Source organism: Cupriavidus gilardii (genome assembly GCF_013314895.1).
Taxonomy (GTDB): Bacteria; Pseudomonadota; Gammaproteobacteria; order Burkholderiales; family Burkholderiaceae; genus Cupriavidus; species Cupriavidus gilardii_C.
On the sequence record NZ_JABTYE010000028.1, the window covers coordinates 1 to 57135 of the forward strand.

Annotated in this window: 51 protein-coding genes and 1 tRNA gene (1 of these 52 only partly in view); 23 read left to right on the forward strand and 29 right to left on the reverse strand. The window is 67.0% G+C overall.

Features of this window, described 5'->3' with window-relative positions:
* The 7 genes from HTY53_RS21485 to kdpF form a co-directional block, all read right to left on the reverse strand.
* Window positions 1-207: TorF family putative porin (locus HTY53_RS21485; RefSeq protein WP_217435704.1), on the reverse strand; the 207-nt coding region annotated here is incomplete at its 3' end.
* A 152-nt stretch (window positions 208-359) separates the two neighbouring features.
* Window positions 360-1055, reverse strand: coding sequence for a two-component system response regulator KdpE (gene kdpE / locus HTY53_RS21490; protein ID WP_174108580.1), 696 nt, complete (start codon window positions 1053-1055; stop codon window positions 360-362).
* 39 nt (window positions 1056-1094) lie between these two features.
* A complete protein-coding gene (locus tag HTY53_RS21495) occupies window positions 1095-3950 on the reverse strand; it encodes a sensor histidine kinase (RefSeq protein ID WP_174108581.1) in 2856 nt (951 codons plus the stop codon).
* A gap of 69 nt (window positions 3951-4019) precedes the next feature.
* Window positions 4020-4673 (reverse strand): potassium-transporting ATPase subunit KdpC, encoded by a 654-nt coding sequence (gene kdpC / locus HTY53_RS21500; protein WP_174108582.1) that lies wholly within the window; start codon window positions 4671-4673, stop codon window positions 4020-4022.
* Between the two features lie 86 nt (window positions 4674-4759).
* The gene (gene kdpB / locus HTY53_RS21505) at window positions 4760-6958 is read right to left on the reverse strand and encodes a potassium-transporting ATPase subunit KdpB (RefSeq protein WP_174108583.1); all 2199 of its coding nucleotides are present in this window, start codon (window positions 6956-6958) and stop codon (window positions 4760-4762) included.
* A 90-nt stretch (window positions 6959-7048) separates the two neighbouring features.
* Window positions 7049-8857, reverse strand: a complete 1809-nt coding sequence (gene kdpA / locus HTY53_RS21510; protein ID WP_174108584.1) for a potassium-transporting ATPase subunit KdpA — start codon at window positions 8855-8857, stop codon at window positions 7049-7051.
* A complete protein-coding gene (kdpF, locus tag HTY53_RS21515; RefSeq protein WP_174108585.1) occupies window positions 8857-8946 on the reverse strand; it encodes a K(+)-transporting ATPase subunit F in 90 nt (29 codons plus the stop codon). Before kdpF ends, kdpA begins: the two co-directional genes overlap by 1 nt.
* A gap of 471 nt (window positions 8947-9417) precedes the next feature.
* Between kdpF and HTY53_RS21520 the strand changes: the two genes are divergently transcribed.
* The 3 genes from HTY53_RS21520 to HTY53_RS21530 all read left to right on the forward strand — a co-directional run bounded on the left by HTY53_RS21520 (window position 9418) and on the right by HTY53_RS21530 (window position 10403).
* Complete coding sequence (locus HTY53_RS21520; RefSeq protein WP_174108586.1) at window positions 9418-9621, forward strand: cold-shock protein; 204 nt, start codon at window positions 9418-9420, stop codon at window positions 9619-9621.
* A 102-nt stretch (window positions 9622-9723) separates the two neighbouring features.
* On the forward strand, window positions 9724-10008 hold the full coding sequence (locus tag HTY53_RS21525) for a hypothetical protein (protein ID WP_149320131.1): 285 nt from the start codon (window positions 9724-9726) through the stop codon (window positions 10006-10008).
* 20 nt (window positions 10009-10028) lie between these two features.
* Window positions 10029-10403: a hypothetical protein gene (locus HTY53_RS21530; RefSeq protein WP_174108588.1), complete on the forward strand. Its 375-nt coding sequence runs from the start codon at window positions 10029-10031 to the stop codon at window positions 10401-10403.
* Window positions 10404-10479: 76 nt separating this feature from the next.
* Here the strand turns inward: HTY53_RS21530 and HTY53_RS21535 are convergent, their stop codons facing one another.
* The 8 genes from HTY53_RS21535 to HTY53_RS21570 form a co-directional block, all read right to left on the reverse strand.
* On the reverse strand, window positions 10480-12063 hold the full coding sequence (locus tag HTY53_RS21535) for a TerC family protein (RefSeq protein WP_174108590.1): 1584 nt from the start codon (window positions 12061-12063) through the stop codon (window positions 10480-10482).
* Between the two features lie 225 nt (window positions 12064-12288).
* Complete coding sequence (locus HTY53_RS21540; protein WP_174108592.1) at window positions 12289-12945, reverse strand: methionine ABC transporter permease; 657 nt, start codon at window positions 12943-12945, stop codon at window positions 12289-12291.
* Window positions 12926-13789 (reverse strand): methionine ABC transporter ATP-binding protein, encoded by an 864-nt coding sequence (locus tag HTY53_RS21545; protein ID WP_174108594.1) that lies wholly within the window; start codon window positions 13787-13789, stop codon window positions 12926-12928. The genes HTY53_RS21540 and HTY53_RS21545 overlap by 20 nt, the downstream gene beginning before the upstream one ends.
* Window positions 13790-13807: 18 nt before the next feature.
* Window positions 13808-14638, reverse strand: a complete 831-nt coding sequence (locus tag HTY53_RS21550; RefSeq protein ID WP_174108596.1) for a MetQ/NlpA family ABC transporter substrate-binding protein — start codon at window positions 14636-14638, stop codon at window positions 13808-13810.
* A 130-nt stretch (window positions 14639-14768) separates the two neighbouring features.
* Window positions 14769-16109, reverse strand: a complete 1341-nt coding sequence (locus HTY53_RS21555; RefSeq protein WP_174108598.1) for an LLM class flavin-dependent oxidoreductase — start codon at window positions 16107-16109, stop codon at window positions 14769-14771.
* A 36-nt stretch (window positions 16110-16145) separates the two neighbouring features.
* Window positions 16146-17363, reverse strand: coding sequence for an acyl-CoA dehydrogenase family protein (locus HTY53_RS21560; RefSeq protein ID WP_174108600.1), 1218 nt, complete (start codon window positions 17361-17363; stop codon window positions 16146-16148).
* A 209-nt stretch (window positions 17364-17572) separates the two neighbouring features.
* Window positions 17573-18097 carry a single-stranded DNA-binding protein gene (locus tag HTY53_RS21565; RefSeq protein WP_174108602.1) on the reverse strand — a complete coding sequence of 175 codons (525 nt, stop codon included), beginning with the start codon at window positions 18095-18097 and terminating at the stop codon, window positions 17573-17575.
* A gap of 209 nt (window positions 18098-18306) precedes the next feature.
* Window positions 18307-19584 (reverse strand): MFS transporter, encoded by a 1278-nt coding sequence (locus tag HTY53_RS21570; protein WP_174108604.1) that lies wholly within the window; start codon window positions 19582-19584, stop codon window positions 18307-18309.
* A gap of 484 nt (window positions 19585-20068) precedes the next feature.
* Between HTY53_RS21570 and uvrA the strand changes: the two genes are divergently transcribed.
* Complete coding sequence (gene uvrA, locus HTY53_RS21575) at window positions 20069-22966, forward strand: excinuclease ABC subunit UvrA (RefSeq protein WP_174108605.1); 2898 nt, start codon at window positions 20069-20071, stop codon at window positions 22964-22966.
* A 39-nt stretch (window positions 22967-23005) separates the two neighbouring features.
* Here the strand turns inward: uvrA and HTY53_RS21580 are convergent, their stop codons facing one another.
* The 3 genes from HTY53_RS21580 to HTY53_RS21590 all read right to left on the reverse strand — a co-directional run bounded on the left by HTY53_RS21580 (window position 23006) and on the right by HTY53_RS21590 (window position 27617).
* Complete coding sequence (locus tag HTY53_RS21580; RefSeq protein ID WP_174108608.1) at window positions 23006-24766, reverse strand: Na/Pi cotransporter family protein; 1761 nt, start codon at window positions 24764-24766, stop codon at window positions 23006-23008.
* Between the two features lie 209 nt (window positions 24767-24975).
* Complete coding sequence (locus HTY53_RS21585) at window positions 24976-25548, reverse strand: adenine phosphoribosyltransferase (protein WP_174108610.1); 573 nt, start codon at window positions 25546-25548, stop codon at window positions 24976-24978.
* 89 nt (window positions 25549-25637) lie between these two features.
* On the reverse strand, window positions 25638-27617 hold the full coding sequence (locus HTY53_RS21590) for a monovalent cation:proton antiporter family protein (protein ID WP_174108611.1): 1980 nt from the start codon (window positions 27615-27617) through the stop codon (window positions 25638-25640).
* 268 nt (window positions 27618-27885) lie between these two features.
* On the opposite strand from HTY53_RS21590, the gene HTY53_RS21595 reads away from it, so the two are divergent.
* The 11 genes from HTY53_RS21595 (at window position 27886) to HTY53_RS21645 (ending at window position 37439) form a co-directional block, all read left to right on the forward strand.
* Entirely contained in the window at window positions 27886-28869 is a 984-nt protein-coding gene (locus HTY53_RS21595) for a KpsF/GutQ family sugar-phosphate isomerase (protein WP_174108613.1), read from the forward strand.
* Between the two features lie 8 nt (window positions 28870-28877).
* The gene (lptC, locus tag HTY53_RS21600) at window positions 28878-29504 is read left to right on the forward strand and encodes an LPS export ABC transporter periplasmic protein LptC (protein WP_174108614.1); all 627 of its coding nucleotides are present in this window, start codon (window positions 28878-28880) and stop codon (window positions 29502-29504) included.
* Between the two features lie 122 nt (window positions 29505-29626).
* On the forward strand, window positions 29627-30256 hold the full coding sequence (lptA, locus tag HTY53_RS21605) for a lipopolysaccharide transport periplasmic protein LptA (protein ID WP_149320118.1): 630 nt from the start codon (window positions 29627-29629) through the stop codon (window positions 30254-30256).
* Window positions 30257-30420: 164 nt separating this feature from the next.
* Window positions 30421-31167, forward strand: a complete 747-nt coding sequence (lptB, locus tag HTY53_RS21610) for an LPS export ABC transporter ATP-binding protein (RefSeq protein WP_174108672.1) — start codon at window positions 30421-30423, stop codon at window positions 31165-31167.
* Between the two features lie 187 nt (window positions 31168-31354).
* The gene (locus tag HTY53_RS21615) at window positions 31355-32833 is read left to right on the forward strand and encodes an RNA polymerase factor sigma-54 (RefSeq protein ID WP_174108673.1); all 1479 of its coding nucleotides are present in this window, start codon (window positions 31355-31357) and stop codon (window positions 32831-32833) included.
* Between the two features lie 49 nt (window positions 32834-32882).
* Window positions 32883-33239: a ribosome hibernation-promoting factor, HPF/YfiA family gene (hpf, locus tag HTY53_RS21620; protein WP_006576783.1), complete on the forward strand. Its 357-nt coding sequence runs from the start codon at window positions 32883-32885 to the stop codon at window positions 33237-33239.
* A gap of 405 nt (window positions 33240-33644) precedes the next feature.
* Window positions 33645-34100 carry a PTS sugar transporter subunit IIA gene (locus tag HTY53_RS21625; protein ID WP_174108616.1) on the forward strand — a complete coding sequence of 152 codons (456 nt, stop codon included), beginning with the start codon at window positions 33645-33647 and terminating at the stop codon, window positions 34098-34100.
* A 74-nt stretch (window positions 34101-34174) separates the two neighbouring features.
* Window positions 34175-35146 (forward strand): HPr(Ser) kinase/phosphatase, encoded by a 972-nt coding sequence (gene hprK, locus HTY53_RS21630; protein WP_174108618.1) that lies wholly within the window; start codon window positions 34175-34177, stop codon window positions 35144-35146.
* Between the two features lie 164 nt (window positions 35147-35310).
* On the forward strand, window positions 35311-35601 hold the full coding sequence (locus HTY53_RS21635; protein ID WP_174108620.1) for a PsiF family protein: 291 nt from the start codon (window positions 35311-35313) through the stop codon (window positions 35599-35601).
* Window positions 35602-35816: 215 nt separating this feature from the next.
* Window positions 35817-36698, forward strand: a complete 882-nt coding sequence (rapZ, locus tag HTY53_RS21640; RefSeq protein WP_174108622.1) for an RNase adapter RapZ — start codon at window positions 35817-35819, stop codon at window positions 36696-36698.
* 87 nt (window positions 36699-36785) lie between these two features.
* The gene (locus tag HTY53_RS21645; protein ID WP_174108624.1) at window positions 36786-37439 is read left to right on the forward strand and encodes an LON peptidase substrate-binding domain-containing protein; all 654 of its coding nucleotides are present in this window, start codon (window positions 36786-36788) and stop codon (window positions 37437-37439) included.
* 37 nt (window positions 37440-37476) lie between these two features.
* Here the strand turns inward: HTY53_RS21645 and mutY are convergent, their stop codons facing one another.
* Complete coding sequence (gene mutY, locus HTY53_RS21650; RefSeq protein ID WP_254600063.1) at window positions 37477-38691, reverse strand: A/G-specific adenine glycosylase; 1215 nt, start codon at window positions 38689-38691, stop codon at window positions 37477-37479.
* Between the two features lie 52 nt (window positions 38692-38743).
* The gene (mutM, locus tag HTY53_RS21655) at window positions 38744-39634 is read right to left on the reverse strand and encodes a bifunctional DNA-formamidopyrimidine glycosylase/DNA-(apurinic or apyrimidinic site) lyase (RefSeq protein ID WP_174108626.1); all 891 of its coding nucleotides are present in this window, start codon (window positions 39632-39634) and stop codon (window positions 38744-38746) included.
* Window positions 39635-39769: 135 nt separating this feature from the next.
* Between mutM and HTY53_RS21660 the strand changes: the two genes are divergently transcribed.
* From HTY53_RS21660 to pth, 7 genes are all read left to right on the forward strand, one after another.
* Window positions 39770-41734, forward strand: coding sequence for a tetratricopeptide repeat protein (locus HTY53_RS21660; RefSeq protein ID WP_174108628.1), 1965 nt, complete (start codon window positions 39770-39772; stop codon window positions 41732-41734).
* 135 nt (window positions 41735-41869) lie between these two features.
* A complete protein-coding gene (gene lolB / locus HTY53_RS21665; RefSeq protein ID WP_174108629.1) occupies window positions 41870-42478 on the forward strand; it encodes a lipoprotein insertase outer membrane protein LolB in 609 nt (202 codons plus the stop codon).
* A gap of 102 nt (window positions 42479-42580) precedes the next feature.
* A complete protein-coding gene (gene ispE, locus HTY53_RS21670; RefSeq protein WP_174108631.1) occupies window positions 42581-43453 on the forward strand; it encodes a 4-(cytidine 5'-diphospho)-2-C-methyl-D-erythritol kinase in 873 nt (290 codons plus the stop codon).
* A 58-nt stretch (window positions 43454-43511) separates the two neighbouring features.
* Window positions 43512-43588 (forward strand) — tRNA-Gln (locus HTY53_RS21675).
* 79 nt (window positions 43589-43667) lie between these two features.
* Entirely contained in the window at window positions 43668-44621 is a 954-nt protein-coding gene (locus tag HTY53_RS21680) for a ribose-phosphate pyrophosphokinase (RefSeq protein WP_174108633.1), read from the forward strand.
* A 147-nt stretch (window positions 44622-44768) separates the two neighbouring features.
* Entirely contained in the window at window positions 44769-45380 is a 612-nt protein-coding gene (locus tag HTY53_RS21685; RefSeq protein WP_174108635.1) for a 50S ribosomal protein L25/general stress protein Ctc, read from the forward strand.
* A 158-nt stretch (window positions 45381-45538) separates the two neighbouring features.
* On the forward strand, window positions 45539-46129 hold the full coding sequence (pth, locus tag HTY53_RS21690) for an aminoacyl-tRNA hydrolase (RefSeq protein ID WP_174108637.1): 591 nt from the start codon (window positions 45539-45541) through the stop codon (window positions 46127-46129).
* A 60-nt stretch (window positions 46130-46189) separates the two neighbouring features.
* Here the strand turns inward: pth and HTY53_RS21695 are convergent, their stop codons facing one another.
* From HTY53_RS21695 to HTY53_RS21725, 7 genes are all read right to left on the reverse strand, one after another.
* Entirely contained in the window at window positions 46190-47785 is a 1596-nt protein-coding gene (locus tag HTY53_RS21695) for a hypothetical protein (RefSeq protein ID WP_174108639.1), read from the reverse strand.
* A gap of 107 nt (window positions 47786-47892) precedes the next feature.
* Window positions 47893-49275 carry a hypothetical protein gene (locus HTY53_RS21700; protein ID WP_174108641.1) on the reverse strand — a complete coding sequence of 461 codons (1383 nt, stop codon included), beginning with the start codon at window positions 49273-49275 and terminating at the stop codon, window positions 47893-47895.
* An 85-nt stretch (window positions 49276-49360) separates the two neighbouring features.
* Window positions 49361-49621 (reverse strand): YfhL family 4Fe-4S dicluster ferredoxin, encoded by a 261-nt coding sequence (locus tag HTY53_RS21705; RefSeq protein WP_174108643.1) that lies wholly within the window; start codon window positions 49619-49621, stop codon window positions 49361-49363.
* 168 nt (window positions 49622-49789) lie between these two features.
* Window positions 49790-50275: a pantetheine-phosphate adenylyltransferase gene (gene coaD / locus HTY53_RS21710; RefSeq protein ID WP_144831552.1), complete on the reverse strand. Its 486-nt coding sequence runs from the start codon at window positions 50273-50275 to the stop codon at window positions 49790-49792.
* Window positions 50276-50485: 210 nt separating this feature from the next.
* The gene (rsmD, locus tag HTY53_RS21715) at window positions 50486-51145 is read right to left on the reverse strand and encodes a 16S rRNA (guanine(966)-N(2))-methyltransferase RsmD (RefSeq protein ID WP_217435705.1); all 660 of its coding nucleotides are present in this window, start codon (window positions 51143-51145) and stop codon (window positions 50486-50488) included.
* A gap of 136 nt (window positions 51146-51281) precedes the next feature.
* The gene (locus HTY53_RS21720; RefSeq protein WP_174108645.1) at window positions 51282-52667 is read right to left on the reverse strand and encodes a M16 family metallopeptidase; all 1386 of its coding nucleotides are present in this window, start codon (window positions 52665-52667) and stop codon (window positions 51282-51284) included.
* Between the two features lie 18 nt (window positions 52668-52685).
* On the reverse strand, window positions 52686-54242 hold the full coding sequence (locus HTY53_RS21725) for a M16 family metallopeptidase (protein ID WP_174108647.1): 1557 nt from the start codon (window positions 54240-54242) through the stop codon (window positions 52686-52688).
* Between the two features lie 60 nt (window positions 54243-54302).
* Here HTY53_RS21725 and ftsY point away from each other — a divergent pair, with 60 nt between their 5' ends.
* Window positions 54303-55706, forward strand: coding sequence for a signal recognition particle-docking protein FtsY (gene ftsY, locus HTY53_RS21730; RefSeq protein ID WP_174108649.1), 1404 nt, complete (start codon window positions 54303-54305; stop codon window positions 55704-55706).
* A 103-nt stretch (window positions 55707-55809) separates the two neighbouring features.
* Here ftsY and maiA read toward each other — a convergent pair whose 3' ends face one another.
* Together maiA and HTY53_RS21740 are read right to left on the reverse strand one after the other, a co-directional pair.
* A complete protein-coding gene (gene maiA, locus HTY53_RS21735; RefSeq protein ID WP_174108651.1) occupies window positions 55810-56457 on the reverse strand; it encodes a maleylacetoacetate isomerase in 648 nt (215 codons plus the stop codon).
* A gap of 4 nt (window positions 56458-56461) precedes the next feature.
* Window positions 56462-57135, reverse strand: the 3' portion of a protein-coding gene (locus HTY53_RS21740; protein ID WP_174108653.1) for a fumarylacetoacetate hydrolase family protein. Its footprint extends 31 nt past the window's final position; only the last 674 of its 705 coding nucleotides appear in the window; its start codon lies off the right edge, out of view; the stop codon is at window positions 56462-56464.

The window sequence follows — 57135 nt, forward strand, 5'->3', positions numbered from 1 at the left end:
GTAGTCGAAACCGCCCTGGATCGCCGGCCGGCGATTGGTCTGCATGATGCCGCGGTAGCGGTATTCGGAGGCCAGCGACAGATTGGCCGTCAGCGTGTGTTCGGCGGTTTGCGCAGCGGTGGTCTGTGCGGCGGCGGGCATCGGAAGAATCAGCGCGAAGGCGGGTACGGCCAGCAGCGCCGCGGCGGCATGGTGCGATAGGGTCATGGCAATCGTGACGAAGTACGAGAAGAGATCAAAGTGAACGGTCCCGCTGGGGACCCTCGCCACGATAGAGGGGCACGCGTAAAAACGGTGTCAAAAGCCTCGGTCCGCGCATGCGAACGGCGTAAAGGCACGCCGCCGCAGATCGCACGCGCTCACCCAGCGAAGCGATAGCCGATGCCGGTCTCGGTCAGCAGATGAACGGGCTGCGCGGGATCGCGCTCGAGCTTGTGGCGCAGATGGCCCATGTAGACGCGCAGGTACTGGCTGCTCTCCGACTGCGACGGCCCCCATACCTCGCGCAGCAGTTCGCGATGCGTCATCACCTTGCCGCGGTGGGCGATCAGCACCGACAGCAGGCGATACTCGATCGGCGTCAGATGCACCGGCTGCCCCGCGCGCGTGATCACGCGATTGGCCAGGTCCACCTGCACGTCGCCGAAGGCGACCAGGTGGCTGCCCTGCGGATTGGCCCGGGCATGCCGGCGCAGCAGCACGCGCACGCGCGCCACCATCTCGCCCACGCCGAACGGCTTGGTCAGATAGTCGTCGGCGCCGCCGTCGAGCGCAACGATCTTGTCGGCTTCGTCGCTGCGCGCGGACAGCACCAGGATCGGCACCTGGGTCCAGCTCCGCATCTCGCGGATCAGCTGGACGCCATCGCCGTCGGGCAGGCCGAGATCGAGGATCACCAGATCGGGCTGCCGCGTGCCGGCGTCGATCAGCCCCCGCTTCAGCGTCTCGGCCTCATGTACGGTGCAGCCCTCGGCCTCGAGCGTCGTCCGCACGAAACGCCGGATATGCGGCTCGTCTTCGACCAGCAGCACCGTTGGAGAGAATTCGAATGGCATGACGGGTGATTTTCCTTCCGATCGATCGGGTGCCCCGGCTCAGGGGCGCTGCGCCTCGGGCTCGGCCTCCACGGCCGGCGGATTGCCGCGAGGCAACGCGACCACGAAGCGTGCTCCGGGCCCATGCAAGGCTTGCCGCTCCGTGGACAGCGCCGGTTCGACCCAGATGTGTCCACCATGCGCGTGCGTGATCGCCTCGCAGACAGCGAGCCCCAGACCGACGCCCGTCGTGGCCGACTCGCGCTGTCCGCGCGTGAACTTTTCGAAGATCTGCCGCTCCTTGCCGGCCGGCACGCCCGGGCCCTCGTCCTCCACAATGATGCGGATCTCGTTGTCGCGGGCCTCGGCGGACAGGCGGATCGTGGTTCCGGCCGGCGCGTACTTGCCCGCGTTCTCCAGCAGATTGCACAGCACGCGCTCGATCAGCACGGCATCGCATTCGACCAGCGGCACGCCAGACAGGTCGGCCACCACGATGTGATGCCGCGACAGCGCCTCGCGCATCGCTGCCAGGCTCGATCCGACCAGCTCCTCGACCGACTGCCACGCGCGGTTCATCCGCACGTCGTGGCTTTGCAGCCTCGCCATGTCGAGCAGGTTGACCACCATGGTCCGCATCCGCTGCGCCTGCTCCAGCATCGCGGCGGCGGTATCGGCGACCGGTGGCGCCAGCGGCGGCTCGGTTCGCCGCAGCGTCTCGGCCATGCCGATCAGGCTCGTCAGCGGCGTGCGCAGGTCGTGCGATACGGCGGCCAGCAGCGAACTGCGCAGCCGCTCCGACTCCATCGACAGCAGGGCCTGCTGCGCGACCTCGACATAGTGCAGCCGCTCGATGGCGATCGCGATCAGCGTGCAGAACGCGTCCACCTGACGCCGCAGCGCCGGCTGCGCGAACGCGCGCCATGCGGTGGGCTCCACCGCCAGCACGCCGCGCGTGCGCATCGGCGCCTTCAGCGGCAGATAGAGCACGGTGCTGCCGGGCAGCGTGTGCGTGCCCGTGCCGGCGGGCTGGCCATGGTCGAACACCCATTGCGCCAGCACGCGGTCGATCGAATCGGTGCGCGCGGCGGTGTCCTGCTGCCCGGGGTCCGTCACCGGCGGCAGCAGCTTGCCGTCGGGCGACGTCAGGAAGAACGCGGAATTGGCGTCGAAGGCCGCCCGCAGGAAGCGGCTGCCGATCGGTACGATCTGGTCCAGCGTCAGCGCCGACGACAACTCGCGCGCGAGCTCGTACAGCGTGCGCGCATCGGTCTCGCGCCGCACCGCGAGCTGCGCCTGCTCGCGCAGCCCCGCGGTCAGCTGGCCGATCACCAGGCCGACCGACAGCAGCACCACAAAGGTCAGCAGGTACTGCACGTCGGTGACGGCGAACGACAGCCGCGGCGGCACGAAGAAGAAGTCGAACGCGGCGACCGACAGCACCGACGCCAATGCCGCCGGCCCGCGGCCATGCCGCAGCGCGACGCCCATCACCGCGGCGAGAAACAGCATCGCGATATTGACCACGTCGAACCACGGCGTGGCCAGCGCCGACAGCGCCGAGGCGCCGGCGCACCAGAGCACGGCCCACAGATAGTCGCGCCGCCCGGCGCCATCGGTGCCGGCCTCGGCCACCTGGTCTGCGGCATCGTGGCGCGGCCGCAGGTCGGCGCGCGTGGTATCGGCGGCCACGCGGATGATGTCGATCTCGGGGCAGCCGATGGCGAGCGCGTCGGCGAAGCTGCGCCGACCGAACCATGCCGCCGGCGCACCGATCAGCGGCGACAGCCCCAGGGCCAGCAGCGAACGCGCGCGCTCGGCCAGCGAGGCGCCGCCACGGCGCCATTCGCCCGGCGCGCGCCCGATCAGCACCTTGGTCAGATTGTGGCGCCGCGCATAGCCGGCCACCGCCTGCACCATGTCTGCGCCGGCGAGCGTCTCGGTGCGCGCGCCCAATTGCTCTGCCATCCGCATCGCCTCCTCGAGCCGGACCCGGGCCCGTTCCGATGGCGGCGCCAGCCGCGGCGTGGCGACCGTCACCACATGCCAGTCGCAATCGAGTTGCCCCGCCAGCCGGCGCGCGCTCTTGACGACCTGCGCGGCATCGTCGCCGCTGCCGATGCAGGCAAGCACCGCCTCGCGCGTGCGCCATACCGGCTGCACCGGTTCGGACTGCCGCCACGCGCGAACATCATGATCGACGCGCTCGGCGGTGCGGCGCAGCGCCAGCTCGCGCAGCGCGATCAGATTGCCCTTGCGGAAAAAATGGCGCGCGGCATGGCGCGCCTGCTCGGGCAGGTAGACCCTGCCTTCCTTCAGCCGGCGCAGCAATTCGTCGGCCGGCAGGTCCACCAGCACGACCTCGTCGGCGCCGTCGAACACGGCGTCGGGCACGGTCTCCCAGACGCGTATTCCAGTGATGCCGCCGACCGCTTCGTTCAGGCTGTCCAGGTGCTGGACGTTGACGGTCGTCCAGACGTCGATGCCGGCGGCACGCAGCTCCTGGATGTCCTGCCACCGCTTGGGATGGCGGCTGCCTGGCGCATTCGAATGCGCCAGCTCGTCGACCAGGATCAGCGCGGGATGGCGCGCCAGCGCGCCGTCGAGATCGAATTCCTGCAGCACGCGGCCGCGGTAGGGCACGTCGCGCATCGGCAGCCGCTCCAGCCCGGCCAGCAGCGCCTCGGTCTCGGCGCGGCCATGGGTCTCCACCACGCCGATCGCCACATCGGTGCCTTGCGCGATGGCTGCCCTTGCCGCGGTCAGCATCGCGAAGGTCTTGCCCACGCCGGCCGACGCGCCGAAATATAGGCGCAGCTTGCCGCGCGCGGCCCGCTCGCCCTCCTGCTGGACGATCTGCAGCAGGGCGTCGGGATCGGCGCGCGCACCGGCATCGCGCAATTCGGCTGCGGTCATCGGCAATTCAACCGGGCTGGGCCAAGGCAAGGACAAGGGGAAGGCCATTCTGCCACGGCCCGTGCCGCACTACTTCGGGCCTGGCGCATTGCGGTCGACCGCATTCGGGCCGAGCGCATCGAGCGCCAGGTTCAGCCCCAGCACGTTGACGCCGGCATCGCCCAGCACCGCCAGGGCGGGCCGATTGGTATGGGCGGCGATCAGCTGGCGTACCTGCTCCAGCGGCAGGCCCCGCGCGCGGGCGACGCGCGCCGCCTGATACTCGGCCGCAGCCGGGCTGATATGCGGATCCAGGCCGCTGCCCGAGGCGGTGACGAGGTCCACCGGCACCGGCGCCGTGTTGCCCGGGTCGGCGGTGCGCAGCGCCTCGATGCGCGCGCGCGCCGCGTCGGCCAGCGCCGGATTGCTCGGGCCGAAATTCGAGCCGCCCGAGGCCGCCGCGTTGTAGGGCATCGGCGCCGTGGCGGACAGCCGGCCCCAGAAATAGCGCGGTTCGGAGAACGGCTGCCCGATCAGCGCCGAACCGATGGTCCTGCCATCCTTGACGATCAGCGAGCCGGCCGCCTGATGGGGAAACAGGCCCTGGGCGAGGCCGGTGACGACGGCCGGATACAGCAGGCCGGTCAGCACCGACAGCGCGACGAAGACGGTCAGCAGCGGGCGCAGCAGGCCCGGTTGCGGTGCGGGGACGAACGCGGCCTGCGGCGATGCGTTGGTGTTCATGATGGTCGATGTCCTTGTGTGGTTCGGTGATCCGATGGTCCGGTGACTCGGTGGCTCGGTGGCTCGGTGACGCCGCGCCCCTGCAATCAGACCCAGCCCAGCAGCGTCAGCAGCATGTCGATCAGCTTGATGCCGGCGAACGGCACCAGGATGCCGCCGAGGCCGTAGACCAGCAGGTTCCGGCGCAGCAGCGCCGCGGCACCCAGCGGCCGGTAAGCCACGCCCTTCAGCGCCAGCGGAATCAGCACGACGATGATCAGCGCGTTGAAGATCACCGCGGACAGGATTGCCGACGCCGGCGTGGACAGCCCCATCACGTTCAGCAATGCCAGCTGCGGGTAGGTCGAGGCGAAGGCGGCCGGAATGATGGCGAAGTACTTGGCGATGTCGTTGGCCACGCTGAAGGTGGTCAGCGAGCCGCGCGTCATCAGCATCTGCTTGCCGATCTCGACGATCTCGATCAGCTTGGTCGGATTGCTGTCGAGGTCGACCATGTTGCCGGCCTCCTTGGCGGCCTGCGTGCCGCTGTTCATCGCCACCGCGACGTCGGCCTGGGCCAGCGCCGGCGCGTCGTTGGTGCCGTCGCCGGTCATCGCCACCAGCCTGCCTTCGGCCTGGTACTGGCGGATCAGCTTCAGCTTGGCCTCGGGTGTGGCCTCGGCCAGGTAGTCGTCGACGCCGGCCTCGGCGGCAATCGAGGCCGCGGTCAGGCGGTTGTCGCCGGTGATCATCACGGTCTTGATGCCCATCTTGCGCAGCTCGCCGAAACGCTCGCGGATGCCGGTCTTGACGACGTCCTTCAGCTCGATCACGCCGAGCACGCGAATATCGCCACCGTGCTCGCTGCCGTGCTCGTCCGCCACGACCAGCGGCGTGCTGCCGGCGCGCGCGACCTCCTCCACCGCCTGCGCCACCGCGTCGGGAAACTTGCCGGCGCGCTCGGTCACGTAGCGGCGCACGGCATCGGCGGCGCCCTTGCGGACGTGGCGCGGCACGCCGTTCTCGTGCAGGTCCACGCCGCTCATCCGCGTCTGCGCGGTGAAGGGCACGAAGCTGGCATTGCGCTGCGCCACGTCCGACGTGCGCCACTGCGCCTGCTGGCGGGCCAGCGCGACGATGCTGCGCCCTTCCGGCGTGTCGTCGGCCAGCGACGACAGCCACGCTGCCTCCGCCAGCCGGGCCGGGGCCACGCCCGGTGCGGCGATGAAGCGCGAGGCCTGGCGATTGCCATGCGTGATGGTGCCGGTCTTGTCGAGCAGCAGCACGTCGACGTCGCCCGCCGCTTCCACCGCGCGTCCGGAAGTGGCAATCACGTTCGCCGCCATCATCCGGCTCATGCCGGCCACGCCGATCGCGGACAGCAGGCCGCCGATCGTGGTCGGGATCAGGCAGACTAGCAGCGCCACCAGCACGGTGACGGTCACCGGCACGCCGGCCTTGGCCACCAGCGCGCTGTAGACGGAGAACGGCTGCAGCGTCGCCGTGGCGAGCAGCAGCACGATGGTCAGGCCCACCAGCAGGATGGTCAGCGCCAGCTCGTTGGGCGTCTTCTGGCGCTTCGCGCCTTCGACCATCGTGATCATCCGATCGATGAAGCTTTCCCCCGGATTCGCGGTGATGCGCACCACGATCCAGTCGGACAGCACGCGCGTGCCGCCGGTCACCGACGAGAAGTCGCCGCCCGATTCGCGGATCACCGGCGCCGATTCGCCGGTGATCGCGCTTTCGTCGACCGACGCGACCCCATCGATCACCTCCCCATCGCCGGGAATCATCTCGCCGGCCTCGACCAGCACCACATCGCCGCGGCGCAGCGCCGTGGCCGCGCGCGACTCCGTCGCGCTGCCGCGCCGGCCGTCCTTCAGTACACGGGCGGTCACCGTCGTGCGCAGGCCGCGCAGCGCCGCCGCCTGCTGCTTGCTGCGCCCTTCGGCCAGCGCCTCGGCAAAGTTGGCGAACAGCACCGTGAACCAGAGCCAGACCGACACGGCGAGGATGAAGCCGGGGCTTTCGCTGCCAGAGGACGCTGGCGCAAAGGCGGCGCGCAGGAACAGCACCGTGGTCAGGATGCTGCCGGCATAGACGACGAACATCACCGGGTTGCGCAGCTGCTGGCGCGGCGACAGCTTCAGCAATGCCGCGATCAGCGCCGGCTTCAGCAGCTGCGGCGCCAGCATGCCGCGCGCCGGGGCGCGCTCGGGAAGGGCCGAACGGCGTTCGGCCTGCGGCGCGCCGGCCGCGGGACTGCCAATCCTGGCCACGTTGGCCTTCGATTCTTGTTGCATGGGATCTCCGCAGTGCGCTAGAGAAAATGGGGGGACGCCAGCGCGAACAGCATCGGCACGGCGTCCATTGTCATGACGGGATCGGACGGCTCATCGAACGACGGCGCCCTGCAGTTGCTCGGCAACCGGCCCGAGGGCGAGCGACGGCACATAGGTCAGGGCCCCGACCAGCAACACCGTGCCGACCAGCAGCACGACGAACAGCGGCCCGTGCGTGGGCATGGTGCCGGCGCCCGCGGGCACGCGCTTCTTTGCCGCGAGAGTGCCGGCCATCGCAAGGACGGGGATGATGATCCAGAAGCGGCCGAACCACATCGCCACCGCGAGCAGCGTGTTGTAGAACGGCGTGTTCGCGGACAGCCCGGCGAACGCACTGCCGTTGTTGTTGGCGGCCGAGGACAGCGCGTACAGGATCTCCGAGAACCCGTGCGTGCCGGGGTTCAGCACGCCGGCGCGGCCGGCATCGGCCATCACCGCCACCGCGGTGCCCAGCAACACCAGCAACGGCGTGACCAGGATCACGACCGCGGCCATCTTCATCTCGTAGGCCTCGATCTTCTTGCCGAGATATTCGGGCGTGCGGCCGATCATCAGGCCAGCGATGAACACGGCCAGCACCGCATACACCAGCATGCCGTACAGGCCCGAGCCGACGCCGCCGAACACGACCTCGCCAAGCTGCATCAGCAGCATCGGCACCAGTCCGCCAATCGCGGTGAACGAATCGTGCATCGCATTGACGGCCCCGCACGACGCCGCGGTGGTGACCGTGGCGAACAGCGCCGATGCCGCCAGGCCGAAGCGCGTTTCCTTGCCTTCCATATTGCCGCCGTCCTGCCAGGCCGAGGCGAGGCTGTCCACCGGCAATCCCGACAGCGCGGGGTTGACCTGCTGCTCGGCCAGCGCCGCCACGCACGCCATCGCGACGAAAATCACGGCCATCGATGCCAGCACGGCGATGCCCTGGCGGCGGTCGCCGACCATCTCGCCAAAGGTGAAGCACAGCGCGGCGGGGATCAGGAAAATCGCCAGCATCTCGATCAGGTTCGCCAGTGCGGTCGGGTTCTCGAACGGATGCGCCGAGTTGGCGTTGAAGAAGCCGCCGCCGTTGGTGCCCAGCATCTTGATCGCTTCCTGCGACGCGACCGGGCCCATGGCCAGCGTCTGCTGGTCCGTGCGGACCCGCTCGGCAACAGGCCGGCCCTCGGTGTCCAGTACCGGCTGCCCTGCGGCATCGGTCCGCGGCACCGTGTATTCGACCGCGGACGCCATCGACACCGGCTTGTAGGCGTCGAAGTTCTGGATCACGCCCTGGCTGGCCAGGGCCAGCGCGATGACCGTGGCGATCGGCATCAGCACATAGAGCGTGGTCCGGGTCATGTCGACCCAGAAGTTGCCGATGGTCGCCGCGCTCTGCCGCGCAAAGCCGCGGATCAGCGCAAACACCACCGCGATGCCGGTCGCCGCCGACACGAAGTTCTGCACGGTCAGGCCCAGCATCTGCGTCAGATAGGCCATTGTCGATTCGCCGGCATAGCCCTGCCAGTTGGTGTTGGCGACAAAGCTGATCGCCGTGTTGAACGCGGAGTCGGGCGACACCGGGCCGAAGCCCTGGGGATTGAGCGGGAGCACGCCCTGCAGCCGCTGCAGGCCATAGACGACCGCCACGCCCAGCACGTTGAACGCGAGCACGGCAATGGCATACCGCTGCCAGCCCATCTCGGTATCGGCGCGCAGGCCCGCGGCGCGATAGAGCAGGCGTTCGACGGGCCGTCCCCATGCGGTCAATGCGTATTGGCCGTCCTCGACGGCGCGGCGCAGATAGCGTCCGACCACCGGCGCCAGCGCCATCAGGATGGCGAGAAACAGGGCCAGCAGGCCCATGAACTGCGTGGTCATCAGAATTTCTCCGGGCGCAGCAGCGCGATCAGCAGATAGAGGAAAATGCCTGCAGCCATCGCCGCAGCCAGCAGATCGGTCCAGTTCATCGTTGCCCCCTGCCCGGGGTCGCGCTGCCCGCAGGCAGCGTGTCGTTCGCCGGACCGTGAGGCCCCGTATGGGCTGCAGCGCGCGGCGCCAGCACGACGCATAGCCGCAGCAGCGCGGCGCAGAGACCGGCGAAGCCGGCCAGTACGATCAGGAATATCCCGTCCATGGCTAATACCGAGAGTGATACTGGCCTGCAGATTAGGGACGGACGGCTAAAAACGGGGTAGAAAGGTCGAGGGGTGCCGTAAAGAAGGTATAAAGATGCGGCAGCCGGTATCCGTCAATGGATTTGCCGCATTGTTTTGACAGCCCGGCGCATGACCTGTATAACGGGAACCGCAGGATCTTCAAGCAAGCACGTCGATTACCGAGTTGGCCGCCCCCGGCTCCGCCACTTCTTCTCCATGTTTCTTCTTGATCGTCATGCCCCTCGGGACATTCGTCCGATGGGAACAATCCAGGAGATACACATGGATACTGGTACCGTAAAGTGGTTTAACGATTCCAAGGGCTTCGGCTTCATTACGCCGGACGCCGGCGGCGACGACCTGTTCGCGCATTTCTCGGAAATTCAAGGCAACGGCTTCAAGTCGCTGCAGGAAGGACAGAAGGTGCGCTACGTGCGCGGCGCCGGCCAGAAGGGCCCGGCCGCCACGAAGATCGAACCGATCTGACGCTTGCCACGAAAACCCCGCGCTTGCGGGGTTTTTTATTGCCGGTGGCTTTTTTGCTGATTGCAGCAAGCCGGCGTCCACGTTGTTCAACAGGAGCGATGCATGGACTCCCTTCCGACCGCCAGCTACAAGGGCTATGAGCTCTATCCCCTGGTCTACCGGCGCACACCGGTGCAGACATGGCCGCGCACCAAGCCTGAGCTTGCTTTCGATGTTTCGGTGATGATCTGCATCGAAGGCCAGCCGCCGGGCAACGAGCAATCCCGCCTGTACCGCCTGACCAGCGGCTCGTGCGAGAACGTCGGCACCGCCCGACGCGCCGCCGTCGACTACGGCCGCGCCATCATCGACGGCCTGGTCCCGACCGAAACGCTGCCCACGGCCTGAAACGCCAAAGCGAGCCCGCCATGAGCGAAGCCGTCAGTTACCTCTGTACGTTGCCATGGGCCGGATCGAGCCTCGCCTACCATGTCAGCGTCAATTTCGCCGGTTCCGGCGAATGCGATTGCGTGCGCTTCACCAGCTTCGTCGGCGTTGGCCGACGCTCGTTCTCGATCCGCGCCGATGCGGCGGCGGACCTGCGCGCGCTGACGCGCGACGGCGAAGCGCTGTGCCGGATGGCCATCGGCCAGGCGCTGCGCGACGCGCTGCACGACAAGACCGTCGTCGGCGATCATCTGCTCGATGTGCTGGCCGCACCGTGGCAAGGAGAACTGCGCCCGGTACGATCGCGCGACGCCAGCCGGCCAGCCCGCTCGCGGCTGCAATCGTTCGGCGTCTGAGGGCCAGAGCCAATAGGACTGAACGTACGGGCGGGCGTACGGGTGGGCGTAGCAGCGCCCGCACCGCCGATTTCGATCAGCGCTCCCGCTGCTCGGCATCGACGGCCGCCTGCACCGATTCGGCGCCCAGGCGCACCACTTCGATACGATCGATGCGCCGCTCGGTGGCCTCGACCACCGTGAAGCGATAGCCGTCGAGATCGATCGCACTGCCCGCGGGCGGCACGATGCCGAAGCGGTCCAGCAGCAGCCCGCCCAGCGAGGCATAGCGCCCCTGCGATTGCGTCCACGGTTCGCCAAGCTCCAGCACATGGGCAACCGCATGCAGATCGGCGCTGCCGTCGATCAGCCAGCGCCCTTCCCCCGCCACGGCGATGGTCGGATGTTCGTCCTCGTCGGGGAATTCGCCCGCGATCGCCTCCAGCACATCGACCGGCGTGACCACGCCCAGCACCGCGCCGTATTCGTCGGTCACCAGCACCAGCTGGCCGCGCGAGGCGCGCAGCGTCTCCATCAGCGGCAGGATGCGGATCGACTCCGGCACCACGATCGGCGGCCGCAGGCTCGCTTCATCGATGCGGCCCTGCTCGGCCAAGGTGCCGATCAGGTCCTTGCCGCGCGCCACGCCAAGGATATCGTCCAGCTGCCCGCGGCAGACCGGAAAGAAGCTGTGCGGCGTCGCCAGGATCTGGCGGCGCAGCGTGTCGGCGTCCTGCTCGATATCGATCCACGACAGTTCGGAGCGCGGCGTCATGATGGAGCGGACGGAGCGCTCGGCCAGCGACAGCACGCCGCTGACCATGGTGCGCTCCTCCGGTGCGAAAGTGGCCGGCGCGGCGGTGTCGGGCCTGACCGGCTCGCCGGCCTCGCCTTCGGCCGCGCGTCGCGCCCCAAGCAAACGCAGCACCGCATCGGCGGTGCGCTGCCGCATCGGCCGGCGCGCCTCGTAGCGCAGCAGATTGCGGCGGGCCAGCTGGTTCAGCGCCTCGATGGCCACCGAGAAGCCGATCGCCGCGTACAGATAGCCCTTCGGAATATGGAAGCCCAACCCATCGGCGACCAGGCTCAGACCGATCATCAGCAGGAAACTGAGGCACAGCACCACCACGGTAGGGTGCGCGTTGACGAAGCGCGTCAGCGGCTTGGAGGCGAACAGCATCACCGCAATGGCGACCACCACCGCTACCATCATCACGCTCAGATGGTCCACCATGCCGACCGCGGTAATCACCGAGTCCAGCGAAAACACCGCGTCCAGAATGACGATCTGCGTCACCACCAGCCAGAAGCCCGCATAGGCGGGCTTCTCGACCTCATGCTCGGGCTTGCCTTCGATCCGCTCGTGCAGCTCCAGCGTGGCCTTGACCAGCAGGAAGATGCCCCCGCCGAGCAGGATCAGGTCCCGCCCCGAGAACTCGAGCGGCCCGAGCGCGAACAGGGGCCGCGTCAGCGTGACCAGCCACGACATCACCGACAGCAGCCCCAGCCGCATGAACAGCGCCAGCGACAGGCCGATGATGCGTGCCCTGTCGCGCTGGTCCGGCGGCAGCTTGTCGGCCAGGATCGCGATGAACACCAGGTTGTCGATGCCGAGCACGATCTCGAGCACGATCAGCGTCGCCAGGCCAATCCATATCGTGGGGTCAGTCAGCCATTCCATGTGAGCGTCGTCGTGTTGGGCAAGGGGCACGGCACGGCCAACAGGACGGCCGCGGGAACCGGATACGCCACAGTGTAGGGCCGGGGCGGGTTCCCGCGTCAATAGGAGTCAGGATGACAAGGACTGCGGCGCAGGCCATGCCGGCCCGGCCAAGGCCGGCGTCATGACGGTGTGGGAACCTGCGGCCGCTTCGGCCCGGCGATGGGAGCCTCGCCGCCGTTCCGCCTATCGCCGATGATCGAACCGCCGCGCCAGCCGTTCGCCGGCGAACTGCACCAGCGTGACCAGGGCGATCAGGATCCCGATCACATGGAACATCACGGCGGTTTCGTAGCGCTCGTAGCCATAGCGGATCGCCAGATCGCCGAGGCCGCCGGCGCCGACCGCCCCCGCCATCGCGGAGGAGCCGATCATCGCGATCACGGTCACCGTGGCGCCGCCGATGATCGCAGGCATCGCCTCGGGCAGCAGCACATGGCGAACGATATGCCAGCGGCGGCATCCCATTGCCCTGGCCGCCTCGACCAGGCCGCGGTCGATCTCGTTGAGCGCGACCTGCGAGATGCGCGCAAAGAACGGAATCAGGTGGGCGCTGAGCGGCACCACCGCGGCCCAGGTGCCCATCGTGGTGCCGACGATCATGCGGGTGACCGGCAGCATCGCCACCAGCAGGATGATGAAGGGAATCGAGCGAAACACATTGACCAGCACCGACAGCACGCGATGCAGCCGCGCCCGCGGCGCCAGGCCGCCGGGCGCGGTGACGGTCAGCACGATCGCCAGCGCCATGCCGGCGACGAACACCACCGCGCAGGCGCTGGTGGTCATCAGCAGCGTCTCGCCAAGCGCCTTCAGGTATTTGTCAGTCATGGGCAGCAGCATCGAACGCGATCTCCTCTGCGGTTTGCGGTATCGGTTTCGATGCCGCACGGTTGGCGGCCTCGGGTGACGGCATGTGCCGCCGCAGCGGCCGCAGCAGTGCAACGGTGGCTTCGGCGCGCGGCTCGGCAAAGACCTGCCAGACCGGGCCCTGTTCGACGATGCGGCCCCGATCGAGCACCAGCACGCGCTCGCACGCCTCGCGAATCACCGCCATGTCATGCGTGATCAGCACCACGGTCAGTGCGAAGCGTTCGTTGATATCGCGCAGCAGCGCCAGGATCTGCTCGGTGGACTCCGGGTCCAGCGCCGAGGTCGCTTCGTCGCACAGCAGGATCTCGGGCCGATGCACCAGCGCGCGCGCGATGCCGACGCGCTGCTTCTGTCCGCCGGAGAGCATCGCCGGATAGGCGCGCGCCTTGTCGGCGAGTCCGACCAGCTCCAGCAGTTCCATCACGCGCACGGCGATGTCATGGCGCGGCACACCGGCCACGCGCAACGGCAGCGCGACGTTGTCGAACACGGTCTTGGCCGACAGCAGATTGAAATGCTGGAAGATCATGCCGATCCGGCGGCGCAGCGCCACCAGCCCGTTCTCGTCGAGCTCGCCGATATCGCGGCCGTCGACGCGAAGGCGGCCGACGTCGGGGCGCTCCAGCATATTGATGGTGCGCAACAGCGTCGACTTGCCGGCGCCGCTGCGGCCGATGATGCCAAAGCGCTCGCCGCGGCCGATCGCGAACGAGATATCGTCCAGCGCCGGCGTGGCGGAGCCGGTGTAGGTCTTGCCGATCGAGTCGAACACGATATGAGGTTCGGCTCGTCGCAATGGCAGATCGGCATGCATGGCAGCTCCCTCGGGTCGTCAGAAGGCAGGAATCACCGATCCCTGGTATCGGGTCTGGATGAACTGGCGCACCTCGTCGGACTGGTAGGCCTTGATCAGCCGCGGCACCCACGGCGCATGCCGATCCTTCTCGCGCACCGCGATCACGTTCACATACGGATTGCGCTCCTTCTTCTCGACGGCGATGCCGTCGCGCGTGGCGATCAGGCCGGCTTGATACGCGAAGGTATTGACGATCGCCGCCGCGTCGACGTCGGGCAGCGCGCGCGGCAGCACCACCGAGGCGCTTTCGACGAACTCGAGCTTTCTCGGATTGGCGGTGATGTCCGCCAGCGACGCCGTGCCGGTATAGGGATCGAAGCCGGGCTTGAGCTGGATCAGCCCGTGGTCGCGCAGGATCACCAGCGCGCGGGTCTGGTTGCTCGGATCGTTGGGAATGCCGATGCGCGCGCCGGTCGGCAGGGCCTCGAGCGACTTGACCTTGCGCGAGTAGAACGCGATCGGCGAGATCAGCGTATTGCCGACATCCACGATCTGGTAGCCCCGCTGCCGGATCTGGTCGCGCAGGAAGGGAATGTGCTGGAAGGCATTGGCGTCGAGATCGCCGTTGTTCAGCGCCTCGTTGGGGCTGGCGGTCCCGGTGATGACGATGGTTTGCACCTTCAGCCCCTGCTTCGCGGCCACGCGCGTCACCACTTCCCAGATCTCCTCGTCGACGCCGCCGCGCACGCCGACCTTGAGCGGACGATCGCCGGACTGCGCGTGGGCGCTGCGCGGCGCCAGCGGGGCAAGCGCGGTCAGCGCGATGACAAGGGAAGCGAGGGCGGCAAGCAGGGAGCGTCGTGTCATGGTTTGTCGGAGAACAAGTGAAGGTCCACAGTCGAGGAATGAGCGGCCTGCACGAAGGCCCGAAAGGAGATTCGCGCGAGCCGGTGCAAAGGGTCGACCAGGCAGCAATCAGGCAGCAATCTGGCAGCGATCATGCAGCGGCGCGCGCCGGTGCCCTGCCGGCCGGACGCGCCAGCCGCAGATGGTCGCGCAGCGTCGAGCCCCCGTATTCGGTACGGAAGATGCCGCGCCGCTGCAGGATCGGCACCACGCCGTCGACGAAGTCCTGCAGGCCATCGGGCAAGGCATCGGGCATCAGGTTGAAGCCATCGGCGGCGCCATGGCGGAACCAGTGCTCGATGTCGTCGGCGATCTGTTCTGGTGTGCCGACGATCACGCGATGCCCGCCGCCGCCCGCCAGCTCGCGGATCAGCTCGCGCACCGTCAGGTTCTGTCGCCGCGCGGCTGCCAGCGTCGCGCGGAAGAACGTGTGGTTGCCGTTGGCCGGCAAGGTCAGGTCGTCGGGCAAGGGCGCATCAAGCTGGAGCCGTTCGACGTCGATGCCGAGCGTGCCGGCAAGGCGGTTCAGGCTGTAGTCCCACGGAATCAGATCGACCAGCGCATCGCGCCGCTGCCGTGCCTGCGCCTCGGTGGCGCCGATGATCGTCGTCAGACCCGGCAGCACCTTGACAGCGTCTGCGCCCCGCCCCAGCGCTTCGGCGCGCGCATTGATTGCGCGCTTGTAGGCCAGCGCCTCGTCGAACGACTGCGCGGCCGAAAACACGGCCTCGGCATGGCGCGCCGCCAGTTCGCGGCCATCGTCGGAACCGCCGGCCTGGAACAGTACGGGATGGCCTTGCGGCGGCCGCGGCAGGTTCAGCGGACCGTGCACGTCGAAGAACGCGCCATGATGGGCAACCGGCTGCAGCTTCGCGGTATCGACGAAGCGCCCGCCAAGCTTGTCGCCGATGAAGGCATCGTCTTCCCAGCTGTCCCAGAGCGCCTTGACCAGCGCCGTGAACTCATCGGCGCGCGCGTAGCGCTGACCGTGATCCGGCGGCGCGGCCCGGCCGAAATTGCGCGCCGAGCCCGCATCGGCGGTGGTCACCACGTTCCATCCGGCGCGGCCGCCGCTGACATGGTCAAGCGTCGCAAAACGCCGCGCGACGTTGTAGGGCTCGTTGTAGCTGGTCGATACGGTGGCCACCAGCCCGATATGCGTGGTCGCTGCGGCGACGCAGGCCAGCAGCAACGTCGGCTCCAGCGCAGTAATGGGGCGAAAATGAATCTGGTCGGCGATCGCGGCGTTGTCGGCGAGGAAGATCGCATCGAACTTCGCGGCCTCGGCGATACGCGCCACGCGGACGTAATGCTGCACGTCGAAGAAGGCGCGCGGATCGCTGTCAGGCAGGCGCCATGCCGAGGGTACGAAGCCCGAATGCAACGCGTTGATGTTCAGGTGCAGCTGGCGCGGCGGTGTGGTCGATGTCATCGCTGATTTCCCATTGCTCATGGCGCGGAACATGGTTCAGAACACCCGGCCTTCGGTCAGGTGGGTGGTCTCGCCGTTCAGGTGGTAGGCCCCCACGACGCGCGCCTTGTGCAGCAGCGGGTTGTGGCTGAAGATGGTGCGCAGATTGCGCCAGTGGCGGTCGAAGTTGTAGCGCCTCGCGGTGAACGACGCCCCGCCGGCCTCGAACATCCGCTCGCCGACGTGCAGCGCCAGCTTGCTGACCACCAGCTGCGTCTGCGCGGTCGCCAGCGCGCCCTGCAGCACCAGCGCCTCGGCATCGTCCTTGCCGCTCTGCAGCGCATCGGCGGAACGGTCGAGCACGCGCGCGTTCTCGCGGACCAGCGCGTCCATCGCATGGCTGTGCGCGGCCAGATCGCCGATCACCTGCTGGATGAAATGGTCCTCGCGCGCGGACGGCGCCGGACTGTGCAGCACGGGTCGGCCGTGCTGCTGCACATAGCGCCGCGCATCGGCCCACGCGTTGCGCACGATGCCGGCCGCCACCGCGACCAGATGCAGCTGGCGCAGCGCGCCGCAATGGCGGCCCACCAGCGTGCTGTTGCCGCGTCGGGTCACCTCGTCGGCAAACACCTGTACGTCCTCAAACACCAGGCTGCCGCTGGCCGTCATGCGCTGGCCCATGCCATCCCAGTCATCCACCACGCTGAAGCCGGGGCGATCGGTCGGGATGATGATCGACGCGTCTCCGCCGTCGGCATCCTTGACGTTGATCCGCGCATAGTCGGCGAACGCGGTGCCGGTGGAGTAGTACTTGCGGCCCGACAGCCGGTAATGGTCGCCGTCGCGCCGCAGCGCAGTGGTGATCTCTCCAGGCCGCGCGGTGCCGACCTCGGTGGATGCCCCACCGAAGATCGCGCCGCCGATGATGCGCTGCACCTGCAGGTCGTTGAACGCCGAGCGCGGCGAAAGCCGCAGCGATTCGGTCTGATCGAAATGGATCCGCAAGGCATGCGCGACATTGGACTCGTGCGCCGCGATGGTCGCGATCACCTCGAACAGATCGACCAGCGAGCCGCCCAGCCCGCCGTGCTCCACCGGGATTCGCAGCAGGCCCAGACCGGACTGACGAAACAGCGCAAAGCCCTCGTAGGGCAGCAGGCGCCGCGCTTCGCGCGCGGCGGCATCGGAACCGATCTTCTGCGCGAGTTCGGGTAGCGACTCCAGCACGGCCTGCAAAGCGTGGCGCGCATCGAAGTCCAACGGGGCATTCATTGGCAGGTCCTCTTGGCTGGATCAACAAGCCAAGAGGATAGGGACGGCGATCCTGAAGCGGAACGAAGGAAAGGGGATATCGATATCTGCGGGGATGTTCTTTGGATAGGCGAAGATGCGCAAACCCGCGGGCAACACCGGCTGTCCAAATGAAAAGAGCCCGCATGAAGCGGGCTCGATCGACTGCCGGTGAAGCGGTCAGGCTGGACTCAGAACGGAATATCGTCGTCCATATCCTCGAAGCCGTTCGACGGCGACTGCTGGGGCCGGCGCGCGCCGCCGCTCTGGCCACCGCCGCCACCGCCCTGCGCACCGCCACGGCCGCCACCGCCGCCGCCATAACCGCCGCCCGACGATTCGCGCGCGTAGCCGCCGCCTTCCTCGCCGCCACCGCCACCCTGGCGCGAGCCCAGCATCTGCATCTGCTCGGCGACGATCTCGGTGCTGTACTTGTCCTGGCCGGACTGGTCCTGCCACTTGCGGGTGCGGATGCGGCCTTCGATATAGACCTGCGAGCCCTTGCGCAGGTACTGGCCGGCGATCTCGGCAAGCTTGCCGAAGAAGGCCACGCGGTGCCATTCGGTGAGCTCCTTCATGTCGCCGCTCTGCTTGTCCTTGTAGCGGTCGGTGGTGGCCAGCCGAATATTGGTCACGGCATCGCCACTGGGCATATAGCGCGTTTCGGGGTCCGCGCCGAGGTTGCCGACGAGGATGACTTTGTTGACGGATGCCATGAGGTGTTCTCCGATAACCGCGCCCCGGTGGGCGGCGCGGCAATGTGCTGACTGATTTGACTCTATTGACTGATTGGACTGCTTTACGGCCGCTGATTTGCGCCCGGCGCGCCGATGGTAGTGCGGGCCGGCGCCGCAAAGCGTTTCCGCGTGATGCGGCCGCCGCCGTGGACCGCCCTGGATACGTCGTGCTTCGCTTGGCCGCCGCCTCAGTGCGCCGGCTGCGGCTCGCTGTCCGGGCCGCCGTGGCGGACCCTCGCGGGCGGCGGCTTCATGCCCCAGGCGATTATAAGCCAGAGCACCAGCACGGCCGCGCAGCCATGGAAGACCGCGCTGCGGCCGGCATGCTGCAGCAGCCAGCCGCCGACCGCGCCGCCCAGAAACAACCCGATTGCCTGCGTGGTGTTGTAGACGCCGAGCGCGGCGCCGCGCGACGAGGCCGCATAGCGCGACACCAGCGAGGGCTGCATCGCCTCCAGCACGTTGAACGCCACAAAAAACAGCAGCAGGACCCCGACCAGCGGCCACAGCCCATGCACCGCGGCGAACAGCAGCTGGACCGCCGTCATCAGCGCGACCGCGCCCAGCAGCACCGGGCGAATCCGGCCATAGCGCTCGGCCGCCATCATCGGCGCCAGCATCAGCAGAAACGACACCAGCACGACCGGCAGATAGACCTTCCAGTGCGAATCGACCGGCATGCCGGCATCGGCCAGCATGCCCGGCACCACCATGAACATGGCGACCTGGGACGCATGCAGCGCCAGCACGCCGACGTTCATGCGCGCCAGATCCGGGTTCAGCAATACCCTCGGCAACACCTTGTGCAGCGGCAGCTGGTCCGGGTGGGGCGGCGGCGGGGTCGGCACCAGGAACAGCGTCACCGCGATGGCCAGCAGGCCGAGCACCGACATCAGCGTGAAGATGCCCGGCATGCCGATGGTGCGCAGCAGCGGCGAGGCAATCACCAGCGACAGCGCGAAGGTCAGCCCGATGCTGCCGCCGACCATCGCCATCGCCTTGGTGCGATGCCGCTCGCTGGTCAGGTCGGCGATGCAGGCGGTGATCGCCGCCGAGATCGCGCCGGTGCCCTGCAGCGCGCGGCCGGCGATGATGCCGGTCAGCGTGTCGGAGAACGCCGCCACCAGCCCGCCGGCGACGAACACCAGCAGGCCGCCGATCATCACCGGCTTGCGGCCGACGCGGTCGGACAGCCAGCCGAGCGGAATATGGAGAAAGGCCTGCATCAGGCCGTAGATGCCCATCGCCAGGCCGATGCGCTGGGCGTCGTGGCCGTCGGGCAGCGTACGGGCGTATTCGGCGAAGACCGGCAGGATCAGGAACAGGCCCAGCATGCGCAGCGCGAAGATGCTGGCCAGCGACACGCTGGCGCGCAATTCGAGACGGGTCATCCGTGCGGAAACCGTGCCGGCTGCTCGTTCGGCACCATCGGCCGCGGCTGGGGAAGAAGACTGGGTCGACGGCATTGCGCTCGTGGGGACTCGGGTGAGACGGGTGGCCGGCCGTGCGCCGGGCCCCGCGCCGCGGTGCGCGGCCATGCCGGGGCGCCATCCAAACCGCCACCGTGGCCACCGTGCCGGGCGCCGGAGCCGCGCCCCCTCGCCAGCAAGGGCACAGGCGGGGCAACCCCGGAAACCGAAGTTCGGTATATTAGCAGGTTTGCTCCCGGCGCCCGACGCCGGATCGGCAGGAAATGGCCAGGCTGGCGAGTCCAACGACCAGCGGCACGGACGTGGCGGCAAGTGGCAACGGAAACGGCGGCAAGTGGCAACGGAAACGGCGGCAAAGCGGCCGCCGGACGCCCTCTGCGCCCCACCCGTGTCACCCGCCCGGGCCCCGGCCTGCTTCCTGCTTTGAGCGTACGCCCGCGGCCAGCCTTGGTGCGGGCGCTCCGTGAGACCGGCCTGTCGACCCCGACTGGCGGCCCCGCCTGGCGAAGACAAACGGTATATGGAAGAAATCAGAATCCGTGGGGCCCGCACCCACAATTTGAAGAACATCAATCTCGATCTGCCGCGCAACAAGCTGATCGTGATCACCGGCCTGTCGGGCTCGGGCAAGTCCTCGCTCGCCTTCGACACGCTCTATGCCGAGGGCCAGCGCCGCTATGTCGAGTCGCTGTCGGCCTACGCGCGCCAGTTCCTGCAGCTGATGGAGAAGCCCGATGTCGATCTGATCGAAGGCCTGTCGCCGGCGATCTCGATCGAGCAGAAGGCCACCAGCCACAACCCGCGCTCGACGGTCGGCACCGTCACCGAGATCCACGACTACCTGCGCCTGCTGTACGCACGCGCCGGCACGCCGTATTGCCCCAACCACGACCTGCCGCTGCAGGCCCAGAGCGTGTCGCAGATGGTCGACGCGGTGCTGGCCCTGCCGGAGGACACCAAGCTGATGATCCTTGCGCCGGTGGTGGCCGACCGCAAGGGCGAGCACACCGACCTGTTCGAAACGATGCAGGCGCAGGGCTTCGTGCGCTTTCGCATCCGGTCCGGCGGCGGCGCCGCGCACGAGGCGCAGGCCAAGGTCTACGAGGTCGACGCGCTGCCCAAGCTGAAGAAGACCGAGAAGCACAGCATCGAAGTGGTGGTGGACCGCGTCAAGGTGCGAGCGGACATCAAGCAGCGGCTGGCGGAATCGTTCGAGACCGCGCTGCGCCTGGCCGACGGACGCGCCATCGCGCTCGAGCTGGACAGCGGCGCCGAGCATCTGTTCAGCTCGAAGTTCGCCTGCCCGATCTGCTCGTACTCGCTGCCCGAACTCGAGCCGCGGCTGTTCTCGTTCAACAACCCGATGGGCGCCTGCCCCAGCTGCGACGGCCTGGGCCAGATCACCTTCTTCGATCCGAAGCGCGTGGTGGCCTTTCCCAACCTGTCGCTGGCCTCCGGCGCGATCAAGGGCTGGGACCGCCGCAACCAGTTCTACTTCCAGATGCTGCAGAGCCTGGCGGCGTTCTACGACTTCGATCTGGACACCGCCTTCGAAGACCTGCCGGCCGACGTGCAGCAGGTGGTGCTGCACGGCTCGGGCGAGACCGAGATCCCGTTCACCTACATGAACGAACGCGGCCGCACCACCACGCGCTCGCATGTGTTCGAGGGGATCATCCCCAATCTGGAGCGCCGCTATCGCGAAACCGACTCCGTCGCGGTGCGCGAGGAGCTGGCCAAGTACCAGAACAACCAGCCCTGCCCGGCCTGCCACGGCACGCGGCTGCGCACCGAGGCGCGCCACGTGAAGGTCGGCGATGGCGAACAGGCACGCGCGATCTTCGAGATCAGCGGCTGGCCGCTGCGCGACGCGCTGACCTGGTTCCTGACGCTGCAGTTGCAGGGCGCCAAGCGCGAGATCGCCGACAAGATCGTGCGCGAGATCTCGGCGCGGCTGAACTTCCTGAACAACGTCGGGCTCGACTATCTGTCGCTGGAGCGCAGCGCGGACACGCTGTCGGGCGGCGAGGCGCAGCGCATCCGGCTGGCCTCGCAGATCGGCTCGGGGCTGACCGGCGTGATGTACGTGCTCGACGAGCCGTCGATCGGCCTGCACCAGCGCGACAACGACCGGCTGATCGGCACGCTCAAGCATCTGCGCGATATCGGCAATTCGGTGCTGGTGGTCGAGCACGACGAGGACATGATCCGCGCCAGCGACTATGTGGTCGATATCGGGCCCGGCGCGGGCGTGCACGGCGGCCAGATCGTTGCCGAGGGCACGCCGCCGCAGATCGAGGCGTCGCCGGCCTCGCTGACGGGGCAGTACCTGTCGGGCGAGCTCAGCATCGCGGTGCCGGACACGCGCGCCACGCCGGACCCGGAACGGATGCTGCGCATCCTGAACGCCAGCGGCAATAACCTGAAGCACGTCAATGCCGAGATTCCGGTCGGCCTGCTGACCTGCGTGACCGGCGTGTCCGGCTCGGGCAAGTCGACTCTGATCAACGACACGCTGTATCCCGCGGTGGCGCGCCATCTGTACGGCTCGACGCCGGAGCCGGCGCCGCATGACCGCATCGACGGGCTGGAGCACTTCGACAAGGTCATCAACGTCGACCAGAGCCCGATCGGCCGCACGCCGCGCTCGAATCCGGCCACCTATACGGGCCTGTTCACGCCGATCCGCGAACTGTTCGCCGGCGTGCCGTCGGCCAAGGAGCGCGGCTACGATCCGGGCCGCTTCTCGTTCAACGTCAAGGGCGGACGCTGCGAGGCCTGCCAGGGCGACGGCGTGCTCAAGGTCGAGATGCACTTCCTGCCGGACGTGTACGTGCCCTGCGATGTCTGCCACGGCAAGCGCTACAACCGCGAGACGCTGGAGGTGCTGTACAAGGGCAAGAACATCTCGGAGGTGCTGAAGCTGACGGTCGAGCAGGCGTACGAGTTCTTCAGCGCGGTGCCGGTGGTGCGGCGCAAGCTGCAGACGCTGCTCGATGTGGGGCTGGGCTATATCCGGCTGGGCCAGGCGGCGACCACGCTGTCGGGCGGCGAGGCGCAGCGGGTCAAGCTGTCGCTGGAGCTGTCCAAGCGCGATACCGGCCGCACGCTGTACATCCTCGACGAGCCGACCACCGGCCTGCACTTCCACGATATCGCGCTGCTGCTGAAGGTCATCCACAAGCTGCGCGACCAGGGCAATACCGTAGTGATCATCGAACACAACCTCGATGTGATCAAGACCGCGGACTGGGTGCTGGACCTCGGCCCCGAGGGCGGCGCCGGCGGCGGGCAGATCATCGCGCGCGGCACGCCGGAGGACATCGCGGCCAGCAAGGCGAGCTTCACCGGCAAGTATCTGGCGCCGCTGCTCAAACGCCCGGTCGAAGAGCCGGCGCGGCGGGTCAAGCGTCGCTGAGACGCGGGGGCGTCCTGCCCCCGCTGGGCGCTACCCCGATTACTCTGGCCGCACGCGCGGCGCGAGCGGCTGGGTGGGCGCGCCATTGCCGACACCGGCAGCGGCACCTGCGCCGGCACCTGCGCCCGCGAGCGGCCGCGCCTGCTCGGCGTCGCGGCCGTCCTCGTCGCGCATCCGGCTGCGGTCCAGCGCGCCGGCTTCTTCCAGCACCGGGTACGCGGTCGCGCAGAACAGCGAGTTCAGGCGCTTGAGGTCGCTGATCACGTCCAGGTGCAGCGAGCTGGTATCGATGCTCTCGATCGTCTGCGTCGCCACGCGGCGCAGGTGGGTATGCGAATACTTGCGCTCGAGCTCGCGGAAGGTCGCCTTCTCCATCATCAGCTGCCGCGCGCTCTTCAGATCCCCGTTCAGGAACACCGACAGCCCGAGCCGCAGATTGCTGATCAACCGTGCGTGCATCTCGGTGATCTCCTGCATGCCCGCCTCGGAAAACACCAGGTTGTGCGCGATCTTCTTGTCGCGCGCATCGATCAGGATCCGCTCGATGATGTCGGCCGCATGCTCCAGATTGATGTTCAGCGAGATGATCTCGGTCCAGCGGCGGCCATCGCGCTCGTCGAGCGCCTCGACGCTGATGCGCGTCAGATACAGCTTGATCGCGGTATAGAGATCGTCGATCTCGTCGTCGATGCGGCAGGTCGCCGCCGCCAGCTTGGCATCGTTGGTCCGCAGCACGCGCAGCATGTTGTCGAGCATCTGCTCGACGCGGTCGCCGATGCGCAGCACCTCGCGCGCGGCGTTCGCCAGCGCCAGCGTCGGCGTGGACAGCGCGGCCGGATCGAGATGGCGCGGGGTGACCTGGCTTTCGCCGGTGTTCCGGCCCGGCAAGATCGTTTCGCACAGCCGCGCCAGCGGCGCGGTCAGCCCGATCAGCGCGATCGCCAGCACCACGTTGAACAGCAGGTGGAAATTGACGATCAGCCGCTGCGGGTCGGCATCGATCGCGCGCAGCAGGGACTGCGATTCGTCCAGCAGCGGCAGCGCCACCACGCAGCCGAGCAGCCGCGACAGCAGATTGCCAAGCGTCACGCGCTTGCCGGGCTGGTTGTTGCCCGAGGTGGTCAGGAACGCCGAGATGCCGGAGCCCAGGTTGGCGCCCAGCACCAAAGCAAGCGCGACCTGCAGCGACACCACGCCGGCCGAGGCCAGCGCGCCGCAGAACAGCACCACCGCCAGGCTCGAATAGGACAGCACGGTCAGGAAGGCGCCGACCAGCATGTCGAGCGCGGTATCGCCGGTCAGGCTGGCGAACAGCACCTTGACGCCGGCGGCCTCGACCACGGGACGGGTCGCATTGGAGATCAGCTCCAGCGCCAGCGTGATCAGCCCGAGGCCGATCAGCACGCGCCCGACGTGGCCCGGCTTGCTGCCCTTCCAGCTCAGATGCGCGATCACGCCGACGAAGATCAGCAGCGGCGACAGCCACGACAGATCCAGCGAGAACACCTGCACCATCAGCGCGGTGCCGACATTGGCGCCGAGCATGATGGCCAGCGCGGGGGCGACCGCGATCAGGCCCTGACTGACGAAGGAACTGACGATGACGGCGGTTGCGTTGCTGCTCTGCACCAGGCCGGTCACGCCAAGACCGGCGGCGAAAGCGGTAAAGCGATTGGCAACGCTGGCCGAGAGCACGTGGCGCAGATTCGCGCCGTAGACGCGCAGAATGCCGACCTTGACGATATTCGTGCCCCAGACCAGCAGCGCGACCCCGGAGAGCAGATGAAGCAGAACGCCCATGGTGTGGCACCCATTGCGGCCGGTGCGGCGGTCAGAGGCAGGGGCCGCCCGGCCCTTGTTGTGAATGAACGGCCATTATGCGCCCGGGCTGCGGACGAGGGCAACGCGGGTGTCCGGCGTTGGTGCGGTTTGCAACGCTTGGGGCAAGGGCATTCGCGCGATTTGCGCGCACGCGGAGCGGCAGCGGCGGGATTGTCCTCGCTCGCCGCTCAATGGCCCTCGAAGCGGCACACGGTGAACAACGGCAGGCCGCTGCCAAGCAGATGGCGCGAACCGCCGAGCTCGGGCAGATCGACGATCGCCGCGCCTTCGACCACGGTCGCGCCGAGCCGCTCCAGCAGCCGGCGTCCGGCCATCATGGTGCCGCCGGTGGCGATCAGATCGTCGATCAGCAGCACGCGGTCGCCCGGCTTGCAGGCATCGGCGTGGATCTCCACGGTCGCGCTGCCGTATTCGAGTTCGTATTCCTCGGCCACGGTCTGGAACGGCAGCTTGCCCTTCTTGCGGATCGGCACGAAGCCCAGGTTCAGCTCGTAGGCGACGATCGCGCCCAGGATGAAGCCGCGCGCATCGATGCCGGCGACCACGTCGAGACCGGCATCCATATAGCGGTGCACGAACACGTCGATCAGCACGCGCAGCGTCTTCGGGTCCTGCAGCAGCGGCGTGATGTCGCGGAACATCACGCCGGGCTGCGGCCAGTCCGGCACGGTGCGGATGCGGTCGCGCAGATAGGTGGTGACGTCGCCCAGGGGCGGGGACTGGATGGTGCGATTGGACATGGTGGACAACGCTCAAGACGGCTGAATGTCGGAACGGCTCAATGCCGGAATGGCTCTGAGGCCAGGCCTCAAGGATAACTGTCTGGCCCTCAGCGCTCGGTGATCCGCTGCTCGGCCGCCTCCAGCGCCTCGGGCGTGCCGCGCAGCACCAGGATGTCGCCGGGCTCGAGCACCGTGTCGGGCTGCGGGTCGAAGGCGCGGATGCCGCGCCGCCGCACGGCGGTGACCTCGACGCCGATATGCTCGAGGCCCAGCGTGCCCAGACGGCGCCCGACCGCGGTGGCGTCCGGTCCCAGCGAGAACGAATGCAGCCGCACGGACTCCCGCTCGATCATGTCCTCTTCGTCGTCGCGCCCGTGGAAATAGCCGCGCAGCAGGCTGTAGCGCGCATCGCGCGCCTGCTGCACGCCGCGCACCACGCGCCGCATCGGCACGCCCAGCAGCACCAGCGCGTGCGAGGCCAGCATCAGGCTGCCTTCGATGATCTCGGGCACGACCTCGGTGGCGCCGGCGCGTTGCAGCACGTCGAGCTCCGAATCGTCGACCGTGCGCACGATCACCGGCAAGGCGGGCTCGAGTTCGTGCACATGATGCAGGACCTTCAGCGCGGACGGCGTGTTGGCATAGGTGATGATTACCGCCGCGGCGCGATGGATGCCGGCGGCGATCAGCGCCTCGCGCCGGCCGGCGTCGCCGTAGACCACCGTATCGCCGGCCGCGGCCGCCTCCCGCACGCGGTCCGGGTCCAGGTCCAGCGCGACATAGCCGATGCCCTCGCGCTCGAGCATGCGCGCCAGATTCTGGCCGCTGCGGCCGAAGCCGCAGATGATCGCGTGCTTCTCGGTCTGGATGCTCTGCGCGGCGATGCGGGTCATGTTCAGCGACTGCAACAGCCATTCGTTGGCGGCAAAGCGCAGCGCGATCGCGTCGCTGTACTGGATCAGGAAGGGCGCCACCAGCATCGACAGCAGCATCGAGGCAAGGATCACCTGCGTCAGCACCGGATCGACCAGGCCCAGGCCGTCGATCTGGTTCAGCAGCACGAAGCCGAACTCGCCGGCCTGCGCCAGCCCCAGGCCGGTGCGGATCGCCACGCCGGGCCGCGAGCCGAACAGCCGCGCCAGTCCCGCGATCAACAGGAACTTGAACAGCACCGGCACGATCAGCAGCGTCAGCACCAGCCACAGGTTCTCCATCACCACGCGGATATTGAGCAGCATGCCGATGGTGACGAAGAACAGGCCGAGCAGCACGTCACGAAACGGCTTGATGTCTTCCTCGACCTGATGCCGGTACGGCGTTTCCGCGATCAGCATGCCGGCCATAAAGGCGCCCAGTGCCATCGACAGCCCGAGCCGCTCGGTCAGCGCCGCCATGCCGAGCGTGACCAGCAGCAGGTTCAGCATGAACAGTTCCTGCGAGCGGCGCGCGGCCACCACATGGAACCAGCGGCTGACGACGCGCTTGCCGAGCACGAGGATCAGCGTCAGCGCCACGACGATCTTGACGATCGCCAGCGCAAGCGCCATCGGCAGTTCGCCGGGGTCGCGCGACAGCGCGGGGATCACGATCAGCAGCGGCACGACCGCCAGATCCTGGAACAGCAGCACGCTGAAGATGTTGCGGCCGTGCTCGGTCTCGAGCTCCAGCCGCTCGGACAGCATCTTGGAGACGATTGCGGTCGACGACATCGCGAGCGCGCCGCCCAGCGCGATCGACGCCTGCCACGACAGGTCGAAGACCGCGCTGAACAGCCAGCCGACCGGCGCCACCGCCAGCATGGTCAGCACCACCTGGCTGCCGCCGAGACCGAGTACCAGCCGGCGCATCGAGCGCAGCTTCGCCAGATTGAACTCCAACCCGATCGAGAACATCAAAAAGACCACGCCGAACTCGGCAAGGTACTTGGTCTGGCCCGAATCGCTGGCCAGCGCCAGCGCATGGGGCCCGATCAGGATGCCGACGGCGAGATAGCCGAGCATCGGCGGCAGCTGCAACATGCGGAAGGCGACCACGCCGAGCACGGCGGCGGCCAGCAGCACAAGGGTCAAGTCCAGCGGAGAATGCATTCGGGCGGGCCGGTGGTGGTGCGGGCGATCGGGCGAGCGATGGGGCGAACGGTGGTGCGAGCCTGGTCCAGGTAGCGAGGCGGCGGTTGCAAGTTGCGCGGGCAGTAAAGCAAGCGGTGGACCAGGAACGGAACCTGCCCGGCACAGCGGCATGTCTCCGGCGGCGGCAAGCCGGCGGAGACGGAACCCGGACGCGAACGCGGACGCCGTGCCCGACGCGCCGCGACCGGCCCGGGCGTCATCGCATTCATTGGTATACTTCGTCGCCATGATAGCCAATTTCAATGCGGAAAGAGCACTCGAGCTCGCACGCCATACCCTGCAGATCGAAGCCGATGCGGTCGCCGCGTTGTCGTCGCGGCTGACGCCGGACTTCGCGCAGGCGGTGCGGCTGGTACTGCAGTGCTCGGGCCGCGTGGTGGTCTCGGGCATCGGCAAGTCCGGCCATATCGGCCGCAAGGTCGCGGCCACGCTGGCCTCGACCGGGACGCCCGCCTTCTTCGTCCACCCTGCCGAGGCCTCCCATGGCGACCTCGGCATGGTCACGCGCGACGACGTGCTGATCGCCTTCTCCAATTCCGGCGAGACCTCCGAACTGCTGTCGATCGTCCCGATCGTCAAGCGCATCGGCGCCAAGCTGATCTCGGTCACCGGCAATGCCGAATCGAACCTGGCGCAACTGGCCGACGTGCATCTGGACGCCCGCGTCGAGAAGGAAGCCTGCCCGCTGAACCTTGCCCCGACCGCCAGCACCACGGCGGCGCTGGCGCTGGGCGATGCGCTGGCGGTGGCGGTGCTCGATGCGCGCGGCTTCGGCGAAGAGGACTTCGCCCGCTCGCACCCCGGCGGTGCGCTGGGCCGCAAGCTGCTGACCCATGTGCGGGACGTGATGCGCACCGGCAACGCGGTGCCCGAGGTGCGCGAGAGCACGCCGCTGGCCCAGGCCCTGATGGAAATCACCCGCAAGGGCATGGCCATGACCGCAATCGTCGATGCCGACGGGCGCGCGATCGGCGTCTTCACCGACGGCGACCTGCGCCGGCTGCTGGAAACGCCGCGCGACTGGAAGACCGTGCCGATCGGCGAGGTCATGCATGTCAATCCCTTCACCGTCGGGCCGGACCAGCTCGCGGTCGAGGCGGTGCAGATCATGGAAGCGAACCGCATCAATCAGCTGCTGGTGGTCGACGCCGACCAGCGCCTGGTCGGCGCGCTGCATATCCATGACCTGACCCGGGCCAAGGTCATCTGACGCACGCCATGCGCGATCTGTTTCCCTCCCTGTCCCGGCTCGCGTTGCGGCTGATGCCGCTGCTGCTGATGGCGCTCGTCGCCGGCAGTACCTTCTGGCTGGTGCAGATCAATACGCCGCGTCCGGTCAGCGATACCGAACGCCAGAAGCGCCATGTGCCCGACTACTGGATGGAGCGCTTCACCGCGACCGAACTGGCCGAGGACGGCAGCACCAAGATGCGCTTTACCGGCGAGCGGATGATCCATTACGAGGACGACCAGACCTACGAGGTCACGCGGCCCGCGATGCGCGCATACGAGCCCGAGCGGCCGCCGGTGACCGGTACCGCCGATGTGGGCAAGATGAATGCCGATGCCAGCGTGATCGACCTGTACGGCAACGCCCATATCGTGCGCGTGCAAGGCGCCGATCCGTCGCAGGACCCGCAGATGAGCGCGACCTCGAGCTACTTCCAGATCCTGATCAACGACGACATCGTCAAGACGGACAAGCCGGTCAAGCTGACCCGCGGCCCCTCGGTGATGACGGCCAACGGCCTGGTCTTCAACAATGTCACGCGCGAGGTCAACCTGCTCGGCAATGTGCGCGGCACCATCGTGATGGCGCCGCGCGGCGGCGGCGCGAAACCATGACGCCTGCCGGCGCGCCAGCCGCGCAACATTCGCAACACCCAAACGATCCTTGCGCCAGTCCGGGCCCCTTGCCCCTTCTGGACGATTCCCGGACAACGCCAATCAACGCCATCGTGGCCAACATGACCCTGACCCTGACGACCTGGACCCGCCGCCGCGCCACCGCCGTGCTGCTCGCCTTCGCCGCCGGCATGACGCTCGCCCTGCCGGCGCTCGCCGAACGCGCCGACCGCGACAAGCCGCTGGTGCTCGAGGCCGACAACGCCAGCTACGACGACGTCAAGCAGATCTATACGCTGACCGGCAACGTGGTGCTGACCAAGGGGACCATGGTGCTGAAGTCCGATGCCGCCGAGGTGCGCACCGATCCCGAGGGCTACCAGTACGCGGTGGCCACCTCCAAGGGCGGCAAGCAGGCCTATATCCGGCAGAAGCGCGACAACGTGGACGAGTACATCGACGGCTGGGGCGACCGCATCGAATATGACGGCAAGCAGGAAGTGGCCAAGCTGATCGGCAATGCGCGCATGGCGCGCCTGGCGGGCGCCAAGGTGGTCGACGAGATCCGCGGCGCGGTGCTGACCTACGACAGCCGCAACGAGTTCTACACCGCGGCGGGCGGCAGCGGCAACGCCGCGCCGGCGAACCCGTCCGGCCGCGTGCGCGCCGTGCTGTCGCCGCGCCAGAGCCAGGGGACCGGCGGCAGCGGTGCCGGCGTGGACCTGAAGGGCTCGCCGACGGCCAAACCCTGACTCGCTTCCCGCCCCGGACGCCAAGTACGCTCAGTACGCTCCGTACGCTTCGCATCACGCAGCATCAAAGGATTGCCCACATGTCCGTTGCCGACACCGCCACCGCAACCGCTCCTGCCGCCAACGCCAACGCCAACACCGCAGCCGGCGCTGGCGCCGGCACGATGCCCGTCACCAGCAATCTGGTGGTGCGGCATCTGAAGAAGCGCTACGGCTCGCGCACCGTCGTCAAGGACGTGTCGCTGGACGTCAAGAGCGGCGAAGTCGTCGGCCTGCTCGGGCCCAACGGCGCGGGCAAGACCACCTCGTTCTACATGATCGTGGGGCTGGTGGCGCTCGACGAAGGCGACATCGTGCTCGATGGCCAGCACATCAGCGGCCTGCCGATCCACGAGCGCGCGCGCATGGGGCTGTCGTATCTGCCGCAGGAAGCGTCGGTGTTCCGCAAGCTCAATGTCGAGCAGAACATCCGCGCGGTGCTGGAACTGCAGCGCGACAACGGCAAGGCGCTGTCCGCAGCCGAGATCGAGCGCCGCCTCGACAGCCTGCTCGACGACCTGCAGATCGCGCACCTGCGCAACAACCCCGCGCTGTCGCTGTCCGGTGGCGAGCGCCGACGCGTCGAGATCGCACGGGCGCTGGCCTCCGCGCCTCGCTTCATTCTGCTCGACGAACCGTTTGCCGGCGTCGACCCGATCGCGGTCGGCGAGATCCAGCGCATCGTCAGTTTCCTCAAGGCACGCAATATCGGCGTGCTGATCACCGACCACAACGTGCGCGAGACGCTGGGCATCTGCGACCACGCCTACATCATCAGCGAAGGCGCGGTGCTGGCGGCGGGCGAGCCCAAGGACATCATCGCCAACGAGTCGGTGCGGCGCGTCTATCTGGGCGAAAACTTCCGCATGTAACGGCGGTTGAACTGCAGCCGCGCTCGGGCCGAGTGCGGTTGATCGCGCCTGTCCGTGCGCGATGCGCCGATGGGCAGCTGGCTTGCGGCTGGTGATCCATCAGGCAATCGCTTCTGACCACGCAATCGAAACTTCCGATAGCAAATTCCGTTCCATCGCGGCCGAAGTTGCGCATAAAATAGGCCGCATGAAACCGTCGCTACAGCTACGCCTCTCCCAGCATCTGGCCTTGACGCCACAGCTGCAGCAGTCGATCCGGCTGTTGCAGCTCTCCACGCTGGAACTGCAACAGGAAGTCGAGCAGGCGCTGACCGAGAATCCCCTGCTCGAACGCGAAAACGACTGGATCGAAAGCCCTTTGCGGGTCGCCGCCGACGGCTCGATCAATGTACAGACCACGCCGGCGAGTCCCAACGCCGAATCCACCCCCCCTGCCGACGCTCGCGCCGATGGCGCGGCCCCTGCGGACGACGGCTATGCCGACGGCGCGGGCGACGATTATGGCGGCGACTGGAGCCTCGACGATTTCGCCCGCCGTCCGCAAAGCGACGAGGACGAGAAAACGCCGCTGCAATTGCGCGATGCCGAGCCGACGCTGCGCGAATATCTGATGGAGCAATTGGCGCCGCTGAAAATCTCGACGCGCGACAAGGGCCTGGCGATTTTCCTGATCGAATCGCTGGACGACGACGGCTACCTGAGCGCCTCGCTCGAGGAAATCCTCGCCGAATTGCCCGACGAGCTCGAATTCGAACTCGACGAAGTGCATGCGATGCTGACGCTGCTGCAAAGCTTTGATCCGCCGGGAGTCGGTGCGCGCAATGCCGCCGAATGCCTGTCGCTGCAATTGCGTCGCATCGAACATCCGCAGCGGGATCTGGCGATGACGATCGTTCGCCATCACCTCGAACTGCTCGCCGCGCGCGACTACACGCGCCTGAAGAAGGCGCTGCAGGTCGACGACATGCAGTTGAAGGCCGCGCACGAGCTGATCCGCTCGCTCGCACCCTACCCCGGCCATGCCTACAGCCGGCCCGAAGCGGACTTCGTCGTGCCCGACGTATTCGTGCGCAAGAGCGGCCATAACTGGATCGCTCAGCTCAATCCCGATGTGATGCCGCGGCTACGCATCAACGATATGTATGCGCAAATCTTGCGCGGTGCGAAAGGCGATACCGGCGCGGCAGGATTGCAGCAGAAACTGCAGGAGGCGCGCTGGCTCATCAAAAATATCCAGCAGCGTTTCGACACCATTTTGCGCGTCGCACAAGCCATCGTGGAGCGGCAGAAGAATTTCTTCACGCACGGTGAAATTGCGATGCGCCCCTTGGTTTTGAGGGAGATAGCCGATACACTGGGTCTACACGAGTCGACCATTTCTCGTGTGACGACCAATAAGTACATGGCCACCCCGATGGGGACATTCGAGCTGAAATATTTCTTCGGCAGCCATGTATCGACCGAGACCGGCGGTGCCGCCTCTTCCACCGCAATCCGTGCGCTAATCAAGCAGCTGATAGGAGCCGAAGACCCCAGAAACCCGTTGTCCGACAGCCGGATTGCCGAACTGCTGGGGGAACAAGGCTTCGTCGTGGCGCGACGTACCGTCGCCAAATATCGTGAAGCCTTGAAGATCCCGGCCGTGAACCTTCGCAAGTCTTTGTAGCCGAGTCGCATCGCCTGCCTGGTGCGACTCTTTCAGAAGGAGAAGCGCTATGAACTTCAAGATCAGTGGACACCACCTGGACATCACGCCTTCCCTGCGTGAGTACGTGGAAACGAAACTGGAGCGAATCCTCAGGCATTTCGATCAGGTTATTGACGTCAGCGTGCTGCTATCGGTGGACAACCAAAAGGAAAAGGATCGCCGGCAACGCGCGGAAATCAATGTGCATCTGAAGGGCAAGGATATCTTTGTCGAGGCACACCACGAAGATCTCTATGCGGCCATCGACATGCTGGTCGACAAGCTGGACCGGCAAGTGATCCGATACAAGGACAAGGTCCAGAGCCACGACCGCGAATCGCTGAAGTATCACAGCAGCCTCGTGGCCAATCAGGCCCAGCAGTAGCTTGAGACGATTCGGCGCGGCCCGAACACCGGCCGGCCTTGAAGCGAGGAAAGAAGCCGTGCCTGGAGCACGGCTTTTTTGCGCCGTGCGCGCGGAGGCGGCAGTGGCCGTATCGCTGCACAGCCGCTGCAACCAATAGGATGAAACCGGAATGGGGTTCCGTCTGGCGGGCTTCCCGGTGTATGCTGTGCAATACATCTAGAGAATGCCCGCCCCGTTCCATTGCGCAATGCCGCTCGGGGCGATCGGCATCGGACGGCAGGGAGCCCCCCTGCACTATAATGTGCCGCACGCTGATAGTCGGGAAGCGGCGGCAACGAAGGCATCGCCTTGCAACGGCAGGCCGGCCACCGGCCGGCGAGAACCGCATGGCGGTGCCAGCTTCAGGATTCCGCGCATTTTCAAATGAACCGTTTGGCCAAACTGCTGCCGCCCGGCAATATCTCGCTCGACGTCAGCGTCACCAGCAAGAAACGCGTGTTCGAACAGGCCGGGTTGCTGTTCGAAAACAACCATGGCGTGGCGCGCGCCACGGTGACCGACAATCTTTTTGCCAGGGAATCGCTCGGCTCGACCGGCCTCGGCGCCGGCGTGGCGATCCCGCATGGCCGCATCAAGGGGCTGAAGCATCCGCTGGCCGCCTTCATGCGGCTTGCCGAGCCGATCCCGTTCGAATCGCCCGACGGCAAGCCTGTTTCGCTGCTGATCTTCCTGCTGGTGCCGGAACAGGCGACGCAGCAGCATCTCGAAATCCTGTCGGAAATCGCTCAGCTATTGTCCGATCGCGATATGCGTGAAGGCCTCGCCGCTTTGCCGACGCCCGATGCGGTTCACCAGCTGCTGGTGCAATGGCATCCTTGACCCTCTCGGCGTAAGCGGCCGACCGCCGCACCGATCGCATTTACCACCGCCCTAGCGCCCCGCCTCATCCCCGCATGGAACTCACCGGCGTCACCTCCCAGTCGATCTTCGACGACAACGCAGCCGACCTCAAACTGTCCTGGGTGGCCGGGCTGGAGGGCGCCGATCGCGCCTTCGATCTGGACTTCGCACGGGAGGCGACCTCGGCGGCCGACCTGGTCGGTCACTTGAACCTGATCCACCCGAACCGGATCCAGGTGCTCGGCAAGCCGGAGATCACCTACTACCAGCGGCTCGACGACGAAACGCGCAAGCGCCAGATGGGCGAACTGATCCTGCTGGAGCCGCCGTTCCTCGTCATCGCCGACGGCATGGAGCCGCCGCCGGATCTGGAACTGCGCTGCACCCGCTCCTCCACGCCGCTGTTCACCACGCCGGTTTCCTCAGCGGCGGTGATCGACCATCTGCGCCTGTACCTGTCGCGCATTTCCGCGCCGCGCGTGACCATGCACGGCGTGTTTCTCGACATCCTCGGCATGGGCGTGCTGATCATGGGCGAATCGGGCCTGGGCAAGAGCGAACTGGGTCTGGAACTGATTTCGCGCGGACACGGCCTGGTAGCCGACGATGCGGTCGATTTCGTGCGTCTTGGCCCCGATTTCGTCGAGGGCCGCTGCCCGCCGCTGCTGCAGAACCTGCTCGAAGTGCGCGGCCTGGGCCTGCTCGATATCAAGACGATCTTCGGCGAGACCGCGGTGCGCCGAAAAATGAAACTCAAGCTCGTGGTTCAGCTCGTTCGCCGCAACGACGGCGAATTCGAGCGCCTGCCGCTCGATTCGCAATATCTCGACGTGCTGGGTCTGCCCATCCATATGGTGAAGATCCAGGTTGCGGCCGGCCGCAACCTTGCAGTGCTGGTCGAGGCCGCGGTGCGCAACACCATCCTGCGCCTGCGCGGCATCGACACGCTGCGGGATTTCATGGATCGCCAGCGCGCCGCGATGCAGGCCGACGCGGCGACGCGCGGCCAGGGCCGGCTGCTCTGAGCAGCGGGCCATTCGCTTCTGGACGCATCGGCGTTCCGGGCACGCCGAAAGCGTCAACCTGATTGGGGTTTTCAGCGTTTTGTGCTGTAATGGGCATCACGCCCAGCCTGCGCCGTTGCGCATCCTGCGCTTGGCGACCCGATCCTCAGTCAGGAGAATCCAGCATGAAGTCACTGATCGCAACCTGCGTGCTGCTGTGCCCTCTGGTCGCCACCGGCGCCTTTGCCCAGACCGCCTCGGAAAACAGCCAGCAGAGCAAGATGAAGACGTGCAACGCGCAGGCGTCCGGCAAGACCGGCGAGGAGCGCAAGGCCTTCATGAAGGAATGCCTGTCGGCCAAGCCCGCCGCCGCCGGCAACTCCCAACAGCAGAAGATGAAGGCGTGCAATGCGCAGGCCAGCGGCAAGAAGGGCGACGAACGCAAGGCGTTCATGAAGGAATGCCTGTCCGCATGACGGCAAGCTGATTCGGGACTGTCCCGGAGCGAACAAAAGGCGAATCGCGAGCACAAGCGATTCCCCTTTTTTGTTTGCCGCCGGCCCCGATTCCCGGGGCTTGCGCGGCTTTCGCACGCTTTCCGCGTCTTCTGCGGCTCGTTGGCGCATGCCCGGCTCCCGTTTCATCGGACCGTCATGACGCAATCATCACGCGATGCTATCCTTCAAGGGTTATGCGCATCGTCCTCATCACCGGCATTTCCGGCTCCGGCAAATCGGTTGCATTGAACGTGCTTGAAGACGCAGGCTACTACTGCGTCGACAACCTGCCCGCGCAGTTCATCCCCGAACTCGCCCGCTACCTCGCGGCCGAGGGCTACACGCACCTGGGTATCGCGACCGATATCCGCAGCCGCGAATCGCTGGCGCGGCTTCCCGAGACGCTGCGCAGCCTGTCGGCCGAGCACGAGGTTCGCGTCGTCTTTCTGACCGCCAATACCGATTCGCTGGTGCAACGCTATTCCGAAACGCGGCGGCGTCATCCGCTGTCGGTGCGGCTGGCGGCCGGGGAAGCGGGCGGCGCCTCGGCGCTGAACGAGACCCCGCTGGTCGAAGCGATCGAGATGGAGCGCGAGCTATTGAGTCCGCTGGCCGAATCCGCGCACCGGATCGATACCAGCAATGTGCGCACCAATACGCTGCGCGCGTGGATCAAGGACTTCATCCGCGACGACAATCTGCAGCTGACGCTGCTGTTCACTTCGTTCGGCTTCAAGCACGGCGTGCCCAGCGACGCCGACATGGTGTTCGACGTGCGGTCGCTGCCGAATCCCTACTACGATCTGCAGCTCCGGCCGCTGACGGGGCGCGATGCGCCGGTCATCGATTTCCTGCAGAGTCAGCCGATGGTGCTGGCGATGGCCGAGGATATTCGCGCCTATGTCGAGAAATGGCTGCCGAGCTTCGTCGCCGACAATCGCAGCTATCTGACGGTGGCGATCGGTTGCACCGGCGGGCAGCACCGCTCGGTCTATATCGCGGAAAGGCTTGCCAACTACTTCCGCGCGCATGGTAATGTGCTGGTCAGACACCGCGAGCTGGTGCCGGTAAGCTGAACCGGGCCGGCCTGCAGGCGGTGGATCCCGGCGGCGGCGCAACGCGCGTGCCTCCGCCCCTGTCAGCGAAAGTCTTCCCGGGATCGCATGTCGTCCAGTTCCCCAGCGCCCAGTCGCGCGGCACCGCTCCACGTCGAAGTCGACACCCTGCCGCTGTTTCCCCTCCATACCGTGCTGTTTCCCGGCGGCCGGCTGCCGCTGCGCGTTTTCGAACCCCGCTATGTCGACATGGTCCGCAATTGCCTGCGCGACAACGCGTCCTTCGGCGTTTGCCTGATCGCCAGCGGCACCGAGGTAGCGCAGCAGGGCACCGTGACCGTGCCCGAACCGATCGGCTGTCTGGCCGAGATCGTCGACTGCAATATGGAGCAGCTCGGCGTGCTGCTGATCGAGACGCGCGGCCGGCAGCGCTTTCGCGTGCTCGAGCACCATGTGCGCGACGACGGACTGCTGGTCGCCCGCGCCGAACTGCTGCCCGACGACGTGATCGACTGCAAGCTCGAACTGCTGGGCGAATGCGTGGCCGCACTGCGCCGGATCGTCGCCTCGCTGCACGCGCCGCCGCACAAGCTGCCGTTTGCCGAGCCGATGCAGTGGGACGATCCGAGCTGGGTCGCGAACCGGCTGTGCGAACTGCTGCCGGTGCCGATGAAGGCCAAGCAGATGCTGATGGCGCTGCCCGATGCCGGCATGCGGATCGAGATCGTTCATCGCTTCATGCGCCAGCACCATATGCTGTAGCGATGCTGTCGGGCTGGCGCCCGCGCCTTCAGAAAACTCAGAACAATTGCGGCCGCACCTCGCCGGCAAGCAGCTTGCGCACGGGGGCCGGCATGCCGAGCTCGTCGAGCCGGTCCAGCGACAGCCAGCGCCACTGCTGCGCCGCTGCGGCCTCGTCGCCGGAACCGCTGGCAGCGCCGGCATCGCGCAGCGCCAATGCCGCCATGTCGACCCGCACCGCCCGGATCAGCAGCCGGAAATGGGTGAAGACATGCGTCATCTCGGCGACCATTGCGGCGCGAGCCGGGGTGCCGAAGGTGCGGCCGAACGCGAGCGCATCGTCCTCGGCCTGTTCGGCATCGAACGGCAGCGCCGGCACGGGCAGTTCGGGCAGGCTCCACAATCCGCCCCAGATGCCGCTGTCCGCGCGCAGCCGCAGCAGTACCTCGCGGCCATGCCGCAATACCACCATCACGGTGCTGCGCTCCGGCACCGGCGCGCGCGTCTTCGGCGTCGGCAGGGCCGCGGTCAGCCCTTCGCGCCGGGCCACGCACAGGTCCGACAACGGACAACGCGCGGCGTCGTCAAGGCAGGCTGGCTTGCCGCGCGTGCAGACCGTTGCACCGAGATCCATCAGGCCCTGCGTGTAGGCGACCATGTCGTCGGACTGGCGCGGACCCGGAGCCGGCAACGCGGCCTCGGCCATCGCCCACATCCGGTTTTCGATTGCCTTCTCGCCGGGATGGCCGTGCACGCCGAAGCAGCGTGCGAATACCCGCTTGACGTTGCCGTCGAGAATCGGCGCCCGCACGCCCGCGCTGAACGCGGCGATCGCCGCTGCGGTCGAGCGCCCGATGCCGGGCAACTCGGCCAGCAGGGCCGGATCGCAGGGGAAATGGCCGCCGTACTGCTCGACCACCAGCTTGGCGCAGCGATGCAGATTGCGTGCGCGCGAGTAGTAGCCCAGCCCGGCCCACAGGGCCATCACCTCGTCGGCGGGCGCCTCGGCCAGCGCCTGCACGGTGGGCAGCCGCGCCAGAAAGCGCTGGTAGTAGTCGATCACCGCGCTGACCTGGGTCTGCTGCAGCATGATCTCCGACAGCCAGATCCGATAGGGATCGCGGGTGTTCTGCCAGGGCAGATCGTGGCGCCCGTGCTGGCGCTGCCATTGCACCACGCGGGCGCCGAAATCGGGCGGCACTGCGGCGGCGGGATCAGGCAGCACCGCGGCAGCGGGATCGGTGGCGGAACGTGTGGTGGAACGGCGAGGCATCGATAGCGAGGGGCGTGGGTGTTTCTGAATCACAGGCGGCGCGTCGTGTCGCTCAGCGCTGGCATTGCGGGCAATAGAAAGTCGAGCGCTGGCCCTGCACGATCTGCCGGATCGGCGTGGCGCAGTGCCGGCAGGGCCGGCCGGCGCGATCGTAGACCAGGCAGTCGAGCTGGAAATAGCCGCTGGCGCCATCGCTGCCGACGAAATCGCGCAGCGTGCTGCCACCGCGCTCGATCGCCAGCGCCAGCGTCTCGCGCACCGCGGCGGCAAGCCTGTCGCACCGGGGCCGCGACAGCCGGCCGGCGGCGGTGGTCGGCCGGATTCCCGCGCGAAACAGGCTCTCGGAGCAATAGATGTTGCCCACGCCGACCACGATATCGCCCGACAGCAGCACCGTCTTGATCGCCGCGCTGCGCCCGCGCGTATGGCGGTACAGCCAATCGCCGTCGAAGGCTGGGTCGAACGGCTCGATACCGAGATTGCGCAGCAGCGGATGGGTAGGCAACAGCGCTTCGGGCAGCGTGGTCCACAACACCGCACCGAAACGGCGCGGATCGCGGAAACGCAGCGTCAGCGGACGACCGGCCGTATCGTGCAGCAGCAGATCGACATGGTCGTGCGTGCCCGGCGCGGGCGGCTCGTGCCATACGCGCAGCGTGCCGGTCATGCCGAGGTGAATCAGCAGCCAGCCGGCCTCGTTACCCGCGTCGGTCTCGACCTGGCCGCCGCCCGCACGGTCCGCCTCGTGCACGCATTCCAGCAACAGATACTTGCCGCGCCGCTCGATCCGCCGGATGACGCGCCCCGGCAGGCACGCCTCGAGTTCCTCGGGCACCGGCCAGCGCAGGCCGCGATGGCGCACGGCCACCCCGGCGATGCGGCTGCCCTCCAGATGCGGCAGCAGTCCCCGTCGGGTCACCTCGACCTCGGGCAATTCCGGCATCGAACCTCTCCTTTGCGCACGACTCCAAGCGGCAGACGCCATGTCCGTCATGGTGCGCCGCAGCCGGGCATTGTAGCGGCACGTTACAATGGCCCTAACTTGTCATATGGCACGACGCGTGCCGGAGTCCCATCCATGCCGGACCGCCTGGACCGCATTCCCGCTCTGCTCCTTTCCCACGTACCGCCTGACGAGCCGCCCGCGCAGACCGCGCGCCGTGCGGCGCCACGCCGGCGCCTGCTGCCGTTGCTGGCCGCGGCCCTGGTGGGCGCCAGCGCGCTGACCGGCTGCGCCAGTGCGCGCGATGCCAAGTCGGCCCAGGCCGATACCCCGCGCGTGCAGGCGCAGTCGCAGTCCGACGGGGCCGAAACCGACCGGCCGATGTTCATACTGGGCACCGACGGCGAACTCGAACCGACGCCGGCGACGCCGCTGCCGCCCAAGATGCCGCTGCCGGAGCTGCCGCTGACGGCCGACATCATGTACCGCGTGCTGGCCGCCGAGATTTCGATGCAGCGCGGGCTGACCGGCCCGGCCTACCGCACCTATGTGGAATTGGCCCGCTCGACCCGCGATCCCCGCTTCGCACAGCGCGCCACCGAAATCGCCTTCAATGCGCGCGTACCGCAGCAGGCGCTGGACGGCGCTCGCCTGTGGACCGATCTGGCGCCCACCTCGCCCGCCGCGCGGCAGGTGCTGTCGACTCTGCTGGTGCTCAATGCGCGCTGGGAGGAAGCCGAACCGCTGCTGTCGCTGCAGTTGAACGGCGTGCCGCCGAGCCATCGGCCCGAGGCGATCCTGCAATTGCAACAGCAACTGTCGCGCACCAGCGATCCGGCCGGCGCGGCCGCGCTGCTGCAGCGGCTGGTCGCCAACGACATGCAGTCGGCCGAAACGCGGCTGGCGCTGGCGCGGGCCAAGGAAACGGCGGGCGACGTGCCCGGTGCGCTGGCCGAACTCGACGAAGCCCAGCGCCTGCGTCCCGACTACGAAGCCGCAGCGCTGATGGCGGCCGAACTGCGCGCCGACAACGCGCCCGAGCAGGCCATGGACGGCCTCAAGCGCTTCCTCGACAAGGCGCCCGCCTCGGTGAACGGCCGCATCACGCTGGCGCGAATCTATCTGCAGCGCAACGAGATGGACGCGGCGCGGCGCGAGTTCGAGGCGCTGCGCAAGGTCGCGCCCAACGATCCGCGCGTGCCGCTGGCGCTGGGCCTGACCGGACTGCAGGCGCGCCGCTATGACGAGGCCGAGCGCTATCTGCAGGAATATCTGCAGCTGGCCGAAAAGGCGCCGAGCTCCAACCCCGACATCGCCTACCAATACCTCGCGCAGATCGCCGAGGAGCGCAAGGACTACGCGGGCGCGGTGCAGTGGCTCGACCGGATCGAAGATCAGCGCATGGTCGCGGCGGCCTCGGTCAAGCGCGCGCAAATGCTCGGCCGCATGGGCCGGCTCGACGATGCGCAGGGGATCTTCGGCGACATGCTGGCCGACGCCGAGGACATTGCCGATCCCGATCAGCGCGCGCAGCGCATGATGGCGGTGCGCCAGGCCGAGGTCGGCATGCTGATGGAAGTCAAGGCCTACGACCGCGCGCGCAAGGTGCTCGACGAGCGCGTCAAGGCCGAGCCCAACAATGCCGAATGGCTGTACGAGCTGGCGATGCTGGACGAGCGCGAGAAGCGCTACGACAGCATGGAACGCCGGCTGCGCCAGTTCATCGCGATGCAGCCGGATCAGAAGCAGGGCTACAACGCGCTGGGCTATTCGCTGGCCGATCGCAACATCCGCCTGCAGGAAGCGCTGAAGCTGCTGGAGAAGGCTACGGAGCTCGGCCCCGACGATCCGTACATCATGGATAGCCTGGGCTGGGTCAAATTCCGGCTGGGGCAGCTGCAGCCTGCCGCCAAGCTGCTGCGCGACGCCTATGCGAAGGCGCCCGAAGCCGAGATCGCCGCGCATCTGGGCGAGGTGCTGTGGCAGCTGGGCGAGCGCGACGAGGCTCGCAAGACCTGGCAGGAAGGCGTCAAGCTGGACCCGAACAACGAGACGCTGGTCGAAACGCTGCGGCGCTACAACGTGCAATTGGCGCAGTAGCGCCCCGGGGCTTGCCGCGCGTACCGTGCAATCTGCCGACGTCCATCGTCGTTCATCGCCTCCATCGACATCCCTGGCCGGCACGGTCCGCGCCGCCGCGCGCGCCGTGACCCGGCATCGATCTTCGTTTACCGCATGAACCGATCCCGCCGTACCCTGACCCTGCTTTGCCTGTCCGCGCCGCTTTGGCTCGCCGCCTGTGCCAGCGTCACGCCGTCGCGCCAGTTCGATGCCGCCGCCGGTGCGCGCGCCAGCGAGCTGACGGGGCGCTTTGCCGCCAACTACGTCCGCTATGGACGCGACGAAGGCGTGCAAGGCAGCTTCCATTGGCGCGAGCAGGGCAACAACGTGCGGCTGGACCTGATCTCGCCGCTCGGCCAGACGCTGGCGGTGGTCACCGCGACGCCGTCGGGCGCGACGCTCGATCTGCCCAACGAGCCGCCGCGCAACGCGCCCGAAGTCGATGCGCTGCTCGAACAGAGCCTGGGCTTTGCGTTGCCGGTGGCAGGCATGCGTGACTGGCTGCGCGCGCGCCCGGCACCGGGCGCCCCCGCCAGCGCCACGCGCGACGCGCAGGGCCGGCTCGAGACGCTGTCGCAGAACGGCTGGACCGTGCGCTACGCAGCCTGGCAGGCCGCGCCGGACGGCGCCGAAACGCTGCCGCGCCGGATCGACCTGGCCCGCGACGGCGCCGGCGGTCCGATGTCGGTCAAGCTGGTGATCGACGCCCCCGCTTCGCATTGATTGCATTGAGCGCTGGACATCGATCGCTCGAATCGCCGTCCGATTCCTCCGATCCCGTTCGACCTGATCGACTTCATCCGACCTCCGACCTGTCACGGCCCGATGTCCGCCTCCCTGCCTCCCGCGCACCTGCGCGACTGCCCCGCTCCGGCCAAGCTGAACCTGTTCCTGCATGTGACCGGCCGGCGCGCCGATGGCTATCACACGCTGCAGACCGTGTTCCAGCTGATCGACTGGAGCGACACGCTGCATTTCGCGCGCCGCGACGACGGCGCGGTGCTGCGCGTGACCGACGTGCCCGGCGTGCCGGACGACAGCGATCTGGTGGTGCGCGCGGCCAGGGCCCTGCAGGCCGCCACGGGTACCCGCTACGGCGTCGAGATCGCGCTGGACAAGGTGCTGCCGATGGGCGGCGGCATCGGCGGCGGCTCGTCCGACGCCGCTACCACGCTGCTGGCGCTGAACCGCCTGTGGGGGCTGGACCTGTCGCGCCAGCAATTGATGCGGATCGGCCTGAGCCTGGGTGCCGACGTGCCCTTCTTCGTGTTCGGGCAGAACGCCTTCGCGCAAGGCATCGGCGAGGAGCTGGCCGCGGTGGATCTGCCCGACAGCTGGTTCGTCGTCATTCATCCACGTCAGCATGTGCCGACCGCTGCGATTTTTTCCGACGAACGCTTGACAAGGAATACGCCTATCTCCATAATTGCGGACTTCGCTGCTTGCACAAACAAATTCGGTTTCGGTCGCAACGATCTGGAAGCGATAGCAACAGCGAAGTTCGGCGAAGTTGCCCGAGCCCTTGCCTGGCTGAAACAGTTCAGTCCCGAGGCAAGGATGACCGGTTCCGGTGCCTGTGTGTTCGCGCGCTATACTGACGCGCAAACTGCGCAACAGGTACTCGACCGGTTGCCTCCCGAATGGGACGGCAGATGCGTGAGAAGCTTGTCGCGCCATCCGCTCGCAGCATTCGCATAGCAAGTTTTCGTTCGGCGTTGTGCGCTGTCGGTGCAACGAAGAACGGTCCCGGTTGTGTAGGGGAGTCGCCAAGTCGGTTAAGGCACCGGATTTTGATTCCGGCATTCGAGGGTTCGAATCCTTCCTCCCCTGCCATTACATTCCTCGCAGATCTGCAGAATCCGTCGCCGGCAGCGCCGGCGACCATCCCCCAGCAGCAAGACAGGTGCCCCTCATGAGTAGCGACGGCTTGATGGTATTCACCGGCAACGCCAACCCCAAACTCGCGGAGGCTGTCGTGCAGCACCTCGGCATTCCGTTGGGCAAGGCGCTGGTGGGACGATTCTCCGATGGCGAAGTCCAGGTCGAGATCCAGGAAAATGTCCGCGGCAAGCACGTGATCGTGCTGCAGTCCACCTGCCAGCCGACCAACGACAACCTGATGGAACTGATGGTGATGGTCGACGCGCTCAAGCGCGCCTCGGCACGCAGCATCACCGCCGCCATGCCCTACTTCGGCTATGCCCGCCAGGACCGCCGCCCGCGCTCGGCGCGCGTCGCGATCTCGGCCAAGGTGGTTGCCAACATGCTGGAAGTGGCCGGCGTCGAGCGCGTACTGACGATGGACCTGCACGCCGACCAGATCCAGGGCTTCTTCGATATCCCGGTCGACAACATCTACGCCTCCCCGGTGCTGCTGGGCGATCTGCGCGAAAAGAACTACGGCGATCTGCTGGTGGTCTCCCCGGACGTCGGCGGCGTGGTGCGTGCCCGTGCGCTGGCCAAGCAGCTGAACTGCGACCTGGCCATCATCGACAAGCGCCGTCCCAAGGCCAATGTGGCCGAGGTGATGAACATCATCGGTGAGGTCGACGGCCGCAACTGCGTGATCATGGACGACATGATCGACACCGGCGGCACGCTGTGCAAGGCCGCCCAGGTGCTCAAGGAACGCGGCGCACAAAAGGTGTTCGCCTACTGTACCCACCCGGTCCTGTCCGGCGGCGCGGCCGCCCGCATCGCCGAGTCGGCGCTGGACGAAGTGGTGGTCTGCGACACCATTCCGCTGCGCGACGATGCGCGCCAGACCGGCAAGATCCGCCAGCTGTCGACCGCCTCGCTGCTGGCCGAGACGTTCACCCGGATCGTCAAGGGCGACTCGATCATGTCGCTGTTCGCCGATTCCTGAGCTTCCTGTTAGAATTCAAGGCTTTATCGCGTCCGCCGGCTTGTCCGCAAGCGGCGATGCGATGCAGAGGCGCCCGGTCACCGTACCTGGCGCCGATTCATCGGGCTGTCTGGTCGCGGGCAGCCCTCTTACTTTTTGGAGTCCACAATGAAAGTCATCGCTTTCGAGCGTAGCGTACAGGGTACGGGTGCGAGCCGCCGCCTGCGCAACGCCGGCAAGACCCCCGGCATCATCTACGGCGGCGCCGCCGAACCGAAGATGATCGAGCTCGATCACAACGCGCTGTTCCACGCGCTGAAGAAGGAAGCCTTCCACTCGTCGATCCTCGACCTGGAAGTGGGCGGCACGAGCGAGAAGGCCCTGCTGCGCGCCTTCCAGATGCACCCGTTCAAGCCGCTGGTGCTGCATGTCGACTTCCAGCGCGTGTCGGCCACCGAGAAGATCCACGTCAAGGTGCCGCTGCACTTCATGAACCAGGAAACCGCTCCTGGCGTGAAGCTGGGCCACGGCATCATCAACCACATCCTGAATGAACTGGAAGTGTCGTGCCTGCCGGGCGACCTGCCGGAATTCATCGAAGTGGACATGGGCGCGGTCGAACTGGGCCAGACCGTTCACCTGTCGGACCTGAAGCTGCCGAAGGGCGTGACCCCCATCACGCACGGCGACGACAACCCCGCCGTGGCGACCGTTGCGCTGCCGGCCGGCGGCGTGTCGGAAGCGGCCAGCGAAGGCGAAGGCGAAACGCCGGCTGCCTGATCGGCACCAGCCCTCGGCTGACCGGGCGGCACTGTCGTATCGACAGGCGCTGCCACAAAGACCGCCGGTTCGTCCGGCGGTTTTTTTTCGCGTATGCTTGCCTGCTGCGGCGCGCCGGAATGGCTGCGTGCGTGCCCGCCCCCGAACCCGTTTGCACCATGATCAAGCTCATCGTCGGCCTCGGTAATCCCGGGGCGGAATACGAAGCCACCCGGCATAATGCCGGCTTCTGGCTGATCGACCAGCTGGCCCGCATGGCCGGCGCCGCGCCGCGCGTGGAAGGCCGCTTCCATGGGCTGGCGGCGCGCGCGCGCCTTTGGGATCAGGATATCTGGCTGCTGAAGCCGTCGACCTTCATGAACCGCTCGGGCCTGGCAGTGGTTTCGCTGGCCCGCTTCTACAAGATCCTGCCGGACGAGATTCTGGTCGCGCACGACGAGATGGATCTGCCGGCCGGCGCGGTCAAGCTCAAGCGCGGCGGTGGCTCCGGCGGGCACAACGGTTTGAAGGACATTTCGGCGCATCTATCGACGCCGGATTACTGGCGCCTGCGCATCGGCGTCGGTCATCCGCGCAACGCCGGCGGCGCCGCCGATCGGGAAGACGTCGTCAACTTCGTGCTCAAGCCGCCGCGCCGCGAGGAGCAGCAGGCGATCGACGAAGCGATCGACCGCAGCGTGGCGCCTTTGTCCCTGCTGGCCAAGGGAGAGGCGGAGCGGGCGATGATGCAGTTGCATTCGGCTAAATGACGGCTGGATGGTGACGCTGCTCCAATAACTGTGGCGGTCCAGCACCGGCCATAGAGCGGTTCAAACGGCTATTGCGACCGGTTCGGCTTCTTCTGCGGCAGGCTTCGCTTGAGGACGACGTTGCAATCCGTTTTCTACGGCGCACCGAATACCATCGCCATCTACGAGATTGCGGATTTTGATCTTCAACTCCTCGACGATGGGGTCCTTGACATCCGCATCGAACGAGCAAAAACGCAGTGGCCAAAGATCTTCCCGGGTCAATCCGATCTGTTTCAAGGTGTGCTTGATCAGCCGTCGCGCGCTGGCATCAGTCCCGCCGGTCCTGTCCAGCATTCGGACCGCTTGATCGATGACGTCGTCAAGCGGAGGCAACTTGTTGTCCTTCGGCCCGCCCTCTCCCGACGCAGCGGCCTGATTGTTTCCCTTGTCGATCGCCGCCTGGATGGATTTCGCAGAATTGCGATTCCGAATTCCGGCATACAGCGTCCAACCGGCCAATGCCAGGCCGCCGACAATGCCGAACAGAATACCGCCGGTCGAGACCCCACCCACGACAAGGAACAGGGCGAGAGAAACCGCGCCGACCGTCATCGCCGCGGCGCCATAGGATATCCGCCATTTACCGACGCGAATCTGGCTCTTGGCGTCGTCCCTGCCACGAATTTCGTTGTGCTCGGCATGCCTGAGCAAAGACTCTGCAAGCCGGCCGGCATTTGCGAGCTCGGCTTGCTGGCTATTCTTTGCGTCCTTGAGTCGTTCTTTGGCGGTATTGATGGCTTCCAAGGCGCCGCTCGCCGCAGCCAGCTTCTTCAGCCCGTCATGCCACCGCAAGGCGCCCGCGACGATATGGAGCGCGCCGCAACCGAGACTGAAGGCAAAACCGCAGATGGCAGTCGCCGTAGCGTTAATCGGCACTGCGGCAAGGTGCAATAGCTCGCTGACCTTAAAGCTGTCCCAAAGCAACGCCAGATTGCAGCCGACGCCACCGCCTTGCAGGATGCCGTCACGGGCGAACATGACAGAGGAATGCTTCAGGGTATTGCCGGCCTTGCGATGATCTATCTGCGCGGTTTCATATTCCAGGTAGCTAACCGCCAATTCCAGTGTCGGCTTTTCTTTCACCCGCCCGCCCGTTGAAGACTGCGCGATGGAAATGCCGCGGTCGGCAGAACATGCATCGTGCACCTCGGTATCCGGCTCGAGACCTTCGCTCGCAACTGCACCTTTCAGCTTTGTTTTTTGGACGTCTGATTTCCGGCACCGGACGTAGTTTGCAAATGCCTCATGCCCCTCCCCGTTATCGTCGATTTGCCGACCAGTGCACTGACGCCGGTTAGCGTGCTGCGCGAAAACCACGGACGTTATGATCATTTCGGCGAACGATGCCACGCTGCCCAGCGCGATTCCGACCTGGGAAACGGTATGCCTGGTGCCCTCCGCGGTGAATCGGGTGGTAAGAAGCGCCGACGATGGATTAGCGCGGAAGAAGGCTGTGATGGAGTCTATGAACGCGCCAACTCTATACAGAGCAATGCTGCTCCAGCCGTAATACAAACCTGCATTGGCAAAGGCCAACCGCCGCTCTCCCGGCAAAACTCCATGCCGGTCGGCAAGCCAGCTCACATAGGTAACATGGCCGCGCACGCTTCCCATGGATCGTCTCCTCCTAGGTCTGCTTGATACGACGAGCATTCTGTCGGACCCGGACTACTATCCGGCATTTGTTAAGCTACAACGCCGTTGGAATGCCTTTTTTATTGTCAAGAGCCACCACCACCGGCGGTTTCGAAGTACGGAACAACGGTACGCGCATACATGGTGGCAACGATTTTCTGGTGCCGGCGATCCCTGCGGGCCCGATCCACCGCATATCGCGGAGTAGTCATGTATCGCAATAGGCGCCGGTTATCTATCTCCCTTTCCTCCGTAGAATATATAGGGATTGTGGATTCGCTTATCGCCGCGGACGAGGGAAATCCACTAAATCGATTCCGCATGATTTCTACAGCCGGGAAGCCATACTTCGGATCTTTGCCGTGCTTTTCCCAGCGTCGTTGAATAACGACAGCAGTATTGGCCAATCCAAGTACAGCAGCGGATTTGATGGGCGTCGATGGTGGAATCAACTCCAGGATCTGTTTCCATCTCGCCTCATCCCGTCGCCTCGAATCGTCGCCACCTAGCCTCTGTGCCTGTGCGATGGCACCCAGCAGCGGCTCGGCTTCCTTCGCGGTGTCCGCGTCAAGCAAAAGCGGCGTTGCGTAGCGAAGCAGCGCGTCGTGGAAGTCCGCCCCCACTCCTGCACAAGCCCCGCGACGCGCGAACTCATTTAGCAACGTGATGGCCCAATATGGAGAACGGGCCATGGCATGTTGGAATACGCTGTGCAGAACCTCTAGCTTGGTACTGTCCGTCAGTTTGTGGAACAACGGCCATGCCTCGTGAAATATTCGTTCCGGGATACGAGGGTACATTTTGCCGAGCCGCTTGAGCGTCTCCTCGAATATCGTCCTTGCACGCCAGCGGTTCCATCGGTACCCGGTGAAGAAATTGAGCAAGAGCGATACATCCTTCATGCATGACGACTGCGACCGGAAATCCAGGCTCTTCTTGCTGGCAATCAAGTCCCGAAACAACTGAAACTCTGGCCAGTAAGGCTTGAGCTGCTTATGAAGAAGCCGGCACGTCATGGCAAGCGTTGCGCGTTCGAAGGGGTCCGCTAGGTAAACGAAGATCCGGTCGGTGGCTACCTTCGGCAAAGCCGCGATATGTTTGTTTTCGGCTTCCGGCGTGCGCCGCGAGCCGTCGGTCCGCGAAAAGACCTTGGCCAGAGCGGCCATGACCCCATGCGGATTGTCGCGCAAGGCGATGGTGGAACCGTCCACGCCAAGTCGGCCCTCGGACCGACCGAACGATGCCATTTCATAGGCGCTGATACCCGGAAACGCCGGGCGTGGATAACCCTCGGTACAGACTTGCGGCATGGCGCTCTCCCGAGCTGTAGGAATGCCGTGCACGGTCGCATGGTCGCCGGTGTTGCCGCTTAACAAAACTTTGCGGTTCGACAGCTTTTGGTTGCAACTTGGGTGGTGGATGTGGATTTGTGCGGGGTAGGCAACGGAAAAGTATTGCGAGCGACGCAAAAAAACCCCGCTATCGCCGATAGCGGGGTTTCCTTGTACGCCTTGTCAGGGAGCGGCTGCGGCGCCGTCCGGGCGCCGCGCCGCCTCAGGCAGCGTGCTTCGCGGCAGTCAGCAGCCGGTAGCGCTGCATCAGCACCTCAGGCGTCTCGACCCGGTTCGGGTCGCGTGGGATGCAAGCGACGGGGCACACCTGCTGGCATTGCGGCTCGTCAAAATGGCCGACGCACTCGGTGCATTTGTTGGGGTCGATCTCGTAGATTTCCGGCCCCATCGAAATTGCTTCGTTCGGGCACTCGGGCTCACAAACGTCGCAGTTGATGCAATCGTCGGTGATCATCAGCGCCATGGTGTTTCCTTCTGCTGTCCGGCCATCGCCGCGCGATCGGCCGCCGGAGCCCGCCCGCGCCCGACTGGCCGCGTCCTGACGGTTTCCGAAGCCCGTATTCTAGGCGTTTTCGGGCCGGCACGCCGAGGCCGGCCTTGGGCCGGGGCGCTCGCGATCGAGACCGAGCGCTCAGCCGCCCTTGCCGATCTTTTCCTTGAGCCAGCGCTCGACCGAAGGGAACACGAACTTGCTGACGTCGCCGCCCAGCACCGCGATCTCGCGCACGAAAGTGCCCGAGATGAACTGGTATTGGTCGGACGGGGTCAGGAACATCGTTTCGACGTCCGGCAGCAGATAGCGGTTCATGCCGGCCATCTGGAACTCGTACTCGAAGTCCGACACGGCGCGCAGGCCGCGCACGATCACGCGCGCATTGTTCTTGCGCACGAAATCCTTCAGCAGGCCCGAGAAGCCGTCAACGCGCACATTCGGATAGTGGCCCAGCACTTCCTTGGCGATGCCGATGCGCTCCTCCAGCGAAAAGAAGGGGCGCTTGTTGGGGCTATGGGCGACTCCGACCACCAGCTCATCGAAGATATTGGACGCCCTGCGCACCAGATCCTCGTGTCCCCGGGTCAATGGATCGAACGTGCCGGGATAGACCGCGACGACCATGCTTCCTCCTTGTTCTGCCCGCTGCCGTGAATCGGCAAGCCGCACCGGCACCGGCTTTGCAGCCGGCTTGCGCCGATGCCGCCAGGCGAGCGTTGGCGACAGCGGCGTAGTGTACCCCTAAATGCACGGCTTGAAAGCCGCCGCGCCGAGCCGGCGGGAGCGCCTTGGGCGATCATCGCGCACTGGCGCGCGAAGCGCCAGCGCCGGGATTCAGTCGGCCGCGCCGCGATGGCGCAGCAGGTGGAAATGGACGGCGCCGGCACGCGCGTGGCGCACGATTTCGAGCGAGGCGGGCACCGGCGCATCGGCGCCATGCAAGGGACTTTCCGATTCGACATAGACCAGGCCCGCCGCGTGAGTCAGCCGCTCGGCATGGACCAGCGCCGGGCCGATCCAGTCCTCGGCAAACGGGGGGTCGAGAAAGACCACGTCGAAGCTGGCGGCCGGCATCTGCGCCGCGATGGCGAAGGCATCACCTTGAATGACCTGGATCTGCTCGGCGCCGAGCCGGTCCTGGTTCTCGCGCAACTGCCGTACCACGCGCGGATTGGCCTCGACCATCGTGACATGGGCGGCGCCGCGCGAGGCGGCCTCGAAGCCCAGCGCGCCGGAGCCGGCGAACAGATCCAGGCAGCGCTGGCCGCTCAGGTCCTGGCCCAGCCAGTTGAACAGCGTCTCGCGGACGCGGTCCGGCGTGGGCCGCAGGCCTTCGGCATCGAGCACGGGCAGCGGCGTGCGCTTCCATCTGCCCCCGATGATGCGCACCTGCGCGGGGGCCTGGCGGGAGGAGAACGAGGGGACGCGCCCACGGGGCGCGGTCTGGCTGCGCCCGGCGGCGGCGGGCTGCGGAGAGGGGGAACGCGGACTCATTCCGTGATTGTAGAGCCTGGCGCGGTCTGCGCTGCCGCTACCGCGCCGGCATCACCGGACCGCTATGCGCGCCAGCGCACCTTGCGCCGCGCCCCGGCCGGCGTCAAACCAACGCCAGCGGGAGTCGCCCGCGGGCTCAGCGGGCCGCCGCGGTCGGCGCGCCGCCGGTGGGCCCGCCAACGATCACGGTCGCCATCGCGTCGGGGCGGACATGGCGCTGGAAGGCCTGCCGGACGTGCTGACGGTCGACCTTGGCGATCTGCGCGGTCCAGGTATCGAGATAGTCCAGCGGCAGGCCGTACCACCCGATATTGGCGACGTTGGTCAGCAGCTTGCGGTTGCTGTCGATCCGCAGCGGGAAGCCGTTGATCAGATTGTCCTTGGCCGCCTTCAGCTCGGCCTCGGTCGGCCCGTCCTCGACGAAGCGCTTGAGCACCTGCCGCACCAGCGCGAGCGCCTCGTCGGTCTGCGCCTTGCTGGTCTGCAGGCCGATGCCGAACGGGCCGGGCTGCTTGGACGGGGCGAAATAGCTGTCGACGCCGTAGGTCAGGCCGCGCTTCTCGCGCACCTCCTCGGTCAGCCGCGAGCTGAAGCCGCCGCCGCCGAGCACATAGTTGCCGACCAGCAGCGCGAAATAGTCGGGATCGCCGCGGGCGATGGCGGGCTGCCCCAGCACCACGGTGGCCTGCTGCGCCGGGTGCGGAACGCGTTGTACGCTGGCGCCGATGTCCATCTTGACCGGCGGCATCGCCGGCGGCGCGGCGCCGTTGGGCAGGCCGCGCGTCAGCAGTTCGGCGATCTGCTCGGCCTGGCGGCGGTCGATCGCGCCGATCAGCGTGACCACCGCACGCGAGGCCGCGTAGTTGTCGCGCCAGAAGCGTTCCAGATCGGCGCGCGTGACCGACGCGACCGACTCCGCGGTCGCCGACATGCCATACGGATGGTTAGGGTAGATGGCCTTCGACAGCAGCTTGTCGGCAATCACGCCCGGGCGCGTATCGCCCTCGCGGATCGCCGCGATCATGCGCTCCTTCTCGCGCGCCACCACGGCCTCGGGGAAGGTCGGCGCCTTGACCAGCTGCGCGGCCAGCGTCACCGACTGCGTCAGCTCCGGGTTGGAGGTCAGCGTGCGCAGGCCGATGCCGCCGCGGTCGCCGCCTGCCGCGCCGCCGAAGCTGGCGCCGGTATCGGCGAAGGCATCGGCGATCTGCGCCTCGTCGCGCGCCGGCTGGCCATCGACGGCGCCGGTGCCCTTGTCGAGCAGCGCCGCGGTCAGCGCCGCCAGTCCGGCCTTGCCCGCCGGGTCATAGCGGCTGCCGGCGTCGAAGTCGACGTTGATGTCGAGCATCGGAATCGACGGGCTGCGGACGAAATAGACGCGGGCACCGGTCGACGCGGTCCAGTGTTCGATGGGGATGGCGGCCTGCGCGGTGGCGGCGCCCAGACCGGCCAGCAGGCCGGCGGCGGCGACCAGCGCTTTGCGCAGCCGGGCCGAGGGACGGGAAAACGGGAGCGAATCCATGGCGAACATCGGCGGTCCTCAGTGGCGCAGGCCGGACGGGGCCTGAGACTTGGGCTGGTTGGGATCGATCGGCTGCGGCAGCAGCGTCGCCACGGTCAGGTTGTCATCGCTGAAGTATTTGCCCGCTACCTCCTTGACCTGCTCTGGCGTGACCTGCTTGACCCGTTCGAGGATGCGATCGAGCTGCTGCCACGAGATGCCGGCGATCTCTGCCACGCCGATCTCCATCCCCTGCCCGAACACCGAATCGCGCTTGTAGATCTGGCCGGCCACGACCTGCGCCTTGACGCGGCGCAGCTCTTCGTCCGACACGCCTTCGCGTGCGATGCGCTCGATCTGCTGCCGCAAGGCGCGCTCGATCTCCTCGGTGGTATGGCCGTTGGCGGGCGTGCCGTCGAGCACGAACAGCGACTCGCCGCGATTGATGCCGTCGTAGCCGACATTGACGTCGTCGGCCAGCCGCTGCGTACGCACCAGATCGCGCGTCAGCCGCGCATTGTCGTAGCCGTTGAGCACGGCGGCCAGCACCTCGAGCGCATACGGATCGACGTCCTTTTCGACATCGCGCAGGCGCGGCACCTTGTAGGCCATCACCAGATAGGGATTCTCGGCGGGCGCCTTGACCCAGATCCGCTTGACGCCCTTCTGCGGCGGCTCGATCTGCGGCTTGCGCACCGGCAGCGGACGCGGCTTGAGCCTGCCGTAGGTGCGCTCGGCCATCGCGCGCACCTCGGCGGGCTTGACGTCGCCGGCCACCACCAGGATCGCGTTATTGGGTACGTACCACTCGCGATACCAGCGGCTGACATCGTCGACGCGCATATTGACCAGGTCGTTCATCCAGCCGATCACCGGATGGCGGTAGCCGGCGCTGGTATAGACGGTGGCCAGCAGCTGTTCGTAGACGGTGCCGCGCGGCGAGTCGTCGGTGCGCAGCCGGCGCTCTTCCATCACGACCTTCATCTCGCGCTCGAACTCCTCGGGGCGGATGATCAGATTGGCCATCCGGTCCGCTTCCAGCTCCATCATCCGCTGCAGATGCTGCTTGCCGATCTGCTGGAAATACATCGTGAAGTCGCGATTGGTCATCGCGTTCTCGCGGCCGCCGAGCGCGGCGATCTGCCTGGAGAACTCGCCCGGTCCGACCTTCGGCGTGCCCTTGAACATCATGTGTTCGAGCATATGGGCAACGCCGGTGGTCCCGCTGACCTCGTCGATGCCGCCGACGCGATACCAGACCTGATGGGCGACGGTTGGCGCGCGGTGGTCTTCCTTGACGATCACGCGCATGCCGTTGGCCAGCTTGAATTCGGTGGTGCCGCTGTCGGCAACCGCCGCCTGTACCGCCGCGCCCGGGGCCGGCGGCGCGTCGACCGCGACGCCTTGCGCATGCGCCAGCGGCAGCCAGGCGCTCGCTGCAACCAGCGCAAGCGCGGTCAATCCGGCCAGACGATGCGGCCGCCATGATGGCGAGGGAGAATGCCGGCGCCGGTCGGCGCCTTTGGTGACATGCTGATGGGCGGGCGTTGCGCCCTGCCACGTCGACGCCGCGGTCGACCCTGCGCGATGGTTCATGCGACCCCGTCTGCTAGAATTTTGGCGATTGATTCTACCGGGGTATGGACCCCTTTCCCAATGTTTAGTTTCTGGAAGAAGCGCAAGGCCGAGCCGGCCGGCGCGCCCGCCGAGGCGCAGACCGAGGCACCATCGGCCCCGGCGGCGCAGGCACCGGCCGCCGAAGCGCCGTCGGTAACTGCCGCTCCGCCGCAGCCGGAAACGGCGGCGCCCACCGCGCCGATTGCACCGCCGGCACCGGCCGCACCGGCCGCACCGGCGGCTGAAGCCAGGCCCGCACCGTCCCGACTGTCTCCGCTGTCCTGGTTCACGCGATCGTCGCAGCCCGCGGCGGAAGCGGCGCCGCCGGTGTCGACGCAAGCCGAGCCACTGCGCGAGCCGCAGCTACCCTCCGAGCCACAACCCGAACCACAAGCGATACCCGAACCGGCGCGCGGCATCGCTGCCGAACCGGTTCCCGCAGTACCGCCCCAGCCTGCACCGCCATCCCCGCCTGCGCCCGTCGCCACGGCGGACGACGACGAGATGGTGCTGGTCCCGGTCCCGCCGCCGAGCGAGGAGGCCAAGCGCGGCTGGATGCAGCGGCTGCGCACCGGCCTGTCGAAGACCAGCCGCGGCATCAGCACGCTGTTCGTCGGCGTCAAGGTCGACGAGGCGTTGTTCGAGGAACTGGAGACCGCGCTGCTGATGGCCGATGCCGGCGTCGAGGCCACCGAATACCTGCTGGGCGAACTGCGCCGCCGCGTCAGGAGCGAGCGCATCGACACCGCCGAGGGCGTGCGCGTGGCGCTGCGCGAGCTGCTGACCGAACTGCTGCGTCCGCTCGAAAAAACCATGGAGCTCGGCCGCGAGCAGCCGATGGTGATGATGATCGCGGGCGTCAACGGCGCGGGCAAGACCACCAGCATCGGCAAGCTGTGCAAGCACTTCCAGCACTACGGCCAGTCGGTGCTGCTGGCCGCGGGCGATACCTTCCGCGCGGCCGCGCGCGAGCAACTGACGATCTGGGGCGAGCGCAACAACGTCACCGTGGTGGCGCAGGAGAGCGGCGATCCGGCCGCGGTGATCTTCGACGCGGTCAATGCCGCGCGAGCGCGCCGCGTCGACATCGTGATGGCAGACACCGCGGGCCGCCTGCCGACGCAGCTGCATCTGATGGAAGAGCTGCGCAAGGTCAAGCGCGTGATCGGCAAGGCGATGCCCACCGCGCCCCACGAGGTGCTGCTGGTCATCGACGCCAACACCGGGCAGAACGCGCTGGCGCAGGTCAAGGCCTTCGACGATGCGCTGGAGCTGACGGGCCTGATCGTGACCAAGCTCGACGGCACCGCGAAGGGCGGCATCCTCGCCGCGATCGCGCGTCAGCGCCCGGTACCGGTCTACTTCATCGGCGTCGGCGAGAAGGTCGAGGACCTGCAGCCGTTCAAGGCCGACGAGTTCGCGCAGGCGCTGCTGGGCGACTGAACGCACATCGGCAACGACCGCGAGAGCAACAGAAAAAAACGGGCGCCGCTGAAAACAGCGGCGCCCGCTTTTTTTTTGACGGCCCTGCGCCTGGTGGCGTGGGCTACTCGGCGTCGGGCTGCGCCTTCGGTGCGGCCTGCTGGAACGCCGGCATTTCCATGCAGGCGTCGAAGATCCGCACGATGGTCGGATAGGGTTCCATATCGACCTGGAAGCGCTGCGCGTTGAACACCTGCGGCACCAGGCAGATATCGGCCAGCGTCGGCGTATCGCCGAAGCAGAAGCGCCCGGCCTTGCCCTCGCGCGTCAGCGTGGCTTCGAGGCCCGCAAAGCCGAGCTCGATCCAGTGGCGGTACCAGGCGTCCTTGGCTTCCTCGCTGACGCCGAGCGTGTGCTTCAGGTACTTGAGCACGCGCAGATTGTTCAGCGGATGGATCTCGCAGGCGATCGACTGCGCCACCGCACGCACATAGGCGCGGTCCAGCGCGGTCCCAGGCAGCAGCGCCGGCTCGGGATGGGTCTCGTCCAGATACTCGACGATCGCCATCGACTGCGACAGCGCGTGGTCCTCGTCCAGCAGCGTCGGCACCAGCGCATTGGCGTTCAGCGCGCGGTACTGCTCGCTCAGTTGCTGGCCGCCATCCTTCAGAAGATGCACCGGCACGTATTCGAACGGCAGGCCCTTGAGCGCCAGCGCGATACGCACGCGAAAGGCCGCCGAACTACGGAAATAGCTGTAGAGCTTGAGCATCGCTTCAGACCACCTTGACCACCAGTTCCCCCACGCCTTCGATCGCGCACTGCATGCGATCGCCCTTGACCACCGGGCCGACGCCCTCGGGCGTGCCGCTATAGATCAGATCGCCCGGCTGCAGCTCGAACACCTTCGACAGATAGGACACCATCTCCGGCACCGACCAGATCAGGTCCGACAGATCGCCGCGCTGCTTCTCCTGGCCATTGACTGCCAGCGTCACCGCGCCGCGTTCCGGATGGCCGATGGCCTGCACCGGCACGATCGGGCCGATTGGCGCCGAATGGTCGAAGGCCTTGCCGGTCTCCCAGGGACGGCCGGTCTTCTTCGATTCGTTCTGCAGGTCGCGGCGCGTCATGTCCAGGCCCACCGCATAGCCGAACACATGCGAGGCCGCCTGCTCGACCGGGATGTCGCGCCCGCCCTTGCCGATCGCGACCACCAGCTCGACCTCGTAGTGGACGTTGTTCGAGCCCGGCGGATACGGGAACGTGCCCTCCGCGCCGTCGGCGATCGGGCTGACCGCATCGCTCGGCTTGCAGAAGAAGAACGGCGGTTCGCGGTCCGGATCCGATCCCATCTCGCGTGCGTGGGCGGCATAGTTGCGCCCGACGCAGTAGACCCGTCGCACCGGGAAACGCGCGCTGCTGCCGCGCACCGGCACGCCGGTGCGCG

Excerpts from the sequence above, each read along its gene's own strand:
- maiA (WP_174108651.1), bottom strand. The coding sequence starts at position 56,457 with ATGCTCAAGCTCTACAGCTATTTCCGTAGTTCGGCGGCCTTTCGCGTG.
- HTY53_RS21525 (WP_149320131.1), top strand. The coding sequence starts at position 9,724 with ATGGACTCCCTTCCGACCGCCAGCTACAAGGGCTATGAGCTCTATCCC.
- HTY53_RS21645 (WP_174108624.1), top strand. The coding sequence starts at position 36,786 with ATGTCGTCCAGTTCCCCAGCGCCCAGTCGCGCGGCACCGCTCCACGTC.
- kdpC (WP_174108582.1), bottom strand. The coding sequence starts at position 4,673 with ATGAACACCAACGCATCGCCGCAGGCCGCGTTCGTCCCCGCACCGCAA.
- kdpF (WP_174108585.1), bottom strand. The coding sequence starts at position 8,946 with ATGAACTGGACCGATCTGCTGGCTGCGGCGATGGCTGCAGGCATTTTC.
- HTY53_RS21565 (WP_174108602.1), bottom strand. The coding sequence starts at position 18,097 with ATGGCATCCGTCAACAAAGTCATCCTCGTCGGCAACCTCGGCGCGGAC.
- HTY53_RS21685 (WP_174108635.1), top strand. The coding sequence starts at position 44,769 with ATGAAAGTCATCGCTTTCGAGCGTAGCGTACAGGGTACGGGTGCGAGC.
- kdpE (WP_174108580.1), bottom strand. The coding sequence starts at position 1,055 with ATGCCATTCGAATTCTCTCCAACGGTGCTGCTGGTCGAAGACGAGCCG.
- hprK (WP_174108618.1), top strand. The coding sequence starts at position 34,175 with ATGGAACTCACCGGCGTCACCTCCCAGTCGATCTTCGACGACAACGCA.
- HTY53_RS21580 (WP_174108608.1), bottom strand. The coding sequence starts at position 24,766 with ATGGGCGTTCTGCTTCATCTGCTCTCCGGGGTCGCGCTGCTGGTCTGG.
- mutY (WP_254600063.1), bottom strand. The coding sequence starts at position 38,691 with ATGCCTCGCCGTTCCACCACACGTTCCGCCACCGATCCCGCTGCCGCG.
- HTY53_RS21535 (WP_174108590.1), bottom strand. The coding sequence starts at position 12,063 with ATGGAATGGCTGACTGACCCCACGATATGGATTGGCCTGGCGACGCTG.
- HTY53_RS21660 (WP_174108628.1), top strand. The coding sequence starts at position 39,770 with ATGCCGGACCGCCTGGACCGCATTCCCGCTCTGCTCCTTTCCCACGTA.
- uvrA (WP_174108605.1), top strand. The coding sequence starts at position 20,069 with ATGGAAGAAATCAGAATCCGTGGGGCCCGCACCCACAATTTGAAGAAC.
- lolB (WP_174108629.1), top strand. The coding sequence starts at position 41,870 with ATGAACCGATCCCGCCGTACCCTGACCCTGCTTTGCCTGTCCGCGCCG.
- HTY53_RS21695 (WP_174108639.1), bottom strand. The coding sequence starts at position 47,785 with ATGGGAAGCGTGCGCGGCCATGTTACCTATGTGAGCTGGCTTGCCGAC.
- HTY53_RS21595 (WP_174108613.1), top strand. The coding sequence starts at position 27,886 with ATGATAGCCAATTTCAATGCGGAAAGAGCACTCGAGCTCGCACGCCAT.
- lptA (WP_149320118.1), top strand. The coding sequence starts at position 29,627 with ATGACCCTGACCCTGACGACCTGGACCCGCCGCCGCGCCACCGCCGTG.
- kdpA (WP_174108584.1), bottom strand. The coding sequence starts at position 8,857 with ATGACCACGCAGTTCATGGGCCTGCTGGCCCTGTTTCTCGCCATCCTG.
- HTY53_RS21625 (WP_174108616.1), top strand. The coding sequence starts at position 33,645 with ATGAACCGTTTGGCCAAACTGCTGCCGCCCGGCAATATCTCGCTCGAC.
- HTY53_RS21680 (WP_174108633.1), top strand. The coding sequence starts at position 43,668 with ATGAGTAGCGACGGCTTGATGGTATTCACCGGCAACGCCAACCCCAAA.
- HTY53_RS21530 (WP_174108588.1), top strand. The coding sequence starts at position 10,029 with ATGAGCGAAGCCGTCAGTTACCTCTGTACGTTGCCATGGGCCGGATCG.
- rsmD (WP_217435705.1), bottom strand. The coding sequence starts at position 51,145 with ATGAGTCCGCGTTCCCCCTCTCCGCAGCCCGCCGCCGCCGGGCGCAGC.
- HTY53_RS21720 (WP_174108645.1), bottom strand. The coding sequence starts at position 52,667 with ATGGATTCGCTCCCGTTTTCCCGTCCCTCGGCCCGGCTGCGCAAAGCG.
- HTY53_RS21495 (WP_174108581.1), bottom strand. The coding sequence starts at position 3,950 with ATGACCGCAGCCGAATTGCGCGATGCCGGTGCGCGCGCCGATCCCGAC.
- HTY53_RS21520 (WP_174108586.1), top strand. The coding sequence starts at position 9,418 with ATGGATACTGGTACCGTAAAGTGGTTTAACGATTCCAAGGGCTTCGGC.
- HTY53_RS21570 (WP_174108604.1), bottom strand. The coding sequence starts at position 19,584 with ATGCCGTCGACCCAGTCTTCTTCCCCAGCCGCGGCCGATGGTGCCGAA.
- HTY53_RS21550 (WP_174108596.1), bottom strand. The coding sequence starts at position 14,638 with ATGACACGACGCTCCCTGCTTGCCGCCCTCGCTTCCCTTGTCATCGCG.
- HTY53_RS21540 (WP_174108592.1), bottom strand. The coding sequence starts at position 12,945 with ATGCTGCTGCCCATGACTGACAAATACCTGAAGGCGCTTGGCGAGACG.
- HTY53_RS21555 (WP_174108598.1), bottom strand. The coding sequence starts at position 16,109 with ATGACATCGACCACACCGCCGCGCCAGCTGCACCTGAACATCAACGCG.
- HTY53_RS21545 (WP_174108594.1), bottom strand. The coding sequence starts at position 13,789 with ATGCATGCCGATCTGCCATTGCGACGAGCCGAACCTCATATCGTGTTC.
- rapZ (WP_174108622.1), top strand. The coding sequence starts at position 35,817 with ATGCGCATCGTCCTCATCACCGGCATTTCCGGCTCCGGCAAATCGGTT.
- HTY53_RS21590 (WP_174108611.1), bottom strand. The coding sequence starts at position 27,617 with ATGCATTCTCCGCTGGACTTGACCCTTGTGCTGCTGGCCGCCGCCGTG.
- ispE (WP_174108631.1), top strand. The coding sequence starts at position 42,581 with ATGTCCGCCTCCCTGCCTCCCGCGCACCTGCGCGACTGCCCCGCTCCG.
- HTY53_RS21585 (WP_174108610.1), bottom strand. The coding sequence starts at position 25,548 with ATGTCCAATCGCACCATCCAGTCCCCGCCCCTGGGCGACGTCACCACC.
- lptC (WP_174108614.1), top strand. The coding sequence starts at position 28,878 with ATGCGCGATCTGTTTCCCTCCCTGTCCCGGCTCGCGTTGCGGCTGATG.
- HTY53_RS21635 (WP_174108620.1), top strand. The coding sequence starts at position 35,311 with ATGAAGTCACTGATCGCAACCTGCGTGCTGCTGTGCCCTCTGGTCGCC.
- HTY53_RS21705 (WP_174108643.1), bottom strand. The coding sequence starts at position 49,621 with ATGGCGCTGATGATCACCGACGATTGCATCAACTGCGACGTTTGTGAG.
- kdpB (WP_174108583.1), bottom strand. The coding sequence starts at position 6,958 with ATGCAACAAGAATCGAAGGCCAACGTGGCCAGGATTGGCAGTCCCGCG.
- lptB (WP_174108672.1), top strand. The coding sequence starts at position 30,421 with ATGCCCGTCACCAGCAATCTGGTGGTGCGGCATCTGAAGAAGCGCTAC.
- HTY53_RS21560 (WP_174108600.1), bottom strand. The coding sequence starts at position 17,363 with ATGAATGCCCCGTTGGACTTCGATGCGCGCCACGCTTTGCAGGCCGTG.
- hpf (WP_006576783.1), top strand. The coding sequence starts at position 32,883 with ATGAACTTCAAGATCAGTGGACACCACCTGGACATCACGCCTTCCCTG.
- ftsY (WP_174108649.1), top strand. The coding sequence starts at position 54,303 with ATGTTTAGTTTCTGGAAGAAGCGCAAGGCCGAGCCGGCCGGCGCGCCC.
- coaD (WP_144831552.1), bottom strand. The coding sequence starts at position 50,275 with ATGGTCGTCGCGGTCTATCCCGGCACGTTCGATCCATTGACCCGGGGA.
- pth (WP_174108637.1), top strand. The coding sequence starts at position 45,539 with ATGATCAAGCTCATCGTCGGCCTCGGTAATCCCGGGGCGGAATACGAA.
- HTY53_RS21615 (WP_174108673.1), top strand. The coding sequence starts at position 31,355 with ATGAAACCGTCGCTACAGCTACGCCTCTCCCAGCATCTGGCCTTGACG.
- mutM (WP_174108626.1), bottom strand. The coding sequence starts at position 39,634 with ATGCCGGAATTGCCCGAGGTCGAGGTGACCCGACGGGGACTGCTGCCG.
- HTY53_RS21725 (WP_174108647.1), bottom strand. The coding sequence starts at position 54,242 with ATGAACCATCGCGCAGGGTCGACCGCGGCGTCGACGTGGCAGGGCGCA.